Here is a 42,236-nt window from a genome sequence, read left to right on the forward strand (position 1 = left end):
CGCTGTTGCCCGCATCGCGCAACCGCACTCGTGCAGGCGATCCTCGTGCTGCAGCTGGTGGAAGAAGGCCGCTACTCAGGATGAAAAGGGCTCACAGTACGGTGTGCAGGAATCTGCACGCCTTATCAGGCATATCGGATCCGCTCAGTCGCCGGCCGTTGTTCCTGGTCGGTGGCCGGAGCTTCGCGGTTCTACGCTAGAAGTCGCGGTTCTCCACCGAGTAGTCGCGGTTGTCGACTGAGAAGTCGCGGTTCTCGGCGCTCGCCGGAGCGGCGGCGAACGCGAATCCAGCCCCGGTGAACGCTAAAGTCGCGGCCAGGGCGAGAACGGTCTTGCGCACTTTTCCTCCTGATACTCGTGTCTCTCGGTCTCCTGCAGTGGATCGTACGGAGAGCTGGAATGCCGGACTATCCGGCAAGCGAGCGGCCTGCTGCGCGATTCGGATACCGGACGATCGTTTCCGGAACGGGCCGCGCGTCACGGGCGTGCTCTGTCGTCCAACCGGCGATCTCACGGCCGTCTGTGAGGTCACTCGCCACCGTGGCGGAGCTTCCACGCGTTCCGTCGCGTTGCCGCAGGTCCAACGGCGGTCGGAAATGGCGTCCCACAGCAATTACCGGGCCGCGGCGGGGCTCGCAGTCCACCCCCAGACGCTGGTCGGGAGCGGATGCAGGCCGTGGCGGCCGAGAGCTTCGCGCCGCACGGGCTCAGGAACGTCGAGGACCGCCCGGCACAGTGCCGGCTGGGGATCGTCCACCACGGAGAGCCCTCGCTCTACCTGCTGGAGTACGGCGCGGGGCATCCACCTGGACGTTCCGGAACTGCGCGCGAGCTACCACCTCCAGACCGCGCTCGCCGGGACCGGGCGCGCGACCATGGACGGCAGCGAGGTGACGTCGCCGTACAACATCGTCGGACCGGGACGGCGCTTCCAGATGGATGGCGACGCGCCCCGCCGAGCACCCGGTGCCGGTGATCAGGTCTTTCGCATGCGCTGCCCGCCGGCTGCCTGGCCGTCCATCATTTCGAGCGTTTCCTGATCCACGCCCGGTGCGTCTTCCTCCATCGATCCCTTCGCCGTTGAACCGGTGTAACCGCCGGCGCACAGTTTCCGGGGCCCGGCGCGGCGGCGATCGCGAAGTACACGCAGCCCGTTCCAACCGGCCGCGACGATCCAGCCACCGGGAGCGTGCCGGGCACCGACCGACCGCCGCACATCGTGGTCTTCCTTCTCATCGCGCGGAGCCCGCGCGAACCGGGCGCACGCGTCTCGCAACCTCAAGCGTCGCCTTCACTGTGGTCCTCGACGTGTGACGGAGGGCGCGTGACCGTAGGTCTGGCGGTAGAAGGAGGCGAACCGGCTCAGATGCGTGAAACCCCAGCGGAGCGCCACCTCTGTAACAGTTGTCTGGCTGCCTGTCGCTGCGATGTGGAGAAGTTCGGCGTGAGCCCGGGCCAGCCGTACATTGCGCAGATAGGCCATGGGCGTTGTCTGCAGGTGTTCGCGGAAGCCCGATTGAAGGGTACGGACGTTCACCCTGGCCGCAGTGGCGATGTCGCTCAGGGTGATCGGCTCAGCGGCGTGTTCTTCGCAGAAATGGCGTGCGCGGCGAATCGCCGCGGAGGTCGATGGGGCACTGGGCTCATCGAGGTCGGCAGAGTAGGTATGGGGCTGTGAGCCGAGCATAGTGTGCAGCAAAAACTGCTCGAAATGGTGTTCGGCGAGAGATGAGGCCGCAAAGGGGAACGTTTTCCCTGCCGCAGCAGGGAGGGAAAGTGCGGTGAGTGCCCGCCCCAGGAGGCTCTCACCGACGATTTGCGGCTCGAAGTACATGTCTTTTTTCGGGGCATCACCGAGCTGATCCTCAAGGACGCGATCGACAAGCACCTCAGGAATCTGGATGATCATGATATCGTGATCGACGCTCCAGTTCATGTCGATGCGCCGCCGAGGGCCGATGATGGTAAGTGGTGCAGCAACATCCTGGCCCCCGACCGTTAGTCGTCCGCCACCGGTCAACGGCACGTGAATGTTGTAGAAGTCGGGTAACACTGGTACTTCGACACGTATTTCTGCCCCGTACGCCAGTGCGTGCAAGATGATGTTCCCGCGGTGCAGAAGCCTGTAGCGGCCACCATTTGAATGGCTTTTGATGACCTTGAGGCCGTGCGGCGAGAAGTTCTGCGAGACCTGCGCTCGCATTTCCTCTACGTCGCCCGTGAATATCGAGGGCTGTGCGGACGGACTCGGGAGGTTTCCCAAGCTCTGTGATCTCAATTCATTCATGGTCTTGATCCCCCTGCTCCCGTGGCTGGACCTAGCCAATTGGCCGGACAGAGGTGTGTCAAGCGATCTGGCCCGCATGAGAGTTCTATCCTGTTTCCGCAGGTAGAGCGGGCTGGTGTGCTGGCGGTCAGGTTGGAACGTGGCGAAGCGAGATCATGAGGGAGATCGTCTGTCAGCGGGCGACTTCGAGGCGGGCGCGCAGGCCCGGGAGCGATTCGGTCTCAAAGGACCCTGGCCGCCGGGAAGTCGGTCACGCTGTTCGATCGCGACCCGTCCCCGGATGGGCGGGTCGGGATCGAGCTCAAGCACCAGCTGTACGCCGAGATCGAACCCGCCCTTGCCAAGGGTGCCCTCGTGGCGTCGTCAGCATCCGGCCTGTCCCTCACCGAGCTGCAGGCCGGTTGGGCCCGTCCGAACCGGTCCATCCTCGGGCACCCGTTCAACCCGCCGCACCTGATCCCCTCGTCGAGGTCATGGGCCCGTGCGTCTACGCGGCGTTCGGCACGCCAGGCTGTCAGGACGGGCTCGACGAGAGCCCATCGGGCGTCGGACAGGTCGCTGGGATACGGTCGCGATTGCGGCATGTTTTCGGGGTACTGCCAGGTGAAGCGGCTGGCCAGGCGGCCGTCGATCAAACGTGGGCGAAGCGCCGCCTTTCAAGATGAGACAGGATCTTTCAGGGCCAGGTGGGCGTGATGCGCTGGCCTGAATCGCCCATGCATTACCGAAACGGGTTGAAGCGTTCGCCAATCCGACGACCGAGCTGCGGAACAAACGGTGCCATATGCCGGTAGTAGGCCCTAAACGTCCACTTACTAGCTCTCGTAACACCCCAAAGTTCACTGCAGGCCGTCTATCCCAGCTCGTTCGCCACGTGTGACTGCCAACCGCGGAACCCGGGTGAAGAGTCGAGCGACAGTCGATGTCTTGGCACGCCCCTTCACCCAGTCCGCATCTCGAGGAATCTGCGCAGCATCTCGGCCTCGGGCTCCACGGCGTCGCGCTCAGCCGACGACAGCGGCGTGAACGGCTCGAGGTGGATCTCGCCGGCACGCAGGCTCCAGACACCGCGCCAGATACCGTCCACCAGCAGGGTGCCGGTCCTGGCGCCATTGCCCGGAGGCAACGGTACCCGGCGGCTGTCCGTGATCATCCGGGACCGGTCCGCGTGCGACAGCAGCAGGTTGTCGTACTCGGGCAGGAAGCGGGGCGGCGCGGGGGTGTCCGGGTCGGGCCTCGGCGCGTCGGGCAGGTCGAACAGTTCACGTCCTTCCTCGTCGCGGAACCGGACCAGGTCGAGCCGCTCGGTGATCTCATGCAGCCGGGTCAGCCCGGACCAGCGCTGTACGTCGGCGACGCTCGCGGGACCATATCCGTTCAGATAGCGGCGTACCAGACCCTCGGCTTGCGACTCGGGATTCGGACGGCGACCGAGAAAGGTCTCGATCGTGCTCCACTCCGCCCGTCCTGACTGACCCCACAGGCCGCGTGGCGGAACCTGGACCAGCGCCAGATGGTGCGTCGCCGCGTACGCCAGCACCTTCGGATCCATGTCCGGCCAGCGTTTCGCGAGCGCCTGCCCCAGCTCGGCGCGAGTACGCGGCTTCCCATCCAGGATGGTCCGGGCGTGCTCCAGCAACTCCGCCTGATCCACTCCACCGAGACGGCCGCCGAAGTGGGCGGCGAAGTCCCTTGAGTGCACCGACTCGAACAGGTGGTACCAGCTCAGGCAGTCGCGGGCGCTGACCAGATGCACGGTGTTGCGCATCAACTGCGCGCGTACGGCTGCCCGCTCCACGGTCAGCGCGGACAACTCGGCCGTCCGGAACCCCGCCAGTCGCGTCCACAGGCCGACGTACGGCGCGAGCGGAGCCTGCGACTGCATCCCCGCCAGGTGCTCGATTGCCTCCAGCGCCGGCAGCTCAACCCGCTCCAGCAGGAACTGGCGCGCCAGCGTGGCCCGGTTCAGGCCACGCCGGCTCAACATCTGCGTCACCTCAGGCCGTCGAAGAAAGCGGATAGGTCCTCAGCCAGCTGCTCGGGCGCCTCCATCGCCGGGAAGTGCCGGCCGCTGTCGTGCTCCACCCAGTGTGCGCCGTCGGCAGGGTCGATCAGGCGCCGCACCGTCGCGTCAGCACCGAACACCGAATATCCCTGCGGCACCGAAGGCGGGGCGCCCCAGTCCTGCGAGTGGGCCTGCTCGTACAGGAAGCGGGCCGCGGACACCCCCGTGCCCGTGAACCAGTACAAGCTGATGTTGGTGAGCAGCTGGTCGGTGTCGATCGGCAGGCTCGTCCAGCTGTCGAAGCTCTCCGCGATCCAGGCGAGCTGCATGGCCGGCGAGTCGGTCAGGCCGTACCCCATGGTTTGCGGGCGAGTATTCTGAATCGCCAGGTAGCCCGAGTCGTTTCGGCGGAAATCCTCCATCCGCTGCAGGGCCAGCTTGTCGATCGCATCCTCCGGGTTCAGCTTGTCCGCCAGCCACGGTACGAAGGTCGCGCTGGCCGCCGCGGTGTACGGATCGGTGACGATGTGGACACCGGCTACGTGCTCGCCGTCCAGCCCGCCGACCGTGCCCGAGATGGCGGAACCCACGTCACCGCCGTGCACGCCGTAGTGCTCGTAGCCGAGCCTGGCCATCAGTTCCACCCAGGCCCGCGCGGTACGGCCCATCGCCCAGCCGGGCTCCCGGACCGGCGTGGAGAAGCCGAAACCCGGCAGTGACGGGATCACGACGTGGAAACCGCGCTCCAGCAGGTCTGGTATCAGCTTTTCGAACTCGACGAACGAGCTCGGGTAGCCATGTGTGATCAGCAGCGGGAGCGCGTCCTGCCGGCCGGACCTCACGTTCAGGAAGTGGATGCGCTGGCCGTCGATTTCGGTCGTGAACTGCGGGAACCGGTTCAGCTTTTCCTCGGCGGCTCGCCAGTCGTATTCGGTGCGCCAGTACTCGGCCAGGTCCTTGACCCGGTCCAGCGGGATGCCTTGGCGCCAATCGACGCCGCGACTCTGGTCCGGCCAGCGAGTATGGGTGAGCCGGGCGATCAGGTCGTCGAGGTCGGACTGCGGGATGTCGATCTGGAACGGCTCGATCAGTTCGCTCATGTCTTTCTCCATTTACGTGGGCTTGGAGCTGGTTGCCCGACCGTTTTCGAGATTCCGGTTAGATAGCAGGTCGGACGCGAGGTGGCACAGAAGGCGGTGAATAACGCGTCCGATGCGCCGGTCAGGGCGCGGTGATGGCGCGGCCTTTGTTGCCGGTCTTGGCGGGGTCGTTGATGTAGTTGTCCTGCCACTCACTCCAGCCGTGGTTCAGGTTCTTGCGTCCCACGTATCCGGCGCCCCAGCCGGTGCCGGAGAAGCGGTTGTCGACGGCTCGCATGTGCTTGCCGTACACGTGTCCGAAGCCTGCTTCCAGGCCGAGCTGGTAGCCGCCGCCCTCGAGCAGGTTCTGCTCGGTGGTCACCTGGTCGATGTCGGCGCCGAGCGTCTGGAAGAACAGCGCGCCGGTCTCGTTCCCCGATGAGCAGTCGATGCGGTTGCCCCGGAAGACGGCTCTGCGGTCGGGCGTGCTCGTCGTCACGAAGTCCCGGATGGTGGCACCGTCATTGTGCGACTCACCGTCCGACCGGAGTTTGTGGATGTAGTTGCCTTCCGCGATGGCGTCCAGGCGCTTTCCCGTGTTGTAGAAGCAGATGCCCGAACCCATGTCGTGCATCCGGTTACGCTGCAGAATTCCGACGCCGAGGAACGCGCACGAGGCCGCGATGGTCTTGGCGCTCAGCTTGGACGCGTCGAAGTCGGAGTCACGGATCGTCACCTTCCCGGGAGTCACCGCGCAACTGTTGCCCGTGCATTCGCCCGTGGTGGTCACCAGCGGCTGCGAGGTCCCGAGCTTCTTCGGGGCCGATCGCATTGAGGCCGGTATTGGCCGCGGTGAGCTCCCAGCCGGGCACCCCCTTCGCCGGCGCCGTCGGGGTAGCGGTGGGGGTCCGGGTCGTCGTGGGGCTCGGACCAGCGGTGGGTTTCGGGCTGCTCGTGGGGCTCGGCGTCGGCGTGGGCATGGGGCCACATGTGAGGCGCACTGTGCTCGAGCGCTGCCGGTGCCCGTCCCCGTCGGAGCCGATCACGTACAGGGAAAGGGTCGTGCAACGCAGGCTCACCGCGACGTCGCCGTTCTTCACGGTACGAGACGTGCTCTTGAGCACCTGGTCTCGGCCCGGCCGGGACTGCATGATGCGCACTTGGACCGTGGCGGAGTTCTCGCAGCCGATCCTGGTGGCCGATGCGCGGATGACACCTCCCGCACCAAGGGCGGGTGTGGCCGCCACCAGGCGGCACGCGTCATCGGCCGTGCGTGGCGACATGGCATTGGCTTGAGTCCCGGGCGCTGACAGAGCCGTGAGACAAGCTAATACCGTCAGATATCTTCGCAAGACTTCTCCTGTGGCGTGTCTGCGCAGGATGACTCTGTCAATCGATGCCTTCTGCTCCGGGGCGGCATGAGACGGTCGCCGTGCACAGCTCTGCGAACTGCCGAGCCTCTGGATCCGGCGCCGGGGGCAACGGATGCGGTCTCGTTCGCGCGCGGACGTCGTGCACATCCTGCGTCGATTTCCGCCTCACGGTATGAGGCGCGGATGACTCTAGCGGCGCACAGCGGCAGGCAATATCCACGTTACGTCTGATCCACTGCGCATTCGGGATAGCGGAACCAGCACCGGCAACGCTTGCGGGTGACGTCCCACCGAGTGGTGTGAATTCCGCGGCCGAGTTCAAGATCCGAGGGATCGTCAGAGTTACGCCATCCGGGGAACGTCCTCTGTCTTCACTGTCCCGCCGACGCGGGATTCACCGCTGCTGAACGCCATCAGCGTCGATGAGCACCTCGGTCTCGGAGGTGTCACCCAGGCCGGCAGCGAGTCCCGCCCCGCCGATGAACGCGATGGCCAATGCTGCCGCAGCAATGAGCGTGCTCCCGCGCCGAAAGCGGCGGAAGAGGCGCAGAGACGGCGGCAGTGCGGCTGGTAAGGCGGCAGGAGAGGGATCCTGGGCGGGCGTGGACGATTCGGTGGCTCCGCCCTGCGCGATCCTCGCGTAGCAGGCCCGCCAGGCGTGCAGGTCGTCCCCCTCCAGGCCGCATGCCTTGACGAACGCGACCAGCACTTCTTCGCGCGGTAGACGGTCCTTGCCGAGCATGGTCGATGCGGTGGAGTAGGGCAACGTGTCACCCACTGCGGCGGCTCGCCGGTCCAGTTGCCGGAAGCTCAGCCCCGACCAGGTCTTGAGACGCCGCAACTCGGCCATGAACGTGGCGGCATCGGTGGCCCTGGCCGGTGGCGGTGTGGTCGTCATCTCGCTCCCTCGGTGATGCTCTGAGCTGGCCGTACGGTGTCCCGCACAACCTCGGACAGACCGACATGTTGATCAGAACGGGACGCGGCGGTCAAGGTAGTGGCCCTCAACGCTCGGGAGGTTGGATGAGGCGGATTCGCATCGGCGGCGTGTCACAGTCATGGCGGCTTGCGGTGGCCAGATCGTGTACTGCCAGGGCTTCGGCATGGCCGACCGCGCAGCCGGGGTCCACACCGGCTGCGACACCGTGTACGACGTGATGTCGATCACCAAGCAGTTCACCGCGGCCGCGATCTTGAAGCTCGAAATGATGGGAAAGCTGCGGGTGACCGACCCGATCGGCAGCCACCTCGGCCCGGTCCCCGCCGACAAGGAGCCGATCACGCTGCATCAGCTGCTGACGCACACGGCAGGGCTGGTCGAAGGGCTCGGCGACGACTATGACGTGTTGTCCCGCGACGACCTGCTGGCCAGGGCACTCGCCTCGAAGCTGCACTCGGCTCCGGGTGCGGGGTTCCATTACTCGAATGTGGGCTACAGCGTGCTCGCCGCGATCATCGAGAAGGTCTCCGGTGTCGGGTACGAGCGCTTCCTGGCCGAGCACCTGTTCGTCCCCGCGGGCATGACGCAGACGGGGTATGTGCTGCCGAAGTGGGCCGGTGACCAGGTCGCGGTGGAGTACGACGACAAGGGCGATGGCCAGGGCAAGCCGGTCGACCATCCGTGGGCGCCCGATGGCCCGTACTGGAACCTGCGCGGCAATGGAGGCATGCTGTCCACCGCACGGGACATGCTCCGCTGGCATCGCGCTCTGTCCGGAACCGGTGTTCTGTCCGAAGCGGCCAAGCGGCAGTTGTTCAGCCCGCATGTGCGGATACCCGAATCAGAGGAGTTCTACGGCTACGGCTGGGTGATCTCTGACACCGGGCACGGCCGGATCGCGTGGCATGACGGCGGCAATTCCTGGTCCTTCGCGAACTTCGCGAGGTCCCTGGACGACGGCGTGATGGTCTTCTGGGTCAGCAACCACGCCTACCAACAGGGAAAATGGAACCTTGAAGACCTGCAGCAGACGCTGACATCGGGCATCACCTGCCGCGCACGCCGGCAGGCGGAAGCAAGCGCGTACCTCTGATCTTGAGACGGGACATCCGGTACTGCGGCTGAGAGCGGTGAGGGCGATCAGCGCGGCAGGAGTTGGGGCCGGATGCGCGAGGACGGCGAATCCCGGGCCGCCTCAACACATCCTCAACACGGTCTCAACACCGCCCGCCGCACCATACGGATCACCAATCGATCACACGACAAAAGGGGGCAACATGCAGTGGGGAACCAGGACGCTGGGGGTGCTGGCGGCGGTCGGCGCGGTCATGGCGGGGACGCTCGTGTACGGGCCTGCCGCGTCGGCGGCCGGCCCTCCCCATCCGTGCATTGCTCCCGCCACCTCCAACCTGGACGGCGGCTACGGCGTGATGAAGGGCTCGTTCAACCTCAAGAAGGGGCCCTACGCGGACAGGTGCGGGAACGTGACCAGGCTCGGCAGGGGCCGGGTCATCTACTTTCACTGCTGGACACGGAACGGGCGCGGCAACCTCTGGGTCTACGGCCGAGTCAAGGGGACGGGAACGTACGGCTGGATGTCCGTCGACAACTTCGGCAGCATCCGCCACTCGAACTACGAGACCTGCCGGCCGAACGCCGATCGCGATCACACGTAGAGAGCCGTAAGACCGTCACGAGACCCGCGGCCATCACCTTCATCCTGGCATTGTGCCTGGCCGCCGAGACGGGGGCACCGGCCCTTCGTTCGTGAAGGCGCCGGTGTTCAACGACCCGACGGCCGGCTCGGGAATCCCGGTGAGCCCGGGTGCCAAGCAGCCGGCCGTCATGGACCCGCGCCTCTCCTCAGGCTCCGCCTTGGCACGAAGGGAAAAGGCGCCACTTCGGGGCCCGTGGAATGTCATCGCCAGGCGGCCCCACTCAGAGATGAGGACTGAGGCGCTTGGCGATCCCGTCGGTCTCATCGAGCTCGAGACGAGGGACCTCGCCCGACCGCGTGCCGCCGTCGGGCAGAGTGCCGGCGACATGGAAGTGAACATGGGGGACGGTCTGGTGCGCGGACGCGCCGTTGTTCTGCCAGACGGCGATGCCCCCGGGGTCGTAGGCGGCTGCGATGGCCCGGGCCGCCCGCCGCACGGCGTTCATCAATTGCTGCTCCTCCGCCGGGGCCACGTCCATGACCGTCGGGCGATGAGCGACCGGGATCACCAGCACGTGCCCCTGCCCACGCTGCCAACGGGTGACCAGGATGGCGACCTGCTCCCCCTGTTCCAGGATGGTGACGGGGTGCAGCCCGGCGAGGTAGTCGCAAAAGGGGCACCGGTCCACGGATGGCATGGATATCGGCATGTTCCCGATCTTCCCGCATCCCGTCAGGTCTCGTGACCGTGCGCGGGATCGCCTGCGAGGTGGGTGATCCACCTTGCCCGTCGCTGTGATGTGCAAGTGCCCGCTCGGCGGATCGCCGCGTACAGCTCGATTTCGGCCCTCGACACGCGCATCGGTGCCGCCGCCGGAGAAGACCATCGTGTCACCGCACCCCGCGCTGTGATACCCGAGCGAGACCGCTAAGAGCCGGGGCAACTCCGGTGCCGGCTGCATCAGCCCACCGGCATCGGCATTCATGCGGGTGCCCTTCACCATGCCCGGGTTGGCGCCGTAGATCCGCATACCTGCGGGCAGGCGGCGAGCCAGCTCGCCGGACGCCAGGGTCCACGCGCCGACGCTGCTCACAGGCCGCATCTCCCGGCGGCGAGTGCAGTGATCGCGCACTCGGCGGCGTGCCATGCCGCGAGCGCGGAGGGGAAGGGCCCACAGCCGTGGGAAGCACGGTCGGCCGGTCCGCTCGCGATCCGCCACTGCCAGGCGGTGCGTACGGCCGGGAGCGAGGGGTGGTACCAGACCGGCTCGGCGGCCGAGGGCGCGTTCTCCGCCACCTGGACCAGTACGCCGTATGCCATCCCGTCGATCACTGCGGTGGCGTACCTCCCGCCGTTGTCGTCGGCAGTCCAGTCCAGGGGTGTCGGAGTCGACTCCGACACCTCCAGAAGGGCATCCGCGAGGTCGGCCAGACTCCGGTACAACGCGGCACGTACCGCATCGGCGTGGTGACGGCCCCAATGGCACGGGGCCCGTTCGGCGATCTCCTCCGCGAGGATGTGCGCGGCGAGTTCGTCCAGAAGGTCTCCGTTCACGAGACGTCCTTCCGCCAGGGTTGCGGCAGCGCCCCACGTGAGATCGTCCCGGGTCATGGCGGTGCTGCGAGCCAGCTCCCACAGATCGGCCGAGCCCAGGTCGTCGACCGTGCTCCGGATGCAGAGTGCGGCCGTGTCCGACTGGGCCGGGACTTCCGCGTTCAGGAGGCCCGCGCGCACGGCCGTGGCCGCGCTCACATCGCCTGGCTGCAGCACGCCCAGCGGCAACGACCCCACTGCTTGGAGCACCTGCCCGTAGACACGACGTACGGGATGAGGCCCGGAGGAGGGTGCTGGTCGTCCCGCCAGTGCGCACAGGGCGTCCAGCAGTTCCGCCGGCGGAACCCTCAGGCTGGTGCACGCCCTCGTCAGACGACCGACCACCCTGGTCAGTCGTCCAGCACTGCCAGGGCGTCGACCTCCACGAGCAGTCCCGGCGGAAGCCGCATGTAGACGGTGGTGCGGGCGGGGAAGGGCGCACCGACGGCCCCCGCGTATGCCTCGTTCATCTCGGCCAGGTGGGCGGGATCGGTGAGGTACACGCGGAGCATCACGACGTCCTCCAAGCCTGCGCCGCCCGCCTTGAGTACGGCGGTGACGTTGCGCAGGGTCTGCGTGGTCTGCTCGGCGACCGTGGTGCCGACGACTTCGCCCGTGTCCGGATCGAGCGGGAGCTGCCCGGAGACCTGCAGGACGGGACCCTTGCGGATGCCTTGGGACAGCGGGGCTGCCAGGGCGGGGGCGTTCTCGGTGGTGATGACGGTTCTGGTCATGGTGTGTGTCCTTGCAGGGTGCTGTCCTTGAAGGGTGCGGACAGACGCGTACGGGGGTCAGCTCCAGGCCTGTCGTTCCTGGCTGCGGGGGTCGTCGACCTGGGTCCACTCGGCGTCGACGCGCATCGTTGCCCGGCGCTCGTCGTCGTACGGGTCCCAGCCGGGGTTGCCGGTCCTGGCAAACCGGACCCAGGTCTCGTGCATGCGGGCGGCGAGATCCGCGGGCGGCTGGTCGGGGCCGAGCAGGGCGGCGGGTCCGTGCAGGTGAGGGAGGTGCGCGAGGTCGAAGACGAAGGGCAGCTCGACCGCGTGGGTGGCGCCGAGCTCTCCGTCCAGGGCGTGGGAGCGCCAGGCGAACTCGTAGGCGTAGGTGGCGGACGCGGCGTGGGCGGCATGTGCGCCGGCCAGGGCCCAGCTCCCCGCGCCGAACAGCGCGTCGCCCATGATGGCGGAGCGCAGCTCGCCGAAGGACGCCTCGGGGCGTGCCTTCCGGTACGTCTCGACGAGTCGCGCCGGCTCCGGATGCGAGCGCGCCGCCGCGTCGTCGACGTCCCCGGCCGTCGAGGTGGTGTATTTGTCCATGGGGACCAGGTAAAGGTTTCCCTCTTCGGCATTGGTGCCGATGAGCAGGTCGATGTCGGCGCTGAGGCCGGCGGCGACGGATTCGGCGGGCTGAGTGTCGAGGACGAGGCTGAAGGGGCTGAGTCCGATCAGCGGGTCGCCGTGGCTCTCGGTCCGCAGGTCGATGCCCGCGAGCCGGGAGGCGGCCTCGACCAGGCGGTCGTCGGAGATGTCCGCGAAGGCGTCCACGTGCGGCTCGATGCCCAGGGCCTCGGCTGCTGCGTCGGTGACGCGGGCGGCCTGCTCGGTGGTGAACGCTCCCAGGCCGCTGCCGCTTTGGACGATCGCCCGGCGGAAGAGGCCCGCGGCTTCGGTGGTGGCGAGGACGCCGCCGACGATGGTCGCCCCGGCCGACTGGCCGAAGAGGGTGACGTTGTGCGGGTCACCGCCGAAGGCGGCGATGTTCTCCTGGACCCAGCGCAGTGCGGCGACGACGTCGAGCAGGCCGCGGTTGGCAGGCGCGCCGGGGATGTCGAGGAACCCGGCGATGCCGAGCCGGTAGTTGAGGGTGACGAGGACGACGCCGTCGCGGGCGAAGGCGGAGCCGTCGTACATCGCGGACCGCGTCGATCCGGCGACGAATCCGCCGCCGTGGACGAACACCATGACGGGCAGGTCGCCGCCGTCGGCGGCGGGCGTCCAGACGTTGACGGTGAGGTAGTCCTCTCCACGGCTCCAACCGGGGCCGAAGTAGGGGGACATGTCCACGCTGCCGAGTTTGCGCTCGGACTGTGGCGCATTGGGCCCCGGCACGGTGGCGTCCCGTACGCCGTCCCACGGCTCGCGCGGCTGGGGCGGCGCGAACCGGTCGGCGCCGCGGGGCGGGGCGGCGTAGGGGATGTTGAGGAAAGCGGCGACGTCGCCCCGGCGCAGGCCGCGTACGGCCCCCTGCGCCGTGGTCACGATGGGGTGGTGGTTCACGGTGATGCCTCTCCGCGGGCTTCAGCCCTGCTCGGTGTACGGGGTGAAAGGGGCCCAGCCCTTGATGGCGAATTTGTCCGCCTCGCGTGCCACTTCCGCGGCGCCGTGGCCGCCGAGGTGCGCGGGGATCACGAGCGCGTTGTTGTCGGCCGCCCAGCCCAGAACCTTGCGGCGGGTGGCACGCGCGCCCGCGGGGTCCTCGCAGAAGCAGCTGTTGGAGTCCGGCTCGACGATCTGCACGGGGCTGTGGAGCAGGTCGCCGACGAACACCGCGCGGTCCGTCCCGGAGGTGAGGGTCAGCACGGAGGAGCCGGGGGTGTGTCCGGGAGCCGCGTCCAGGCGGAGGTCGGTGTCGATCTGGTGGGTGTTCTCCCACAGCAGCGTCTGGCCGGCCTGGTGCACCGGGGCCACGCTGTCCTCGAAGACGTTCTGGTTGCCCCGGCCGAGCAGTGGCTTGTGGCCGTTCTCGGGATTCCAGAAGTCGAAGTCGTCCTTCGGCATCAAATAGGTGGCGTTGGGGAAAGTGGGCACCCAGTGCCGACCGTCCAGGTACGTGTTCCAGCCGACGTGATCGATATGGAGATGTGTGTTGATCACGATGTCCACGTCCTCCGGCCCGACGCCGGCACGAGCGAGATTGGCCAGGAAATCCGTTTCCAGGCGACTCCAGACCGGGGCGTACGGGCGCTCCTTGTGATTTCCCACGCCCGTGTCGACCAGGATGGTCTTGCCCCCGCTGTGCAGCAGCCAGGTCTGGATCGCGGAATTCACGATATTGGTCTCGGAATCCAGGAAATGCGGGGTCAGCCAGGAGGCGCCGTCCCACACTTCCTTCGGGCTTTCGGGGAAGAAGGTGTCGGGCGTCATTTCGACGGAGCCGAAGTATTCCCATACCCGGGTGACGGTGACATTGCCGAGCGTGATTTGTTCCATGGGGCTTCCTTGGGAATGTGAAGGTTTCCCTGGAACCGTACGAGCGGCCCCGGCACGCGCGGTATCCGTAACGTGACTGCACCTGCGCACATGGCCCGGGCACCGGGCCCGGCGGCTTGTAGCCTGGGTGCGAGGGCAAGGCGGCTCCGATCGAAGAGCCATGATTCCTGGAGACTCCGTGGACGAGCGCGCAGGCGACCTCGGTGCGGTCATGGGGCCGGAGCCGCATCCGAGGGAGCTGATCGTCGGCCGGGACGCGGAATTGGCACGCCTCTTTCGTGCGGTGGATTCGGTGTCGGCCGACCCGGTTCTGATGCTGGTCGGTGACATGGGCACGGGGAAGAGCGCGCTGCTGGAGCGCGCGGTGCGCCGGGCCGCAGCCGACGGTGCTCGCGTGCTGCGTGCCGAGGGAAGCGAGTCGGAGTCGAGCCTGGCGTTCTCCGCCCTGCATCAGTTGCTGCGGCCGGTGCCCGGCGAGGTGAACGGGCTGCCGGACAGGCAGCGCGCGGCGCTGCAGAACGCCTTCGGCGTGGGCTCGGCCACGTCGGAACCCGATCTCATGCTGATCGGGGTCGCCGTCCTGAGCCTGCTGTCAGCCCTGGGCGACCGCCATCGCGTGCTCGTGGCGCTGGACGACGCGCAGTGGTTCGATCGTGCTTCCCTGGATGTACTGTCCTTTGCTGCCAGACGTCTGGCAGGCGAACCGGTCACGATGCTGATCGGGGCCCGTGGCGATGATCACCTGCCGGGATTCGACCGTCACGTGCCGACGCTCGCCCTGGGACCGCTTGACAAGGTCGCCGCCAATCGGCTCCTTGACCTGCAGCCGAAGAGCCCCACCGGCCACACCAGGACGCGGATCCTCGACCAGGCGGGCGGCAACCCGCTGGCACTGGTCGAACTGACGAGGGCGGCCACCGCACACGACGCGGCCACGAGGCTGCCGGCCGCAGGTCCGCTCCCGCTCACCGATCGCCTCGAGCGGATCTTCGCCGCCCGCCTCGACGGCCTCCCCGCCTCTACCGCGCGGGCCCTGCTGCTCCTGGCCGCCATGGACAGCGCCGACTCCGCGATCGCCGTCTCAGCCGGGCTGCCGGGCGCCGAGGACGAGGCCTGGCTGCCCGCCGAGCAGGCCGGGCTGGTCCGGCGGACCGGCCGGGACGTCCGGTTCCGCCATCCGCTGGTCCGGTCCGCCGTGTATCACGCCGCGTCCTTGGACGCCCAGCGCGAGGCTCACCTCGCGCTGGCCGCGATGCTGCGGGGCGAACCGGACCGGCGCGCCTGGCATCTGGCCGTCGCCTGCCCGGGACCCGACGCGGCCGTGTCGGCGGAGCTGGAGCGGACCGCCGCCCGGGCCCGCCGGCGCGGCGGCCACGCGGCGGCGGCCAAGACCCTGCAGCGCGCCGCGGAACTCGCACCGCAGCGCGAGGACAGCGCCCGGTTGCTGGTCGAAGCCGCTTCTGCGGCCGTGTTCACCGGAGACATCGCCTGGGTCGAGAAACTGGCCGCCGAGGCACGCGCGCGCACGGATGACGCAACCCTGCTGGCCTCCGCCGCCGTGCAGGCCGGGCGGCTGGCGGTCCTGACCGGACGCCACGCCGTGGTCTTCTCCCGCCTGGCCGACGCCGCCGAGGAGTTGGCGGTCTCCCGGCCCGCCGCCGCGCTGGACCTCCTGGCCGGCGCCGCCGTGGTCCGCTTCTACTCCGGAGAGGACAGCCAGCGGCGCCGCATCCAGGACATCCTGCGGCGCCTTCCCGAGGACGCCTCACGCGCAGGCATGCGTACCTGGGTGAAGGCCGTGTCGGACCCCTTCGACGACCGGGCCGGGCTCGTCCGCCTGCTCCCGCAGTCGGCCGCCGAGGCGCGAGCCCGGCCGGAGCATCTCACCACCGTCGGGATCATGGCGTGGCTCCTGGACGAGACCCCGCAGGCCGTCCGCGCCTTCGACGAGGCCTTCCACCGTTGGGAGCTGCAGGGCCCGCTGCCGGAGGGTCTGGGCGGCGCGGTCGCCTGGGCCCATGTGGAACGAGGCAGGTGGGGACAGGCCCGTGAGGCCTGCGCCCGTACGATCGCGGTCGGCCGGGCGGCCGGCCTCGACCACGCCGTGGCCTGTGCGGCCACCGTGGACGCCACCGTACTGGCCTTCCAGGGTGACGCGGCGACGGCCCGCGCGCAGGCCGAGGACGCGCTCACCCTGGTCGATCCGCTGGAAAGCCGCTCGGTCCGCGTCTATGCCCGTCGTGCGCTCGGTGCCGCGGCGGCCGCGGAAGGCGCCTACGAGCTCGCGTACGACCACCTCCGCATGGCCTTCACGGCAGACGGCGCCCCCGTGCATTACCACGCCTCCTACCCGGCCCTCGCGGATCTGGCCGCCGCCGCCGTGCGCTGCGGCCGCCGTGCGGAGGCTGTCGCGATCGTCGAGCGTTCGGCATGCGAGCTGGCGGACGACGCTTCGCCTCGTCTGCGTGCGCTGATCAGCCGAGCCCGCGGCCTGCTGGCGGACCCCGAGGACGCCGAGCCGCACTTCCGGGCAGCTCTGGCGGATCCGGTGCTGGAGTACTGGCCCTTCGAACGCGCACAGACCCTGCTCGACCTCGCCGAGTGGCTGCGGCGCCGTCGGCGCATCGCAGAGGCGCGTGGGCCGCTCACCGAGGCTCTGGAGGCCTTCCGGCGTCTGGGCGCACGCCCGTGGATCGAGCGCGCCCGGGCCGAATCGCGCGCCGCCGGCCTCGATGTCACGGCCTCGACCCCCGACGCGCTCGCCGAACTCTCCCCGCAACAGCAGCAGATCATCAGGCTCGCCGCCCGCGGGCTGACCAACCGCGAGATCGGCGAAAAGCTCTTCCTCTCCCCGCGCACGGTCAGCTCGCACCTCTACCGCAGCTTCCCCAAGCTCGGCATCACCGCCCGATCCCAGCTGCGCGACCTCATCGAGGGCACCCTCACGAGGGCCGGCCACCAGGAATAAGGGCACGCCCGGCCTGGAAGCAGTCACCTGACGCATACCGCGCGCCATCCCGACGGACCAGGCTGGACACAAGGGCGAGGAAGCACTAACCCACAAGGTGGCCTCTTCGCCCTGGTATCCCGATGCCCCCGGTTGTCCCGGAAGCCCTGCGGAAAGCAGGCCCAGGGCCAGTGGTCCCGGGCTGCACACGGCCCCGCTCGCCATGGCCGGACGGGGACGGCCGACCACGACGAAGGAACGGAAATCCATGGTGGCTGCGAAGCCGGCGTCGCTGTGGGAGCGATTTGCCACAGCCGACCCGGGGCTGCTGCGTCTGACCGCCGGGCTGCGCGCCGTCCTCGGTCTCACTCTCACCCTGGCCACGCTGACGGTACTCGATCAGTCCTCTGTCGTGCTTCTGACCGGCGGCTTCACAGCAGTGGTCACCTCGTTGGCGATCAGCGACCCGCACCCCCGCAACCAGTTCCGAACTCTGCTCGCCGGGGCTCCCGTGAGCCTTGCCGCCTTGACGGCAGGGGGCCTGCTGGCGCCTTTCCCCTTCGCGTCCCACCTGGCCTTCCTGCTGCTGATCTTCGCCGCGGTCTATGCGCGCCGCTTCGGACGCCGCGGCCTGGACCTCGGGATCTTCGCCTTCATGGCCTACTTCCTGTCCCAGTTCGCCAAGATCCAGCCCCACCAGCTCCCCCAGCTGACCGGAGCGTTGACCGTCGCCTTCGTGGCAGCCGCAGTCACTCGCTTCTGTCTGGTGCCCACGACGTCCTACGGGATCCAGAGGCGCCTGAGGGCGGCGTTCGACAGACGGCTCCGTGATGCGCGGCAGGCCACGTCGGATCTGCTCGCAGACGGCGGAGCCGGCGTCGGCAGACTCGAACGGCGTCTCGACCGGCTGCACACCTCCGCGCTGCTGCTTCAGGAATTTCTGTACGAGGCTCCCGTCAGGCTGCTTCGCGACACGACGGCGGAGCTGAATCGGACGGCCCGTGCGGACGCGACCGCGCAGCGCCTCGGAGTACTCGCGATCCGCGCATCGGAGGATTCGACGGCGTCCTCCGCCAACCCGATGAGGGCGGCGGAGACGGTGGACCTGGCGGACCGGGCAGAGCTCGACCGTGTGGCGCTCCGTCCTGGGGCGGCGCAGCCTTCAGGCCCGTGGCGGCACACGACGCGGCAGGCGTTCCAGGTGACCGCCGCGGCCGCGCTCGCCGTACTCGGCGGATATCTGGTCTCCCCGCACCTGTGGTACTGGGCCGTGGTCACGGCATGGGTCGTCTTCATCAATGCCGAGCACACCGGGGACGTCCTGCTGCAGAGCGGTCGGCGGCTGATCGGCACCGTCGCCGGGGTGCCGTTCGGATACGGCCTCGCCGTCCTGGCCGACGGGCACACGACCCTGGCCCTGGCCTTTCTCCTCGCTTGCGTCTTCGGGATGTTCTACACCCCCTCCGGCAGCTACTGGGCGGTGACCTTCTTCATCACCGGCTCGCTCAGTATGGTGCTCGCAGTCCTGCATACGCTCTCCCCTGAGCTGCTCGCCCTTCGCGTCCAGGAGACCGTTCTGGGGGCCGGGTGCGGGATCCTGGCAGCAGCGCTGGTCGTCCCCACGACTGTCCGCGCGGTCGCCGACACGCGGCTGAGGGAGCTGCTTTTCGTTCTCGACCACCTCATGCGCCGCGCGCCGCAGGCCGCACCCGATGCGCGTGATCTTGATCAGGCGCTGGAGGCCTTCCGCAAGGCCTGCCGCCCCCTGGTGCATCCGCTCAATCCCCGCCGCGCCGAGCGCGCCCGGGCCCGCTGTGTTCTCGAACGCGTGGAAGCCATATCCTTCCACGCGCGAAGCCTCGCCGCCGAGACCGGACGGGCACGAGACGCGGCAGCGTGGCCCGCGTCTCAGCGCTTGTCAACAGCTCGGCAGGACCGAACGATGCCCCCGCAGCCTTGTACACCCTGCCCATGCACCGCCCGGCCTGACAGCTGAGAGCAGCCGCGACCTGTGCGCGTCCGTCGCCTATGCCGAGGACGTCGTGCGGGTCGAGCGGGAGATCGATCGTTGTCTTGCAGCCGCACGCGGTACGCGGCCGACGAGGAGCCGATGACGTGGGCGGCCTAACTTCCGCTCGTTACGTCTCGACTCGAACCTTTCCACCCAGCAAGAGCGCGTGTGATCACGGGGAGACACTTTCGGCTGCGCCATGTGGTCATAAGAAGTCGCCCGAAACACCGAGGCTCCCCGGCACACTACGTGGTGCCGAAAGATCGCCTCTGCCGCTGGACGGCACGGGCGTGATTCGTACCCGACCGATCGGAGCACGACATCAAGACATCACTTCGCCAAGACGTCGAGAATCGCCGACGCTTACCCCTCGTTCGCACGTTCGCCCGGAGCTCCTTCGCCGCCGCCGTCGCCCTCGCCTTCCTCGCCGCCCTCTCCACGGGCGTCGTCACCGGCGGCGAATTGCGTACGCGCGGTTCGGAGGAGGTCGTGAGCGCCATCGACGCCCGGCCCAACGACGGCTCCGGCTACTGGCCGGACTTCTCGAACACCGGCTACGCCAACACGCCGGCCAACGCCGGGGGCCTGGGGCTGGGCGCGTACCCGGGCAAGCTCACCGACTACGCGGCGGACATGAGCGCCGACAAACCGCTGAGGCTCGAGTTCCCGGACAACAGCGTCATCTCCTACCAGCGTTTCCTCGGCCTGAAGGTGCTGATCTACGGCGACAACCTCACGTTCGTCGGCTGCCTGTTCGAGGGCACCAATCCCAACGACAACCTCGTCCAGATCTACTCGGACAACAACATCAAGTTCCTCTACTCGACGTTCAAGCCGAGCTCCTACGCGATGCCGCCCGGCAACGACGGCACCGTCTCGTCGTCCCACACCAAGCCGGGCACGCCCTTCGACAAGTCCTGGCAGCTCGCCACGACGATGAAGGAGGCCGTGGCCGTCATGGACCACAACGACATCTGGGGCAACGCGGGCATGATCATGGTGACGGGTTTCCCGGACCGCCCGTCGACCTGGACGAACAACTACATCCACGACATGGCGGATACGTCGCATGACGTATACCACCACGACGGCATAGGCCCGCAGAGCGAAGGCAACGGCGGCCCCATGGTCGTCCACCACAACACCCTGGCCTCCCTGGGCAACACCAACGCCCTGGCCCTGCAGGGCGACGGCGTGTACGACCACATCTCGTTCACGAACAACTACGTCTCCGGCTGGGGGTACGCGATCAGCATCGGCGTCGTGAACAACGCCACGAACATCACCGTCACCGACAACATCTTCTCGGCCGAACTCGAGCAGCTCTACGGCTTCCTGTACGGCAACATCTGGGGCGGGTCGGCGCGCGGCTCCACCTGGCGCCGCAACCTCATCCAGGCCCGTACGGGCGACGACAACCAGAGCTACACGACGGCCGACCACGGCAGATACCTGTGGCCGACCGGTGAGACCCATGCCACCGACTACACGGGCTGAGCCCCTTCCCGCGTGACGCCCGCCTCGCTGCTCTTCGTGAGCCACTCCGACCGGGGAGTGGCGAGGGGGCTGTCCTCCGAGGGCCGCTCGACCTTGACGGGGGCGGCTGGTGGCGGCGCAGCCTCAACCGAGGCGGTGACCGCCAAGCCAACGCCGCCCTCTCCCCCATCGTGCTCAGCCGTTTGCGTTCTGACACCGCACAACGCCGCGAACGAGGCCTCCGTTCGCAGCGGCGCAGTCGGGGCCGACGCAGCAGGCGGGACATGGCCTCGCAGCCGCCCGCCACCGGCCGGGAGACGGTGTACTGGCGGCCCCGGTGCTCGGGTGATCGCGCGGAACGCCGAGCGGGCGGCGCCGTCCGGGCGCCGAGTGACGGCCTTGATATCGGCGCTGGACAGCACCAGCCCCATACCGGCTTGGGCGGTATGGCTCGTTCTCCGCGGACGCGTCGGTTCCTACACCGACTCTTCATGGGGCGGCCGCCAGGGTCGTCCTCGCCGGCTTTTCCGATGGCTGGGGCTGCGGGTGTGCCAAGCCGTCGGCCCAGAGCAGGCCCTCGTCGTCCACGGCCACCTCCCTCGAATGGATCCACCCGTAACTGTTCCTGTGGTCGGGGATGTCGGCGAGCGCTTAGCCGATCTCGGTGTCGGTCACTTCTACCTGCGGCCGGTCGCGGCCGAGCAGGGCGATGGCGCGGTCGATGGCCGAGGCGTAGGCGCGGTGGGTGTTGGGGTTGGCCGTGCGCGGGGTGGCCAGAAAGGCGTCGGCGGCCGCGGCGAGCGTGACGTGCTCACCGCACAGGACGGCGCGACCGCGCATGCCGGCCGCCGGGCGGCGGCGCTCTTTGCGGAGGCCCGGATAACGTGCCGGAGTCCGCGGTGGCCGGACGGGCGGACCGCCTGCTCGGCACGCCGTCATGGCCGCGCAGGAGCAGGCGATGACGGGAGGGCGTTCTCATGAATGCCCTCGTTCATGGGAACCCTCCGGGGGTGCCGACATGATGCCCTGGCCCCCGAAAGCCGCGAGAGATCATGACCGGTGCCCGGCGTTCCGGTCGGCCTGGCTCTGCTGCCACTGCTCCATGACCTGCCGGAGGGGCGCGTTCACGAGGCGCAGGAACTCAGCGGCGACGTCGAAGCGGGCGCCGGCCGGGGTCGCGGCCCCGAGGATCTCCGCCGCGCGCTGCGATGCGGCGATCAGGGAGTCGTTCATTTGCAGGGCCGCAAGGGTGGACCGGACCCAGAGCTCGTCGTCGACGACATAGCGTTCGCGGCGGCCGCCGGGAGTTCGTTCCCGCTTGAGCAGTCCCTGCTGTTCGAGGAAGGCGACGGTCTGCGAGATCGACGCGGGGCTGACGTTAAGCCGCTGGACCAGGTCAGCGGCGGTGAGAGTACCGGAGTCGGTGACGTACAGGCAGGCCAGCGTCCTGGCCGCCATCCGGGGCATCCCCTGCTGATCGAGGAGCGTGGCGAAGGATTCCGTGAGGTTCTGGACCGCCTGGGGGTCGCGCCCATGGCTGCTGTCGCCGACCGGCGGTGCCGGAGACTTGGCCTTCCTGTGCCGGCGCGCACGCTGCTGGGTGGCCTCCTGCGCCTGCTGCGCCCCGTAATCGTCGGGTCCGCCGTTGCGGGTGACCTCCCGCATGATGGTCGAGGCAGGCCGCCCGAGACGCCGGCCGATCTCGGTGAATCCGAGCCCCTCGGCCAGCCCCGCAGCGATGTGCTGACGGTCCTCATTGGTGAGTCTGTCTCCGGGCATCGCTGCTCGTCTCCCATCTGCCGGCATGCGCGGGGCTCGGCGCCCAGTATGCATTCACTCGGAGTCCATTGCAATATGATCTTGATCATCCCTTGCATTCAGTGTCACATTCATTGCAAGAGAAGTCATTTATCCCATCAGAACAGGCACAACAAGCCTGCACGCATGTTGACTCAACTATGAATGCAATGTACTGTCACATACGTTCAGCGATGCATGAACATCTGTCGCGGTACGCGAGGTGCTCTCCCTCAACCCCCAGGGACCTGGAGCTTGCTCACAGAACGGCTCGAACAGCTCCACAGAGGAGAAAGATGACCATGTCTGACACCGAGAAGGTGATCGACCCCAAGCGGCGGTAGCGCGCGTAGGACAACTCCCGCCGAACTACCGCACGGCAGTCGAAGCTATCGGGCGGCACATGATGCACTTCGTGCCGACCGGCGCCATCGCGCCCGCCGCCGGCTAAGACACCGGAAAAGAAGACAAGACAGCCTGATCACGACGCAGCACATCGTGCCGGCCTACCTCCCGCCGCGTGTCAGCGGCGGCGTCAAGACGGCGACAGATCGGCCGGCGATGGCGGATGCCATGAACGGTTCAGCGATCGAGCCCTCAGGGCCGCGAACCACCCCCGACCTTCGTATGTCCATGAGCGCCGCGCAGGGACGGGCCCCGCAAGATCAAACTGTACGTAAGGAAATTCATGATGGGACACAGCAACAGCGGCTTCTCCAAGGCCGGGCTGGACAGACTGCGCGAGGTGCTGGCCGGACATGTCGAGTCCGGGAGGATTCCCGGACTTGTCGCCCTGGTCAGCCGGGGTGAGGAGACCCACGTCGAAGCGATGGGGACGATGCGCCATGACGGTGGCGCGCCGATGCGCCGCGACACCATTTTCCGGATGGCCTCCACGACCAAGCCGGTCGCAGTGGCGGCGGCGATGGTGCTGCTCGATGAGTGCCGGCTGCGGCTGGACGACCCGGTGGATCCGTGGCTGCCCGAGCTCGCCGACCGGCAGGTGCTGAAGCGGCCCGACGGCCCGCTGGACGACACCGTGCCGGCGCGGCGGCCGATCACCGTACGGGACCTGCTCACCTCCACGAATGGGCTCGGCATAGATATGACCTCGCCGGGCACCCCGATCATGGGCGCGCTCTTCGAGCAGGGGGTCTACGGCCAGGAGGACGGATGGCTGTTGCCGGCACCAGGGCCGGATGAGTGGATGCGCCGCCTCGGCACGCTCCCGCTGATGCACCAGCCCGGCGAACGGTGGCTGTACAACATCAGCAACGACGTGCTCGGCGTACTGGTCGCCAGGGTCACCGGCCAATCGTTCGAGACGTTCCTGCGTGAGCGCATCTTCGATCCGCTGGGCATGACCGACACCGGTTTCCACGTGCCCGCCGACAAGCTCGACCGGCTGCCGCCCCTCTACGCCCCCGATCCGCAGACCGGAGAGTTCCTCGTTGAGGACAAGGTCGAAGGGGGACACCACAGCAAGCCTCCGGCGTTCCAGTCAGGCGGCGGCGGACTGGACTCCACTGTCGACGACTATCACGCCTACTTCCGGATGCTGCTCAACCACGGGATGCACGGGATCCAGCGGATCCTGTCCCGGCCCGCCGTCGAGCTGATGACCACCAACCGCCTCACGCCCGAGCAGCTGGCCGCCCGAGAGGTCTGGGGCCGCAACGCCGTCCATTTGGCGTACGGCCTGGGGCAGCACGGCGGCTGGGGCTTCGGGATGGCGGTGCGCACCTACCGCGGCGACTACGCCCCCATCGGCCAGTTCGGCTGGGACGGCGGAAGTGGCACCACCGTCTACGCCGACCCGGACAACCAGCTGGTCGGCATCCTGCTCACCCAGACCGGGATGTCCACCCCGGACTCGGCGCGGGCCAACCACGACTTCTGGACCACCCTCTACCAGGCCATCGACGACTGATCCGCCCACCTGGTCAAGGTCGATCCGGCAGAAGACCTCGACCAGTACCACGACGAGCATGTCGCCCACGACCACCGGCAACCGCGCGCCTTCCTCAGGGACACCCTCGCCGAAGACGCAGAGGCCGGCCACCTCCGCGATGACATCACGTCCGACGAACTGGCCGACTTCTGCCGCCACGCCCTCCATGCCTCCGGCAGCCTGCCGTCCAAGGCCGCACTGCGCCGACTCGTCAAGCTCACCATGACCACGCTCCACCCTGACCGGTCTCCCCCACCCGATCCGTCTATGTGATCAGTCAACGGCGTCGTCGCGGATGAGGACGCTGCTCATAGCGCCGCCACCCGAATCGGCCCGCCGTCGACGTGGGCACGGCGGCTCGCCGGGCCGGGCATTGCCATCCGGTACGAATCAACGGGCGACGCTCAATCGGACGAGTTCACGGGCTCCCTTCGTCCTGCCCCCGTTCCTCCGTCGGAAAGAAGATCGCGCTGATCACATGCGGTCGTCGCTCCGGTCCGGGCCCGTTCCCCATCCGCGCCCTGAACACCTCCTGCAGCTCACCCGCGATTTCCTCCATCTCCTCCGAGCTGAGCCACAACGTCCCCTGCCGATACCCCACCCGATCCGCTACCGGATCGGCCCCCGGCCGATCGAGATAGGCGTTGAACTCGGCGAGCAGCGCCGCCATGGCCGCCGCGAAACCGTGGCGGTGGTCCTGAAGGGACATCGCCTTGGCCGTGTCGAGGTCGATGTGGGCGGCGTTCTGCCGCAGCCGGTAGTAGCGCTCGACCATCCCCCGCACCCGCTGCTCGTCGGCGACTTCCAGCAGCCCGGCGTCGGCGAGCAGGCCGACGTGCCGGTACAGGGTGGTCTTGGGCACGTCGGGCAGGCTCTCGCACAGGTCGGACGTGGTGCGGGTGCGCCCACCCGACAGTGCCCACATGATGCGCAGCCTGACGGGATGCAAGATCAGCTCAAGCGTGTCCATTCTCCTATATTCCCACATCTGGTACTGTTCCCAAACTTGGTACTATTCGAGAGGGGCAGTCGATGACCACGACACCGGCACGGCTCAGCGACGCGGCGGTGATCCCGCTGCGCACGCTGGACCCGGGCGCCGCACTGGACGACCTGGAATGGCTGGACGACGCGATCGGTGACGCGCGGGTGGTGGCGATCGGCGAGAGCGCGCACTACAACCGCGAGTTCTACGAGCTGCGCCACCGCCTCCTGCGTTACCTGACCGAGCGGCACGGGTTCGGCGCGTACGCGATGGAGACCGGATTCACGGAGGGCCGGCGTACCGACGCCTGGGTCCGAGGCGGCGAGGACCGGCTTGGCGAGATCATGGCGAGCGGCCTGACCTCACTGACGGGCCTTTGGCGGCAGATGGGCGCCCACCTGGAGTGGATGCGCCGGCACAACGCCACCGCCGAGCGCCCCGTCGGCTTCTACGGCATAGATCTGGGAGGCCAGAACGCCTCCCTGATCCCCGCCCTGGACGCCGTGCTCGCCTACCTCGCGCAGGCCGATCCCGGCTTCGAGCTCGACCCGGCCATCCGGGAGACGGCCTCGGCCTTCTCGGCGACGTCCGCGTTCGCCGCCCCCGCGACCATGGCCGTCTACGCCCAGCTTCCGCCCGAGACGAAGGACGCGCTGACGGCGGGCCTCGCCGGCCTCGCCGCGCGCATGAAGGGCCGGCGCCTTGAGTACGTCCGGCGCACCACCGCCGAGGAGTACGAGCGCGCGTTGCGATCCATGCGCCACGCGCTCACCCTGGAGTCCGTCATCCGCGGCATGACCGGCGGCGACCAGCAGAGCGTGATGTACAACCGCGACGCCGAGATCGCCAACACGGTCGAATGGATTCTGCGCCGACAGGACCGGATCGTCCTGGCCGCCCACAACGGCCACATCCAGCGCGGGCCCGCCGCGCTCCCCGGCATGGACCCGGTGACCCCGATGGGGATGCACCTGGCCGACCGGCTGGGCCAGGACTACCTGGTCATCGGCGCCACCTCGGGAACCGGTCACATGCTCAACTCCGACTTCGCGGCCTTCCAGGCCGGCGCCCTCTTCGCGCCGATGCAGGCCCCGGAGCCCGGCAGCCTCGACGCCCTCATGCATGCCAGCCACGACGGCCCCTTCGCCACCGATCTACGGCGACTGTCGCCGGCCGACGCCGAGGCCGTCCGGGGCGCCACCGTGCAACGCGCCGGCGTCGGCGCGTACTACTCTCCCGTGAGCGCACTGGACGCGTACGACATCGTCGTGCACCTGCCGCACGTCACGGGCGCCGACCCCGACGAGGCCGCGCTCGCCTGTTCGCCGCAGGAGGTGCGGGACGTGTTCTCCCACTACAAGTCCCAGTAGCCGGGCGGTCACTCCGTATGGCTGAGCCTTGATGTGCTGGGCTCGATCATGGCCCCTGCCTTGCCCCACCTCGACCAGCACCCCCGCGTCGGCGAGATCGCGTCCGTCGCGCTATACCTCGATCTGCGAGCCCATGATGACCGTGCGGTCGCAGGGCAGGCCGAATTACTCGGCCGCGTCGGCGGTGATGTACGAGGTGGCGATGAACGGCCGCTTACGCCACGGCGCCATCGTCGGAGCCGGCCCCCGCCGAAGCTCGATCTTCGACAGGAAGGAGGACGCCTGCTCGAGCCGCAGTCGCCCCTCGGTCGTGGCCGGGCCGAGCATCGCCAGCGCGCCGAGCACGTCCGGTGCCTGCATGTAGCCGAAGCGGGCGGTGACGTGGATGATCCCGTCGTCGACGGCGATGCGCCGGCCGGCCGGAACGCGGCGAGCGGGCTCGGTCTCGATGGACATGATCAGGACGTGGTCGTGCCGCACATGGTTGTGCTCGACCACGGTTGCGGGAAGACGGCTGCGCCGAGGCCGACGATCCACAGCGGCGTGCCCCACCTCACGCGGGCCACGTGGAAGAACAGCAGGGGTGGTGATGGTGATCGTCCCGGTCACCGCCATGCCGGACGCGAAGGCCAGCGCCGTGAACGAGCAGCGTACAGCGCCTCGGCGCCGGTCACTGCGAGCACGACCGCCGCCAGAGAAGAAGGTGATGCCGAAATGGCCGGTCAGGAAGCCGATCGCGTAGGTCGGCGACAGCGCCTTGGCACGCCGATGTAGCCAGCTGTCGAACAAGGACAGGAGCTCGGCGGAGGTCCGCTCGCATCCGGCGGTACGGGCGGTGAATGCTGCGCGCGTGCGCCAACGCGCAACCCACGAGCGCGACCGCAGTGAATGCGGCGAGCCTGACGAGGCCCTCAACACCGAAGGCCCGTTCGCCTTCGGCATGCGCCAGGAAGCCAGTGGCGAAGCACCAGGCCATCACACCTGTCGCCAGGGGGTAGCGACGCCCAAGCCCCGAACAGGCCGACGGCCACCGCCATCAACACGACACCAGCCGCGCTCCCGGAGAAGGGAGGCAGACTTGCTTCCTTCTCGGGGCCGTAGATGCGGCGGATGTTGGCCAGGTGCTGCTCGCGCGGGCTGTCGGGGTTGACGTTGGCCGGGTCCTCGGCGTCGAGCATCTCCTCGAAGCTGCCGTACCGGCTCGCCCGCTTGACGCGAGTGAGGGCGTCGTCGCGGCCGCACACGAACCGGATGTGGTCGCCGGCCTTGAGGCTGTGCAGGCACTCGGACCTCGGCGGTTTTGCGGCCGGCGGCGACCAGGTCGAAGTAGCGGCGGTAGAGGTGCTTGGGGTCGGCCAGCATGCGACCGACCATGGCGTCAACCAAGGATTCGACGTCGCCGGGCCAGGTGGTGATGTCGAGCATCCAGCCGCGGGCCGATGATTCGAATCGCTTCCGTGGTCTGCGCTCGCCGTTGGCTCACTACTCTGTGGTACCGTATAGTGGTACTCGGTACTACAAGGTACCAGGAGATCGAAGAGGACCCACGATGGACGACCTGACGGAGATGCTGAAGGGCACGCTTGAGGGCTGCGTGCTGGAAATCATCGGCAGCGAGGAGACCTACGGGTACGCCATCACGCGTCGGCTGAACGAACTCGGCTTCGCCGACGTCGTCGAGGGGACGGTTTACACCATCCTGCTGCGGTTGGAGAAGAACGGGCTCGTCCAGGTGACGAAACGACCGTCCGGGCTGGGCCCGCCGCGCAAGTTCTATGCGCTCAACGACGCGGGGCGCGAAGAACTCGCGACGTTCTGGGCGAAATGGGAGTACGTCTCATCACGGATCGACAAGCTCAAGGAGGGCGGGAGATGAACTTCTGGGAGACCATGACAGGCAGCGATCTCACCAGGGAATGGAAGGCGTTCGAAGCCCGGGCCGCGGCATTGCCGGCCGACTACCGGGCGGCGTGGGAGGAGATCAAGGGTCATCTTTTTCCCCACGCTGACTTCACGGGTCGAAACCTGATGCCGATTCTCGACGGCGCTCTGGGGCTGCTGGAAGAGACGGCGGCCGATGGGCGGAGCATTCACGAGGTGCTGGGTGACGACATCGGGGGCTTCTGCACGGCGCTGGCCGGCGGAGAAGGGGCTCGGAGCTATCGCGACCGGTGGCGCGAGCAGTTGAACAGGAACGTCGCAAGGAAATTGGGCCGACTAGGAGGCTGACGTGGGCATCCAAGACATCATCGAGGGCAAGAAGCAGTGGCGGGCGCACATGGCGCGAGTCAAGGCGCTCCCGCCGGACTATCGGATCGTCTACAAGGAGATTCAGAGGTACTTCTTCAAGGTAGGGCCGGTCGGACTGGCTGATGGGTCCCTGCTCTCGGGGATCGTCGATTTCTTCGAGGAGGGCGTCGCGGCCGGCAAGGGAGTCCTGGAACTCATCGGCAACGATGTCGCCGCCTTCTGCGACGACCTGATCAAGGACTCGCGCACCTACGCGGACATCTATCAGGAGTCCATCAGCGGGAAACCCGGCACGGCCGAGAAGTAACAATGGATGAGCCGTAGGAGACATCCGGCCCCTGACCACCGACGGCCTGCTTGCCGCTGCGCGCGCCGAGCAGCGCCGACCGTCTCCCGCGGCGCCCGGCTGGTGCGCACCCGCCCGCACTTCCAGCGGGCGGCCGTCGTGAGATCCCGGGCGCGATCGTCATCGAACGCAACCATCTGTAATGGCGTCTCGACCCGGCCGGCCCGCATCCCCGAGGCGACCTGCCACGACGCCGGCATCACCGGTGACGAACTCCCGCCGGTGCTGCGGGTCGGCGACCGCCGCGCCGCCCAGCCGCCACGCCCGCCTGCTGCAGGCCGTCCGCGACCGCCAGGCCCTCGACGCCGGCGAGGACCGCTTGCGTCGCTTCCGCGAATAGGCGCCGTCCACTTGGACGGGCCCCGGGAGGGCGCTTGAACACCCTCCCGAGCCGGAGCAGCAGAGCGCGGAGAACGGGACCCCGCCCCGCGAAGACGTCGGCGAGATCCTGTGGACGCCGAACCGCCCCAGGGAGGCGTCCCGGCGGCGAGCAGGCCTGCTGCGGTGTCGTATCAGCGGCCGTGTCAGCACGGCAACGGTCCGATATCAGCGCTTTCGGCGATGGTGGATGCCATGAACAGGTCAGCGATTGCGCACTCATGGTCTCGGGCGCTCCCGCCTCGTCCGCGACGATCGAACTCTCCAGTGGGCTGACACAGCCCGTCTTCGCCTAAGGGATGACGGACTCGCCCACGAACGGCGATCAGCTATTCGGTGTTGCTAAGTACCAGTAGTCAGTGTTACTTTGTACCGGTAGTCAGCAGCACTAAGTAGCTGAAGGAGGGAGGCGTCCCATGGGCAAGCTCGTGACGGAGATGCTCAAAGGAACGCTGGAGGGCATCGTCCTGGCGATCCTGTCCGGCCGGCCCGCATACGGCTACGAGATCACGGCGTGGCTGCGGGACCAGGGCTTCTCCGACATCGCCGAGGGCACCATCTACGCGCTGCTGGTCAGGATCGAGCAGCGCAGCCTGGTCGACGTGGAGAAGGTCCCGTCGGAGAAGGGACCGCCACGCAAGGTGTACTCCCTCAACGACCAGGGACGGGAGTACCTCGAAGAGTTCTGGCGGACCTGGAGCTTCCTGGCCGACCGGCTCGAACAGCTCCGCGAGGGAGGCAAGTAGACATGACTACAGGATCAAACGAGCCGAAGAGCCGTTACCTGCAGTACCTGGAGATCGTCACCGGATCGCTGGAGGAGAAGAAGCGCTACCGGCAGTACAAGGCACGCATCAAGCAGCTTCCCGAGAACTACCGCATCGCGGTCGAAGCGCTGGAGCGGTACCTGATGCACTTCGGGCCGGTCGACGGCGCCGGCGCGATGGCGATGTACGACGACCTTGCCGAACTGTTCGAACAGGGCGCGGCGGACGGCACCCCGATCCGCGCCATCTTCGGCGAGGACCCGGTGGAGTTCGTCGAGGCGTTCGTGGCCAACTACCCCCTCGGCCAGTACAGGACCCGGGAGCGCAACCGCTTCACCAGCGCCATCGAACGCGCCGCCGGCGAGAACACCACGACAAAGGACAGGACGGACTGATGACGACACAGCAAGCCGCGGCGATCCAGGTGCAGGGCCTGGAGAAGGCGTACAAGGAACTGCAAGTGCTGCGCGGCGTGGACTTCACCGTGGCGCCCGGCAGCATCTTCGCCCTGCTCGGCTCCAACGGGGCCGGCAAGACGACCGCCGTGAAGATCCTGTCCACGCTGCTCAAGGCCGACGCGGGGACGGCACGGGTGAACGGCTTCGACGTCGCCACCCAGGCCGCGGACGTACGCGAATCAATCAGCCTCACGGGGCAGTTCGCCGCCGTCGATGAGATCCTCAGCGGGCGGGAGAACCTCGTGCTGGTCGCCCGGCTACGGCACCTCAAGAACCCCGGCGAGATCGCCGATGACCTGCTCGCCCGCTTCTCGCTCACCGACGCCGGCGGACGAAAGGTCGCGACGTACTCCGGCGGCATGCGCCGACGCCTGGACATCGCGATGAGCCTCATCGGCAATCCGCCCGTCATCTTCCTCGACGAGCCGACCACCGGCCTCGACCCTCAGGCCCGCATCGAGGTGTGGCAGGCCGTCAAGGAACTCGCCGACCAGGGCACCACGGTCCTGCTCACCACGCAGTACCTGGACGAAGCCGAACAACTCGCCGACCGGATCGCGATCCTGCACGAGGGCCGGATCATCGTCAACGGCACCCTGGCCGAGCTCAAGCAACTGCTCCCGCCCGCCAAGGTCGAATACGTCGAAAAGCAGCCGACCCTCGAGGACGTCTTCCTCACCCTCGTCGGCACGAAGGCATAAGGAACCACGATGAGCAAGCACTTCTTCACCGACACCACCGTCCTGCTGGGACGCTCCCTGCGCCACATCACGCGCAGCCCGGACACCATCATCACGACCGCGATCATGCCGATCGCCATGATGCTGATGTTCGTCTACGTGTTCGGCGGCGCGATCAGAACACAGTCGGACTCATATGTGAACTACATGCTGCCCGGCATCCTGCTCATCACGGTCGCCTCGGGCATCGCCTACACCGCATACCGGCTGTTCATGGACATGAAGGGCGGTATCTTCGAGCGCTTCCAGTCCATGCCGACCGCGCGCTCGTCCGTGCTGTGGGCGCACGTGCTGACGTCGCTGGTCGCCAATCTGATCTCGCTCGTGGTCGTGACGCTCGTGGCCCTGCTCATGGGCTTCCGCTCCTCGGCCGGAGTGCTGGCGTGGCTGTCGGTGGCGGGCATTCTGATCCTGTTCACCCTGGCGTTGACGTGGATCGCCGTCATCCCCGGCCTGTCGGCCAAGACCATGGAAGGCGCGAGTGCGTTCTCCTACCCGCTCATCTTCCTGCCCTTCCTCAGCTCGGCCTTCGTGCCCACCGACACCATGCCCGGCCCGCTGCGCGTTTTCGCCGAGAACCAGCCGGTGACCTCCATCGTCAACGCCATCCGCGCCCTGTTCGCGGAGCAGCCGGTCGGCAACGACATCTGGATCGCCCTCGCCTGGTGCGTCGGCATCCTCATCGTCGCCTACGCCTTCGCCATGAACACCTACCGCCGCAAGATCTCCTAGGGCGAGCCCTACAAACACGTACTATCGCGAGACAAGGAACAGTCGTGAACGAATCCCTCCACACCCTCACCACCATGCCGACGGCCCGTCAGGCCGGCTGCCCCTTCGACCCGCCCAAGGAGCTGATCCAGGCCCGCGAGCACGGCCCCATCAGCCGCTTCCCCTTCCCCGACGGACACCAGGGCTGGCTGGTCACCGGCTTCGACCTGGCCCGGGCGGTCCTGGCCGACCCCCGGTTCAGCTCACGCAAGGAGCTCATGCGCCACCACCCGCTGATCGACTACAGCGAATACGGCGACATCGAGCTCCCCCCGGCCCCGCCCGGCGAGTTCCTCCTCATGGACGAACCTCAGCACAGCCGCTACCGCAAACCCCTGGTGGGCAAGTTCACCGTCCGCCGCATGCGCCTGCTCACCGAACGCGTCGAGCAGGTCACCGCCGAGCACCTGGACGCGATGGAGAAGGCCGGCCCGTCGGCGGACCTGGTGACCGCCTTCGCCAAGCCCATCCCCGCCATCATCATCTGTGAGCTGCTCGGCGTGCCGTACGAGGACCGCGGCTCCTTTCAGGACAACATCGACAAGTTCCTCGGCGGGGAGGTCAGCGACGAGGAACTGATCGCGGCCTACACCGCCACCCAGCAGTACCTCGCGCAGCTGGTGGCCGCCAAGCGCGCCGACCCCACCGACGACGTGCTCAGCGACCTCATGGACAGCGATCTGACCGATGAGGAGCTGCAGGGGATCGCCCTGATCCTGCTGTCGGCCGGGTTCGACACCACCGCGAACATGCTGGCGCTGGGCACCTTCGCGCTGCTGCAGAACCCGGAGCAGCTGGCCGCGCTGCGCGCCGAGCCCGCGCTCACCGAACCGGCCGTGGAGGAACTGCTGCGGTATCTGAGCGTCGCCAAACAGTTCGCAAGGGTCGCACTGGAAGACGTCGAACTGGGCGGCCAGACCATCAAGGCCGGCACGACGCTCATCCTGTCGCTCGCCACCGCCAACCGCGACCCCGAGCGCTTCACCGACCCCCACAACCTCGACCTGCGCCGGCAGGACGGCGGGCACCTGGCCTTCAGCCACGGCATCCACCAGTGCCTGGGCCAGCAGCTCGCCCGCGTCGAAATGCGCGTCGCCCTCCCCGCACTGATCAACCGCTTCCCCACCCTGCGCCTGGCCGTACCCGCAGACGAGGTCTCCCTGCGCCCGGAGACCGCCGACATCTACGGCGTCAAGAGCCTCCCCGTCACCTGGGACGCGTGACCACGAGCCGGTGGCGGGCAAGGCCACTCACGGCCACCCGCCACCGCCGTGGCTGCTCACCTGCGGCGACCGCGTCCGCAGCCGCCTAGGCTCCGCGACCGGCCTGATCGGCCACGTGCTCGCCGAACTCGCCGACCACGTGCTGCCGGCCCTGACGTCAGCCACGAGGCTGCTCAACAAGCAGGATCCGGCAGAGGCCGACAACTTCGGCAGCACCGTCATCGTCGCCGTCGAAGCAGCCGCACGGACCCACCAGGGCAGGCCCAGCCCCACCCTGGCCGACATGATCCGCAAGATCACCGCAGCCCTCGACGCCGCTTGACGGGACGTCGACCTGCGCAACCACCGCTTGTCACAGGGCCACTGGTCAACGGCACGCCCCAAGGTGTTCGACAACGATCATCTACGCCCGGTCGCTGCGCGAACGCGGCGTGGTCGTGCCTTACATCGCAGGGCTGACCAGTCCTGTTTGGTAAGCGATGACGACCAGTTGCGCACGGTCGCGCGCACCCAGTTTCGCCATCGCGCGGCTGACATGGGTGCGTGCGGTGGCCGGGCTGAGGAACAACGCGGCACCGATCTCGTGGTTGCTCAGGCCCTGCCCCACCAGGGCCAGCACTTCGCGCTCGCGCTCGGTCAGCACCGCGAGCCGGTCCTCCGCGACCCGGGCAGCTGTTCGTCTCGCGGTGAACTGGCCGATCAGGCGTCGAGTGATCCGCGGCGCGAGCAGCGCGTCTCCGGCGGCGACCACGCGGACGGCATGCAGGAGCTCGGCCGGTCCGGCGTCTTTGAGCAGGAAGCCGCTGGCACCGGCCTGCAAGGCGTCGAAGACGTACTCGTCGGTGTCGTAGGTGGTGAGGATGAGGACTCGGACCTGCTCCAACCCGCGCGTCCCGGCGATCTGGGCGGTGGCTTGGATCCCGTCCACCTTGGGCATGCGGATGTCCATGAGGACGACGTCGGGGCGGGTGGCGCGGGCCCGTTCGACGGCTTCGGCGCCGTTGGTGGCTTCCCCCACCACAGTGATGTCGTCCTCGAGGTCGAGCAGGACCTTGAACCCGGATCGCACGAGACCCTCGTCATCGGCGAGCAGCACCTTGATCTGAGCGTCGGTCAACGGTGAGGAGGCCGCCGCGTTCATAGGCGCGCCCCGGTCGGCGCGAGGGGCAGCCGTGCCCTGACTTCGAACCCGCCGCCTGGAATCGGCCCGGCGTCGAGTTCTCCGCCCAGCAGTTGACAGCGTTCGCGCATGCCGACGATCCCGCGGCCGGGCTTGGCCGAGCTGCCCGTGCCGCTCGGATGCCGGGCCGGTAGGCGCGCATCCGCGGAGTCATGACCTGGGGCGGCACGGCGGCCCTCATCGGTCACGCGGATCTCCAAGGCCTCGATCCCGGGGTTCAGCGCCACCGTCACCCGAGTCGGGCCGACGTGGCGGATCACATTGGTGATCGACTCCTGAAGGATGCGGTAGGCGGCACTTCCCACCGCGCTGGGCAACGGCGTCGCGGGCGAGGTCTCCTCAAGCTTGATATCGAGTCCCGCCTCACGTGCCTTGGCGGCCAGTTCGTCGATCTGCCCCAGCCCGGGGTACGGCGCCCGCCCGTCGTCACCGTCGTCGTCACGAAGTACTCCGAGGATGGCCCGCATCTCCCGCAGCGCCCGGGAACTGGTCTGCTCGATGGCGCGCAGCGCCTCGCGCGCCACTTCCGGCCGCTTGTCGAGCACGTGCGCGGTGACACCGGACTGGACGTTGATGATCGCTATGGCGTGCGCGACGGTGTCGTGGACCTCGCGCGCGATCCGGAGCCGTTCGGCGTCCACCCGCGCCCGCGCTTCCTCCTCGCGAGTCCGTTCGGCCAACTCGGCGCGCTCCTGGGCTTCGGCCGCGATGACCTGCCGGGACCGGACGGACTCGCCAAGGGCCGCGCTCATGACCGACGCGCCGATCCGGAAGTACACCCAGCCGATGGCGGCGCGTGGCTCGATGTCGGCCGCGGCGACCAGCCAGCCGATGGCGAGCACCGAGGTGCCCACGCCGGCGATCATCAGCGACCGGCGCCCGTCACCGTAGGCGGCGAGGGTGTACAGGGTGACGAAGAGCCCGAGCCAGCCGGGCCCGTCCGGGAAGTCGAGGCCGTAGTACACCAAGCTGGCGAGCGCGGCGACGAGGAACACCGGCACCGGCCACCGGCGCCGGACGGCGACGACCAGGCCACTCACGATCAGCAGGACATATCCCAGGTTTCCGAGGTCGGTGAGGGGACGCTGCACCACCTCGCCGGCATTGCGGACTATCGTGCCCTGAACCTGCATCACGGTGATGAAGAGCGCGAGCAACACCTCCTGCGCCATCACCGGCAGGCGCAACGACATCACGCGGCGTTCCATGTCGCGATCCTACGGTCCCCGCCCGTGAGAACACTCCGCCCAGACGCGCGGCCGCCTACGACGACGGGCGTACCGAGGCACGAGTCGTCTACGCAGAACTGCGTAGACGCTGCCATCCGCTGTCGGAGGCCGCGGCCGCCTCGACGGCGCGATGATCGATCCCGAGAAACCCCTCCCAGGCGCTCGCTCGTCACCGGCACCTCGACCGGCACAGGCCGAGTCACCGCGCTGCACACGCTGCCGACGCCCCTCATTTCAACCGAAAGGATTCTCAATGTCCGTCCTGTTGGTGCTTGCCGCACAGGCGGCCTCGCCAGTCTGTACGACGCCGGCAGAATGCGCGGGCCAGGGTGTCGACACTTTCCTCGGGACCCCTGAGCGGATCTGGGCCAGTGCGGCCGCACTGGTGTCGCTGGGCGGCGTGGTCATCGGCTGGCTGGCGCTGCGCTCTGTCCGTCGTATCGGCGACGGCGGGAGGAGAGGAGCCCTCGTGGCCCTGGTGGTGGGGCTGATCGGCGGGCTCAACGGCGCGGTGAAACTGGCTGTCGCCGACGGTGGTCTCGGCACCGGCAACGGAGTGTTCGGGGCGGCCGTGGCCCTGGTGCTTGGGCTGGTCGGTGCGGTCCTCGGCGGGCTGGCCCTGGCCCGCACCCGCCGCACCGAGCTGAGCGGCTGACCGCAGCGAATACGAGCTACACACTTCGCTCACCGTACGACGGCCGCTTCTCGTGAACTTGTACGCATGTACGTACAGGCAGGTACAGCTGCCCAACTAATCCGACACCTACACCAAGACCGCGATCAACGTCTGCCGAAAGGCGAACGCCGCGGCCGCAACAGCAGGAGGCTGACGTGTTACACGTGATCGGCGCGGGATTCCCGCGTACCGGAACCAGATCGATGAAGGCCGCGCTGGAAAGGCTGGGATTCGGTCCCTGCTATCACATGGCCGAAATCGGGAGCAATCCCGACCATGTCGACCGGTGGCTGCCCGCCGCCTCGGGCCTGCCGCTGGACTGGGACAGCGTGCTCGACGGCTACGGATCCACCCAGGACTGGCCGGCCAGTTTCTTCTGGCGCGAGCAGGCGGAGGTCTACCCGGACGCGAAGGTCGTCCTGACCGTCCGCGATCCGCATCGCTGGTATGTCAGCATGCAGGCTCTGATCGCCACCCGCCGGGACGTGCCGCCGGATCTGCCTGAAGCGAGGGCCGCGGTACTCAGGACGATGGAGAGGCTCCGCCCGGTTCTCGATCTCATCGGAGAGTCCACCTTCGGCGACACCTGGGACTTCCAGCGGGGCATGCCCGACGAAGAGATCGCGGTAGCGGCGTTCCACCGTCACGTGGCCGTTGTCCAGAAGAGCGTGCCCGCGGATCGCCTCCTGGTGTTCGACGTCCGCGAGGGCTGGGAGCCGCTCTGCCGGTTCCTGGGCGTCGACGCTCCCGCCGGCGAGCCGTTCCCGCACCTCAACGACTCCGAGAGCATGCAGCGCGCGCTGCAGCGACTGTTGACCGACGGCAGCATCGACTCGGCTTTCTTCTCCGGCACGCACGACTGAACGGCATCACCGCGCCTCTCCACGGGACCGTCCTGCGAAGGGGGCGCGGAGGTCGTCCTCGCCGATTCCGTGAAACCCCTCCCAAGCGCTGCACACGCTGCCGACGCCCGTCATTCGACCGAAAGGATCCTCATGTCCGTCCGTCACTTGCTAGCCACCGCCGCAGCCGCCCTGCTCGGAGTTGTAGGGCTCGCCACACCGGCAGCCGCGCACGTTTTGACGCAGCCCGTCGGTGCTTACGCCTTGACCGCCGGGCGTCTCTGGTCCGCGGTGGCCGCGCTGCTGGGGCTGGCCGGCGCCGTCATCGGCGGGCTGGCTCTGGCCCGCTCCGCCGGTCGTATCGGCACCGGCACCGGGAGAAGGGGGGCCATCGTGGCGCTGGCGGTGGGGCTGGCCTGCACGGTCATCGGCGGGCTGGTCGTGGCCGCCGCCGATGGTGGTCCCGGCACCGGCTACGGCATAGTCGGAGGCTACGTGGACCTGGTGGTCGGGCCGATCGCCCTGATCCTCGGCGGGCTGGCTCTGGCCCGCTCCCGCCGCACCGCCTGACCCAGCCCCGAGCCAGTGCCGTTCTCTTACGGTAACGGTACGGCAGCGCGAAGGACGATGCCGTACCAGGAGACGGGATCATGGGCCGCCGAAGCGGCTCAGGAGCTGGTCGGCGGCGGCGTGGCCGGCAGCGCAGGGAACTGCACCGACGGCTGCTGCTCGCCCACCGCCCGATGCCTGCCCGCGTACGCGCCACCCACCGCTCCGAGATGCGCGTCGCCCGCACCGCCATGTTCGCTCTCCCCGTACTGGTGCCGCGCTCGACCGCTGCCCAGAAGGCAACACCGGCCGCGCCACCGTCGGACTCCCCTCGGATGACCGGCCACCGGCCTCGGCATTCGCCCTGGCTGCAGGCCTTTCGCGGCAATCAGCCCCTTCGACCATGGCACGATCTCTGCGCTCCGATGCTCCTTGGTGATACCAGCGCACCCAATTCCATCAAATGAGTTTGATGTATTATCCGAAGCATGGTGCCCGGTCAAGCAGTCCCACCGCCGTTCGTCCGGTTGGCCGCCCATGAGGTGCGCTGGCGGCTGCTGAGCGAGCTGGCGCGCAGCGATCTACGCGTACGGGAACTCGTCACCCTGCTCGGCCAGCCACAGAACCTCGTCTCCTACCATCTGCGGCTGTTGCGCTCGGCCGGGCTGGTCAAGGCCCGCCGCAGCAGCTTCGACGGCCGCGACAGCTACTACCACCTGGACCTGGAGCAATGTGCGCAGGCACTGGCCGCCGCCGGTGCCGCCCTACATCCCGCGCTACGTCTGCTCCCCGCCGAGCCGGCGGAAGCGCCAGGAGCAACCGCGGCCGAAACATCGGCGGTGCCTTCTGTACTGTTCACGTGCACCGGCAACAGCGCCCGTTCACCCATCGCCGAGGCCCTGCTGCGCCACCGCGTCGGCAACCGCGCCGAGGTGACCAGCGCCGGCAGTCACCCCAAAGCGCGCCTCCACCCCGACGCCGTGCGAGTGCTGCGCCAGCAGTACGGCATCGACATCGCCGACCAGCGTCCACGGCATCTGGACACGATGACCGGCCGCCGCTTCGACTACGTGATCAGCCTGTGCGACAAGGTCCGCGAGGTCCGCCGCGACTTCGACGACCACCCGCAACGCCTGCACTGGAGCATCCCCGACCCAGCCGCCGCCAACGGCGACAACACGGCCCGGGACAGCTCCCCCGCCTTCGACCGCACCGCCGCGGAGATCGACACCCGCATCCGATACCTGCAACCCATCCTTCTGCCCACCCCGCACCGGAAGGTCCAGCCATGACAGCAGCCGACCAGGTCGCCAGCGTCCGTTACATCGTCGACGACGTCCAAGCGGCCATCGACTTCTACACCACTCATCTCGGCTTCACCCTGAACTTCAGTGCGGCGCCCGCCTTCGCCGACGTGGTACGCGGGCCGCTGCGTTTGTTGCTGTCCGGGCCCACCAGCTCCGGCGCCCGCGCCACCCCCGACCAGGCCGCCGGCGCCGGCCGCAACCGCATCCACCTGGTCGTCGACGACCTGGACACCGAGATCGCCCGGCTGCGCGACGCGGACCTGCCGTTCCACAGCGACGTGGTCTCCGGCCCCGGCGGACGCCAGATCCTGCTCGCCGACCCCGCCGGCAACCTGATCGAACTGTTCCAGCCCGCCAGTCGGCCCGGGCCCTGAGCAACGCAGCCACATGCCCCACGGGTGAGCCGGTCGGCCACCGACCAGCTCACCGCACCTACCGAGATCCGAGAAGCGACCATGTCCACCGCGCCCGACGTGCTGTTCCTCTGTGTGCACAACGCCGGCCGCTCACAATGGCCGCCAACGTGGTGATCATCACCGAACTCGCAGCCGCCTCGGCCCGGATGAGCGTTCGCCTGATGCCACTGACCACGTGATGGACGGATGACGCGGCTGCGCTGCTGGGCCTCCCGGCCGATCCCTGACTATGACCAAGCAGTATCGTGACCCGATATCGGGATCCGTTTCAACGGGAGGTCGCCGTGGCAGGCACACCCACCCCCACCGGTCAGGGGCAGTTGGAGCGCCGCCTGGGCCTGGCCGACGCGGTCGTCATCGGACTCGGCTCGATGATCGGCGCCGGCGTCTTCGCCGCCTTCGCGCCGGCGGCCCGCGCGGCCGGCTCGGGGCTGCTGCTCGGGCTGGCGCTGGCCGCGGTGGTTGCCTACTGCAACGCGACCTCCTCGGCCCGGCTGGCCGCCCGCTACCCCGCCTCCGGCGGCACCTATGTCTACGGGCGGGAGCGTCTGGGGGATTTCTGGGGCTATCTGGCCGGGTGGGGGTTCGTGGTCGGCAAGACCGCCTCGTGCGCGGCGATGGCGCTGACCGTGGGCTCCTACCTGTGGCCGGAGCACGCGCACGCGGTCGCGGTGACCGCCGTAGTGGCGCTCACCGCGGTCAACTACACCGGGATGCACAAGACGCTCTGGCTGACCAGGGCGATCGTCGCTGTGGTGGTGACCGTGCTGGCCGCAGTCGCGGTCGTCTGCCTCACCTCCGGCACCGCCGACGCCACGCGCCTGGACGTGACCTCGGACGCCACCGTCACCGGGATCCTGCAGGCGGCAGGTCTGCTGTTCTTCGCCTTCGCCGGATACGCCCGCATCGCCACGCTGGGCGAGGAGGTCCGTGACCCAGCCCGGATCATCCCCAGGGCCATCCCGCTCGCGCTCGGCCTGACCCTGGTGGCGTACGCCGCGGTCGCGGTAGCGGCGCTGGCCGTGCTGGGCAGCTCAGGTCTGGGCCGGGCGACCGCCCCGCTGGCCGAGGCCGTGCGCGCCGCCGGGCTGCCCGCCCTGACGCCGCTGGTCAGCGCGGGCGCCGCGGTGGCCGCGACCGGCTCGCTGCTGGCGCTGATCCTGGGCGTCTCCCGCACCACGCTGGCCATGGCCCGCGACCGGCACCTGCCGCACGTGCTGGCCGCCGTCCACCCCCGCTTCAAGGTCCCCCACCGCGCCGAACTGGTCATCGGCGCGGTCGTGGCGATCCTGGCCGGTACGGCGGATCTGCGCGGCGCGATCGGCTTCTCCTCCTTCGGCGTGCTGGTCTACTACGCCATCGCCAACGCCAGCGCCTGGACTCTCACACCCGGCGAGGGCCGCCCGGTACGGCTGATCCCCGCCGTCGGCTTGGCCGGCTGTTTGGTCCTCGCTTTCGCCTTGCCACTTTCCTCAGTGATCGCCGGAGCAGCGGTGCTGACCGTCGGCGCCGCAGCATACGGTCTACGGCGGGCGATCAAGCGGCCTACCTGAGTTCGGGTGGTTGGAGTCCCTTCGCCAAGCCCTGTCCCTGCCGATAAAGACCGGGCGGGCCGGCTACCCGCATGGTTCTTCGCCCCTAACAACCGTGACCGTGATGTGCTCAGCCCAGATCGGCCGCCCCAAGGCGTCAGTTCGTTGGTCCGGACGAGCGCTCGGGCAGACACAGAACGGCCTTCCCGATTTGCCCCGGGAAGGCCGTTGTCTCTTTGGCGGGGCCGGACAATCGCGCCGGACAACGCTCGCACGTTCCCCGCGGCCGAAGGGTTCTTCGGTTCCGGCCGAACGACGCTGGGCCAGGCCATCCCGCTGTACCAGCAGACGCTGCGGCTGCGGACCCCCTGGAGCGCGATGGGTGAGTCGGTCATGGTCATCAGCTCGCCCATCGCGCGCGGTGCGCTCTTTGACGGCCTCCTGTAGCGCGGCCGCGGCCTTGATGAGGGCCTGCCCAGGCGTCGAACGCATCGCGACGCCGCTGACAACGGCGAGTCCAGGGCTTCCGCTCAGGTCGCCTGGAACCCCAGGTTCAGCTGTTCCACAGTCTCCCCGTCTCATCACCGCCGGTGGTGGCGAGCAGGCAGCCGCCGGGCTGGAAGGCGATCGCATAGATGGGGCCGGTGTGGCCGGTGAGGGGCTCGCCGACCGGCTCGCGCGCGACCGGGTTCCATACCCACACCGCCTTATCGGCGGTGGCGAGCAGGCTATCTGTTTTCCACCGATCGGGGCCGCCGGACCCGCGCCTGGCGTCTGCTGCGTCTACTGCTCCGCCGCTAGGAGCTGTTTAGAGTTCGGATCATGTGGTTGAGGTGAGGAGTCTTAACCACATGATCGAGCCTCGGAGGTAGAGTCCGGCCTCGTAGCTTT

Annotated in this window: 44 protein-coding genes and 3 pseudogenes; 26 read left to right on the top strand and 21 right to left on the bottom strand. The window is 68.4% G+C overall.

Features of this window, described 5'->3' with window-relative positions:
- Window positions 1–84: pseudogene (locus tag ACIBI9_RS64320) on the top strand (IS5/IS1182 family transposase); the annotation flags it as partial.
- 112 nt (window positions 85–196) lie between these two features.
- On the opposite strand, the gene ACIBI9_RS64325 reads toward ACIBI9_RS64320, so the two are convergent.
- The 3 genes from ACIBI9_RS64325 to ACIBI9_RS64335 form a co-directional block, all read right to left on the bottom strand.
- Entirely contained in the window at window positions 197–340 is a 144-nt protein-coding gene (locus ACIBI9_RS64325) for a hypothetical protein (protein ID WP_397238410.1), read from the bottom strand.
- 636 nt (window positions 341–976) lie between these two features.
- Window positions 977–1,282, bottom strand: a complete 306-nt coding sequence (locus tag ACIBI9_RS64330; RefSeq protein ID WP_397238412.1) for a hypothetical protein — start codon at window positions 1,280–1,282, stop codon at window positions 977–979.
- Between the two features lie 9 nt (window positions 1,283–1,291).
- Window positions 1,292–2,203, bottom strand: a complete 912-nt coding sequence (locus ACIBI9_RS64335) for an AraC family transcriptional regulator (protein WP_397238414.1) — start codon at window positions 2,201–2,203, stop codon at window positions 1,292–1,294.
- 378 nt (window positions 2,204–2,581) lie between these two features.
- On the opposite strand from ACIBI9_RS64335, the pseudogene ACIBI9_RS64340 reads away from it, so the two are divergent.
- Window positions 2,582–2,737: pseudogene (locus tag ACIBI9_RS64340) on the top strand (3-hydroxyacyl-CoA dehydrogenase NAD-binding domain-containing protein); the annotation flags it as partial.
- 44 nt (window positions 2,738–2,781) lie between these two features.
- Here the strand turns inward: ACIBI9_RS64340 and ACIBI9_RS64345 are convergent.
- The 5 genes and pseudogenes from ACIBI9_RS64345 to ACIBI9_RS64365 form a co-directional block, all read right to left on the bottom strand.
- Window positions 2,782–2,871, bottom strand: a pseudogene (locus ACIBI9_RS64345) (IS5/IS1182 family transposase); the annotation flags it as partial.
- A 356-nt stretch (window positions 2,872–3,227) separates the two neighbouring features.
- Window positions 3,228–4,274, bottom strand: coding sequence for a winged helix DNA-binding domain-containing protein (locus ACIBI9_RS64350; RefSeq protein ID WP_397238416.1), 1,047 nt, complete (start codon window positions 4,272–4,274; stop codon window positions 3,228–3,230).
- Between the two features lie 5 nt (window positions 4,275–4,279).
- Window positions 4,280–5,392: an epoxide hydrolase family protein gene (locus ACIBI9_RS64355; protein WP_397238417.1), complete on the bottom strand. Its 1,113-nt coding sequence runs from the start codon at window positions 5,390–5,392 to the stop codon at window positions 4,280–4,282.
- Between the two features lie 121 nt (window positions 5,393–5,513).
- Window positions 5,514–6,203, bottom strand: coding sequence for a hypothetical protein (locus ACIBI9_RS64360; RefSeq protein WP_397238419.1), 690 nt, complete (start codon window positions 6,201–6,203; stop codon window positions 5,514–5,516).
- Between the two features lie 935 nt (window positions 6,204–7,138).
- Window positions 7,139–7,642, bottom strand: coding sequence for a helix-turn-helix domain-containing protein (locus ACIBI9_RS64365; protein ID WP_397238421.1), 504 nt, complete (start codon window positions 7,640–7,642; stop codon window positions 7,139–7,141).
- A gap of 121 nt (window positions 7,643–7,763) precedes the next feature.
- Between ACIBI9_RS64365 and ACIBI9_RS64370 the strand changes: the two genes are divergently transcribed.
- Together ACIBI9_RS64370 and ACIBI9_RS64375 are read left to right on the top strand one after the other, a co-directional pair.
- Window positions 7,764–8,777: a serine hydrolase domain-containing protein gene (locus ACIBI9_RS64370; RefSeq protein WP_397238423.1), complete on the top strand. Its 1,014-nt coding sequence runs from the start codon at window positions 7,764–7,766 to the stop codon at window positions 8,775–8,777.
- A 184-nt stretch (window positions 8,778–8,961) separates the two neighbouring features.
- Window positions 8,962–9,360, top strand: coding sequence for a hypothetical protein (locus ACIBI9_RS64375; RefSeq protein ID WP_397238425.1), 399 nt, complete (start codon window positions 8,962–8,964; stop codon window positions 9,358–9,360).
- A 262-nt stretch (window positions 9,361–9,622) separates the two neighbouring features.
- On the opposite strand, the gene ACIBI9_RS64380 is transcribed toward ACIBI9_RS64375, so the two are convergent.
- The 5 genes from ACIBI9_RS64380 to ACIBI9_RS64400 form a co-directional block, all read right to left on the bottom strand.
- Window positions 9,623–10,435 carry an HIT family protein gene (locus ACIBI9_RS64380; protein WP_397238427.1) on the bottom strand — a complete coding sequence of 271 codons (813 nt, stop codon included), beginning with the start codon at window positions 10,433–10,435 and terminating at the stop codon, window positions 9,623–9,625.
- Window positions 10,432–11,133, bottom strand: coding sequence for a hypothetical protein (locus ACIBI9_RS64385; protein ID WP_397238429.1), 702 nt, complete (start codon window positions 11,131–11,133; stop codon window positions 10,432–10,434). Before ACIBI9_RS64385 ends, ACIBI9_RS64380 begins: the two co-directional genes overlap by 4 nt.
- A 152-nt stretch (window positions 11,134–11,285) precedes the next feature.
- The gene (locus tag ACIBI9_RS64390; protein ID WP_397238431.1) at window positions 11,286–11,669 is read right to left on the bottom strand and encodes a RidA family protein; all 384 of its coding nucleotides are present in this window, start codon (window positions 11,667–11,669) and stop codon (window positions 11,286–11,288) included.
- Window positions 11,670–11,726: 57 nt separating this feature from the next.
- Window positions 11,727–13,211, bottom strand: coding sequence for a carboxylesterase/lipase family protein (locus tag ACIBI9_RS64395; RefSeq protein ID WP_397238433.1), 1,485 nt, complete (start codon window positions 13,209–13,211; stop codon window positions 11,727–11,729).
- A 21-nt stretch (window positions 13,212–13,232) separates the two neighbouring features.
- Window positions 13,233–14,144 carry an MBL fold metallo-hydrolase gene (locus ACIBI9_RS64400; protein ID WP_397238435.1) on the bottom strand — a complete coding sequence of 304 codons (912 nt, stop codon included), beginning with the start codon at window positions 14,142–14,144 and terminating at the stop codon, window positions 13,233–13,235.
- A gap of 178 nt (window positions 14,145–14,322) precedes the next feature.
- On the opposite strand from ACIBI9_RS64400, the gene ACIBI9_RS64405 reads away from it, so the two are divergent.
- From ACIBI9_RS64405 to ACIBI9_RS64415, 3 genes are all read left to right on the top strand, one after another.
- A complete protein-coding gene (locus tag ACIBI9_RS64405; RefSeq protein ID WP_397238437.1) occupies window positions 14,323–17,112 on the top strand; it encodes an AAA family ATPase in 2,790 nt (929 codons plus the stop codon).
- Between the two features lie 247 nt (window positions 17,113–17,359).
- Entirely contained in the window at window positions 17,360–19,087 is a 1,728-nt protein-coding gene (locus tag ACIBI9_RS64410) for an FUSC family protein (protein ID WP_397238439.1), read from the top strand.
- 504 nt (window positions 19,088–19,591) lie between these two features.
- On the top strand, window positions 19,592–20,599 hold the full coding sequence (locus ACIBI9_RS64415; protein WP_397238441.1) for a hypothetical protein: 1,008 nt from the start codon (window positions 19,592–19,594) through the stop codon (window positions 20,597–20,599).
- 630 nt (window positions 20,600–21,229) lie between these two features.
- Here ACIBI9_RS64415 and ACIBI9_RS64420 read toward each other — a convergent pair.
- Complete coding sequence (locus tag ACIBI9_RS64420) at window positions 21,230–21,418, bottom strand: hypothetical protein (protein WP_397238442.1); 189 nt, start codon at window positions 21,416–21,418, stop codon at window positions 21,230–21,232.
- A 210-nt stretch (window positions 21,419–21,628) separates the two neighbouring features.
- Complete coding sequence (locus tag ACIBI9_RS64425) at window positions 21,629–22,357, bottom strand: helix-turn-helix domain-containing protein (protein ID WP_397238444.1); 729 nt, start codon at window positions 22,355–22,357, stop codon at window positions 21,629–21,631.
- 706 nt (window positions 22,358–23,063) lie between these two features.
- Between ACIBI9_RS64425 and ACIBI9_RS64430 the strand changes: the two genes are divergently transcribed.
- The gene (locus ACIBI9_RS64430) at window positions 23,064–24,305 is read left to right on the top strand and encodes a serine hydrolase domain-containing protein (protein WP_397238446.1); all 1,242 of its coding nucleotides are present in this window, start codon (window positions 23,064–23,066) and stop codon (window positions 24,303–24,305) included.
- A 439-nt stretch (window positions 24,306–24,744) separates the two neighbouring features.
- Here ACIBI9_RS64430 and ACIBI9_RS64435 read toward each other — a convergent pair whose 3' ends face one another.
- The gene (locus ACIBI9_RS64435) at window positions 24,745–25,296 is read right to left on the bottom strand and encodes a helix-turn-helix domain-containing protein (protein ID WP_397238448.1); all 552 of its coding nucleotides are present in this window, start codon (window positions 25,294–25,296) and stop codon (window positions 24,745–24,747) included.
- A gap of 62 nt (window positions 25,297–25,358) precedes the next feature.
- Here ACIBI9_RS64435 and ACIBI9_RS64440 point away from each other — a divergent pair, with 62 nt between their 5' ends.
- Window positions 25,359–26,681, top strand: coding sequence for an erythromycin esterase family protein (locus tag ACIBI9_RS64440; protein WP_397238450.1), 1,323 nt, complete (start codon window positions 25,359–25,361; stop codon window positions 26,679–26,681).
- A gap of 165 nt (window positions 26,682–26,846) precedes the next feature.
- On the opposite strand, the gene ACIBI9_RS64445 is transcribed toward ACIBI9_RS64440, so the two are convergent.
- A complete protein-coding gene (locus tag ACIBI9_RS64445; RefSeq protein ID WP_397238452.1) occupies window positions 26,847–27,470 on the bottom strand; it encodes a hypothetical protein in 624 nt (207 codons plus the stop codon).
- A gap of 122 nt (window positions 27,471–27,592) precedes the next feature.
- Window positions 27,593–27,859: a hypothetical protein gene (locus ACIBI9_RS64450; RefSeq protein WP_397238454.1), complete on the bottom strand. Its 267-nt coding sequence runs from the start codon at window positions 27,857–27,859 to the stop codon at window positions 27,593–27,595.
- A gap of 371 nt (window positions 27,860–28,230) precedes the next feature.
- On the opposite strand from ACIBI9_RS64450, the gene ACIBI9_RS64455 reads away from it, so the two are divergent.
- The 10 genes from ACIBI9_RS64455 to ACIBI9_RS64500 all read left to right on the top strand — a co-directional run bounded on the left by ACIBI9_RS64455 (window position 28,231) and on the right by ACIBI9_RS64500 (window position 33,936).
- Window positions 28,231–28,557 carry a PadR family transcriptional regulator gene (locus ACIBI9_RS64455; RefSeq protein ID WP_397238456.1) on the top strand — a complete coding sequence of 109 codons (327 nt, stop codon included), beginning with the start codon at window positions 28,231–28,233 and terminating at the stop codon, window positions 28,555–28,557.
- A complete protein-coding gene (locus ACIBI9_RS64460; RefSeq protein ID WP_397238458.1) occupies window positions 28,554–28,910 on the top strand; it encodes a DUF1048 domain-containing protein in 357 nt (118 codons plus the stop codon). Before ACIBI9_RS64455 ends, ACIBI9_RS64460 begins: the two co-directional genes overlap by 4 nt.
- A gap of 1 nt (window position 28,911) precedes the next feature.
- Window positions 28,912–29,238 carry a DUF1048 domain-containing protein gene (locus tag ACIBI9_RS64465; RefSeq protein ID WP_397238460.1) on the top strand — a complete coding sequence of 109 codons (327 nt, stop codon included), beginning with the start codon at window positions 28,912–28,914 and terminating at the stop codon, window positions 29,236–29,238.
- Window positions 29,239–29,482: 244 nt separating this feature from the next.
- On the top strand, window positions 29,483–29,617 hold the full coding sequence (locus ACIBI9_RS64470) for a hypothetical protein (protein WP_397238462.1): 135 nt from the start codon (window positions 29,483–29,485) through the stop codon (window positions 29,615–29,617).
- 454 nt (window positions 29,618–30,071) lie between these two features.
- Complete coding sequence (locus tag ACIBI9_RS64475) at window positions 30,072–30,401, top strand: PadR family transcriptional regulator (protein WP_397238464.1); 330 nt, start codon at window positions 30,072–30,074, stop codon at window positions 30,399–30,401.
- Window positions 30,402–30,403: 2 nt separating this feature from the next.
- Complete coding sequence (locus ACIBI9_RS64480) at window positions 30,404–30,817, top strand: DUF1048 domain-containing protein (RefSeq protein ID WP_397238466.1); 414 nt, start codon at window positions 30,404–30,406, stop codon at window positions 30,815–30,817.
- A complete protein-coding gene (locus ACIBI9_RS64485; RefSeq protein WP_397238468.1) occupies window positions 30,817–31,581 on the top strand; it encodes an ABC transporter ATP-binding protein in 765 nt (254 codons plus the stop codon). The genes ACIBI9_RS64480 and ACIBI9_RS64485 overlap by 1 nt, the downstream gene beginning before the upstream one ends.
- A 9-nt stretch (window positions 31,582–31,590) precedes the next feature.
- Window positions 31,591–32,352 carry an ABC transporter permease gene (locus ACIBI9_RS64490; RefSeq protein WP_397238470.1) on the top strand — a complete coding sequence of 254 codons (762 nt, stop codon included), beginning with the start codon at window positions 31,591–31,593 and terminating at the stop codon, window positions 32,350–32,352.
- Between the two features lie 44 nt (window positions 32,353–32,396).
- Complete coding sequence (locus ACIBI9_RS64495) at window positions 32,397–33,614, top strand: cytochrome P450 (protein ID WP_397238472.1); 1,218 nt, start codon at window positions 32,397–32,399, stop codon at window positions 33,612–33,614.
- Window positions 33,615–33,624: 10 nt separating this feature from the next.
- Window positions 33,625–33,936, top strand: a complete 312-nt coding sequence (locus ACIBI9_RS64500) for a hypothetical protein (protein WP_397238474.1) — start codon at window positions 33,625–33,627, stop codon at window positions 33,934–33,936.
- Window positions 33,937–34,056: 120 nt separating this feature from the next.
- Here the strand turns inward: ACIBI9_RS64500 and ACIBI9_RS64505 are convergent, their stop codons facing one another.
- Together ACIBI9_RS64505 and ACIBI9_RS64510 are read right to left on the bottom strand one after the other, a co-directional pair.
- Window positions 34,057–34,755: a response regulator gene (locus tag ACIBI9_RS64505; protein WP_397238476.1), complete on the bottom strand. Its 699-nt coding sequence runs from the start codon at window positions 34,753–34,755 to the stop codon at window positions 34,057–34,059.
- The gene (locus tag ACIBI9_RS64510; RefSeq protein ID WP_397238492.1) at window positions 34,752–35,987 is read right to left on the bottom strand and encodes a sensor histidine kinase; all 1,236 of its coding nucleotides are present in this window, start codon (window positions 35,985–35,987) and stop codon (window positions 34,752–34,754) included. Before ACIBI9_RS64510 ends, ACIBI9_RS64505 begins: the two co-directional genes overlap by 4 nt.
- 289 nt (window positions 35,988–36,276) lie before the next feature.
- On the opposite strand from ACIBI9_RS64510, the gene ACIBI9_RS64515 reads away from it, so the two are divergent.
- The 7 genes from ACIBI9_RS64515 to ACIBI9_RS64545 all read left to right on the top strand — a co-directional run bounded on the left by ACIBI9_RS64515 (window position 36,277) and on the right by ACIBI9_RS64545 (window position 41,792).
- Window positions 36,277–36,678: a DUF6223 family protein gene (locus ACIBI9_RS64515; RefSeq protein WP_397238478.1), complete on the top strand. Its 402-nt coding sequence runs from the start codon at window positions 36,277–36,279 to the stop codon at window positions 36,676–36,678.
- A 185-nt stretch (window positions 36,679–36,863) separates the two neighbouring features.
- A complete protein-coding gene (locus tag ACIBI9_RS64520; RefSeq protein WP_397238494.1) occupies window positions 36,864–37,562 on the top strand; it encodes a sulfotransferase family protein in 699 nt (232 codons plus the stop codon).
- A gap of 243 nt (window positions 37,563–37,805) precedes the next feature.
- Window positions 37,806–38,111, top strand: coding sequence for a DUF6223 family protein (locus tag ACIBI9_RS64525; RefSeq protein ID WP_397238480.1), 306 nt, complete (start codon window positions 37,806–37,808; stop codon window positions 38,109–38,111).
- A 467-nt stretch (window positions 38,112–38,578) separates the two neighbouring features.
- Window positions 38,579–39,382 carry a metalloregulator ArsR/SmtB family transcription factor gene (locus ACIBI9_RS64530; protein ID WP_397238482.1) on the top strand — a complete coding sequence of 268 codons (804 nt, stop codon included), beginning with the start codon at window positions 38,579–38,581 and terminating at the stop codon, window positions 39,380–39,382.
- The gene (locus ACIBI9_RS64535; RefSeq protein ID WP_397238484.1) at window positions 39,379–39,771 is read left to right on the top strand and encodes a VOC family protein; all 393 of its coding nucleotides are present in this window, start codon (window positions 39,379–39,381) and stop codon (window positions 39,769–39,771) included. The genes ACIBI9_RS64530 and ACIBI9_RS64535 overlap by 4 nt, the downstream gene beginning before the upstream one ends.
- A gap of 326 nt (window positions 39,772–40,097) precedes the next feature.
- Window positions 40,098–41,366: an APC family permease gene (locus ACIBI9_RS64540; RefSeq protein WP_397238486.1), complete on the top strand. Its 1,269-nt coding sequence runs from the start codon at window positions 40,098–40,100 to the stop codon at window positions 41,364–41,366.
- 207 nt (window positions 41,367–41,573) lie between these two features.
- Window positions 41,574–41,792 (top strand): hypothetical protein, encoded by a 219-nt coding sequence (locus ACIBI9_RS64545; RefSeq protein WP_397238488.1) that lies wholly within the window; start codon window positions 41,574–41,576, stop codon window positions 41,790–41,792.
- Window positions 41,793–41,898: 106 nt separating this feature from the next.
- Here the strand turns inward: ACIBI9_RS64545 and ACIBI9_RS64550 are convergent, their stop codons facing one another.
- Complete coding sequence (locus ACIBI9_RS64550; protein ID WP_397238490.1) at window positions 41,899–42,048, bottom strand: hypothetical protein; 150 nt, start codon at window positions 42,046–42,048, stop codon at window positions 41,899–41,901.
- Between the last annotated feature and the right edge of the window lie 188 nt (window positions 42,049–42,236).

The sequence above is a fragment of the Nonomuraea sp. NPDC050451 genome (assembly GCF_044458585.1).

Coding starts and splice junctions, on each gene's coding strand:
- ACIBI9_RS64335 (WP_397238414.1), bottom strand. CDS start 2,203: ATGCGAGCGCAGGTCTCGCAGAACTTCTCGCCGCACGGCCTCAAGGTC.
- ACIBI9_RS64350 (WP_397238416.1), bottom strand. CDS start 4,274: ATGTTGAGCCGGCGTGGCCTGAACCGGGCCACGCTGGCGCGCCAGTTC.
- ACIBI9_RS64355 (WP_397238417.1), bottom strand. CDS start 5,392: ATGAGCGAACTGATCGAGCCGTTCCAGATCGACATCCCGCAGTCCGAC.
- ACIBI9_RS64360 (WP_397238419.1), bottom strand. CDS start 6,203: ATGCGATCGGCCCCGAAGAAGCTCGGGACCTCGCAGCCGCTGGTGACC.
- ACIBI9_RS64365 (WP_397238421.1), bottom strand. CDS start 7,642: ATGACGACCACACCGCCACCGGCCAGGGCCACCGATGCCGCCACGTTC.
- ACIBI9_RS64375 (WP_397238425.1), top strand. CDS start 8,962: ATGCAGTGGGGAACCAGGACGCTGGGGGTGCTGGCGGCGGTCGGCGCG.
- ACIBI9_RS64390 (WP_397238431.1), bottom strand. CDS start 11,669: ATGACCAGAACCGTCATCACCACCGAGAACGCCCCCGCCCTGGCAGCC.
- ACIBI9_RS64400 (WP_397238435.1), bottom strand. CDS start 14,144: ATGGAACAAATCACGCTCGGCAATGTCACCGTCACCCGGGTATGGGAA.
- ACIBI9_RS64410 (WP_397238439.1), top strand. CDS start 17,360: ATGGTGGCTGCGAAGCCGGCGTCGCTGTGGGAGCGATTTGCCACAGCC.
- ACIBI9_RS64420 (WP_397238442.1), bottom strand. CDS start 21,418: ATGCGCGGTCGCGCCGTCCTGTGCGGTGAGCACGTCACGCTCGCCGCG.
- ACIBI9_RS64425 (WP_397238444.1), bottom strand. CDS start 22,357: ATGCCCGGAGACAGACTCACCAATGAGGACCGTCAGCACATCGCTGCG.
- ACIBI9_RS64430 (WP_397238446.1), top strand. CDS start 23,064: ATGATGGGACACAGCAACAGCGGCTTCTCCAAGGCCGGGCTGGACAGA.
- ACIBI9_RS64435 (WP_397238448.1), bottom strand. CDS start 25,296: ATGGACACGCTTGAGCTGATCTTGCATCCCGTCAGGCTGCGCATCATG.
- ACIBI9_RS64440 (WP_397238450.1), top strand. CDS start 25,359: ATGACCACGACACCGGCACGGCTCAGCGACGCGGCGGTGATCCCGCTG.
- ACIBI9_RS64450 (WP_397238454.1), bottom strand. CDS start 27,859: ATGCTCGACGCCGAGGACCCGGCCAACGTCAACCCCGACAGCCCGCGC.
- ACIBI9_RS64455 (WP_397238456.1), top strand. CDS start 28,231: ATGGACGACCTGACGGAGATGCTGAAGGGCACGCTTGAGGGCTGCGTG.
- ACIBI9_RS64460 (WP_397238458.1), top strand. CDS start 28,554: ATGAACTTCTGGGAGACCATGACAGGCAGCGATCTCACCAGGGAATGG.
- ACIBI9_RS64475 (WP_397238464.1), top strand. CDS start 30,072: ATGGGCAAGCTCGTGACGGAGATGCTCAAAGGAACGCTGGAGGGCATC.
- ACIBI9_RS64480 (WP_397238466.1), top strand. CDS start 30,404: ATGACTACAGGATCAAACGAGCCGAAGAGCCGTTACCTGCAGTACCTG.
- ACIBI9_RS64485 (WP_397238468.1), top strand. CDS start 30,817: ATGACGACACAGCAAGCCGCGGCGATCCAGGTGCAGGGCCTGGAGAAG.
- ACIBI9_RS64490 (WP_397238470.1), top strand. CDS start 31,591: ATGAGCAAGCACTTCTTCACCGACACCACCGTCCTGCTGGGACGCTCC.
- ACIBI9_RS64505 (WP_397238476.1), bottom strand. CDS start 34,755: ATGAACGCGGCGGCCTCCTCACCGTTGACCGACGCTCAGATCAAGGTG.
- ACIBI9_RS64510 (WP_397238492.1), bottom strand. CDS start 35,987: ATGTCGTTGCGCCTGCCGGTGATGGCGCAGGAGGTGTTGCTCGCGCTC.
- ACIBI9_RS64515 (WP_397238478.1), top strand. CDS start 36,277: ATGTCCGTCCTGTTGGTGCTTGCCGCACAGGCGGCCTCGCCAGTCTGT.
- ACIBI9_RS64530 (WP_397238482.1), top strand. CDS start 38,579: ATGGTGCCCGGTCAAGCAGTCCCACCGCCGTTCGTCCGGTTGGCCGCC.
- ACIBI9_RS64535 (WP_397238484.1), top strand. CDS start 39,379: ATGACAGCAGCCGACCAGGTCGCCAGCGTCCGTTACATCGTCGACGAC.